42 protein-coding genes and 1 riboswitch (2 of these 43 running past the window's edge) are annotated in these 57,671 nt (G+C 45.5%); of the genes, 13 read left to right on the forward strand and 29 right to left on the reverse strand.

Going from position 1 to position 57,671, the window contains the following annotated elements; translation table 11 throughout:
• Window positions 1-582, forward strand: partial view of a HutD family protein gene (locus RBH76_06860; GenBank protein ID WMJ85133.1) — the 3' portion only. The gene continues 27 nt to the left of window position 1, outside the view; only the last 582 of its 609 coding nucleotides appear in the window; its start codon lies off the left edge, out of view; it ends in the stop codon at window positions 580-582.
• A gap of 202 nt (window positions 583-784) precedes the next feature.
• Window positions 785-2,452 (forward strand): formate--tetrahydrofolate ligase, encoded by a 1,668-nt coding sequence (locus tag RBH76_06865; protein WMJ85134.1) that lies wholly within the window; start codon window positions 785-787, stop codon window positions 2,450-2,452.
• A 232-nt stretch (window positions 2,453-2,684) separates the two neighbouring features.
• On the opposite strand, the gene ftcD is transcribed toward RBH76_06865, so the two are convergent.
• Window positions 2,685-3,581: a glutamate formimidoyltransferase gene (ftcD, locus tag RBH76_06870; GenBank protein WMJ85135.1), complete on the reverse strand. Its 897-nt coding sequence runs from the start codon at window positions 3,579-3,581 to the stop codon at window positions 2,685-2,687.
• A gap of 182 nt (window positions 3,582-3,763) precedes the next feature.
• Between ftcD and RBH76_06875 the strand changes: the two genes are divergently transcribed.
• On the forward strand, window positions 3,764-6,832 hold the full coding sequence (locus RBH76_06875; GenBank protein ID WMJ85136.1) for an AAA family ATPase: 3,069 nt from the start codon (window positions 3,764-3,766) through the stop codon (window positions 6,830-6,832).
• 92 nt (window positions 6,833-6,924) lie between these two features.
• Here the strand turns inward: RBH76_06875 and RBH76_06880 are convergent, their stop codons facing one another.
• On the reverse strand, window positions 6,925-7,425 hold the full coding sequence (locus tag RBH76_06880; protein ID WMJ85137.1) for a flavin reductase family protein: 501 nt from the start codon (window positions 7,423-7,425) through the stop codon (window positions 6,925-6,927).
• A 192-nt stretch (window positions 7,426-7,617) separates the two neighbouring features.
• Between RBH76_06880 and RBH76_06885 the strand changes: the two genes are divergently transcribed.
• The 4 genes from RBH76_06885 to RBH76_06900 all read left to right on the forward strand — a co-directional run bounded on the left by RBH76_06885 (window position 7,618) and on the right by RBH76_06900 (window position 14,289).
• Window positions 7,618-8,499, forward strand: a complete 882-nt coding sequence (locus RBH76_06885) for a hypothetical protein (protein WMJ85138.1) — start codon at window positions 7,618-7,620, stop codon at window positions 8,497-8,499.
• A 561-nt stretch (window positions 8,500-9,060) separates the two neighbouring features.
• Entirely contained in the window at window positions 9,061-10,833 is a 1,773-nt protein-coding gene (locus RBH76_06890; protein WMJ85139.1) for a methyl-accepting chemotaxis protein, read from the forward strand.
• A gap of 435 nt (window positions 10,834-11,268) precedes the next feature.
• Window positions 11,269-12,606 (forward strand): GGDEF domain-containing protein, encoded by a 1,338-nt coding sequence (locus RBH76_06895; GenBank protein ID WMJ85140.1) that lies wholly within the window; start codon window positions 11,269-11,271, stop codon window positions 12,604-12,606.
• Window positions 12,607-13,083: 477 nt separating this feature from the next.
• A complete protein-coding gene (locus RBH76_06900) occupies window positions 13,084-14,289 on the forward strand; it encodes a GGDEF domain-containing protein (GenBank protein WMJ85141.1) in 1,206 nt (401 codons plus the stop codon).
• Between the two features lie 204 nt (window positions 14,290-14,493).
• Here RBH76_06900 and RBH76_06905 read toward each other — a convergent pair whose 3' ends face one another.
• The 8 genes from RBH76_06905 to RBH76_06940 form a co-directional block, all read right to left on the reverse strand.
• Entirely contained in the window at window positions 14,494-15,471 is a 978-nt protein-coding gene (locus RBH76_06905; GenBank protein ID WMJ85142.1) for a sensor domain-containing diguanylate cyclase, read from the reverse strand.
• A 79-nt stretch (window positions 15,472-15,550) separates the two neighbouring features.
• Window positions 15,551-16,216 (reverse strand): HD domain-containing phosphohydrolase, encoded by a 666-nt coding sequence (locus tag RBH76_06910; protein ID WMJ85143.1) that lies wholly within the window; start codon window positions 16,214-16,216, stop codon window positions 15,551-15,553.
• A gap of 33 nt (window positions 16,217-16,249) precedes the next feature.
• Window positions 16,250-17,977 carry a methyl-accepting chemotaxis protein gene (locus RBH76_06915; GenBank protein WMJ85144.1) on the reverse strand — a complete coding sequence of 576 codons (1,728 nt, stop codon included), beginning with the start codon at window positions 17,975-17,977 and terminating at the stop codon, window positions 16,250-16,252.
• A gap of 235 nt (window positions 17,978-18,212) precedes the next feature.
• Window positions 18,213-19,373 (reverse strand): site-specific integrase, encoded by a 1,161-nt coding sequence (locus RBH76_06920; GenBank protein ID WMJ85145.1) that lies wholly within the window; start codon window positions 19,371-19,373, stop codon window positions 18,213-18,215.
• Window positions 19,374-20,106: 733 nt separating this feature from the next.
• Entirely contained in the window at window positions 20,107-22,548 is a 2,442-nt protein-coding gene (ligD, locus tag RBH76_06925; GenBank protein ID WMJ85146.1) for a DNA ligase D, read from the reverse strand.
• Window positions 22,549-22,628: 80 nt separating this feature from the next.
• Window positions 22,629-23,402: a Ku protein gene (locus tag RBH76_06930; protein ID WMJ85147.1), complete on the reverse strand. Its 774-nt coding sequence runs from the start codon at window positions 23,400-23,402 to the stop codon at window positions 22,629-22,631.
• A 204-nt stretch (window positions 23,403-23,606) separates the two neighbouring features.
• Window positions 23,607-24,443 carry an ABC transporter permease gene (locus tag RBH76_06935; GenBank protein WMJ85148.1) on the reverse strand — a complete coding sequence of 279 codons (837 nt, stop codon included), beginning with the start codon at window positions 24,441-24,443 and terminating at the stop codon, window positions 23,607-23,609.
• Between the two features lies 1 nt (window position 24,444).
• On the reverse strand, window positions 24,445-25,365 hold the full coding sequence (locus RBH76_06940; GenBank protein WMJ85149.1) for an ATP-binding cassette domain-containing protein: 921 nt from the start codon (window positions 25,363-25,365) through the stop codon (window positions 24,445-24,447).
• 449 nt (window positions 25,366-25,814) lie between these two features.
• On the opposite strand from RBH76_06940, the gene RBH76_06945 reads away from it, so the two are divergent.
• Window positions 25,815-26,183: a desulfoferrodoxin family protein gene (locus RBH76_06945; protein WMJ85150.1), complete on the forward strand. Its 369-nt coding sequence runs from the start codon at window positions 25,815-25,817 to the stop codon at window positions 26,181-26,183.
• A gap of 468 nt (window positions 26,184-26,651) precedes the next feature.
• Here RBH76_06945 and RBH76_06950 read toward each other — a convergent pair whose 3' ends face one another.
• Window positions 26,652-27,647, reverse strand: coding sequence for a spore photoproduct lyase (locus RBH76_06950; GenBank protein ID WMJ85214.1), 996 nt, complete (start codon window positions 27,645-27,647; stop codon window positions 26,652-26,654).
• A gap of 364 nt (window positions 27,648-28,011) precedes the next feature.
• Here RBH76_06950 and RBH76_06955 point away from each other — a divergent pair, with 364 nt between their 5' ends.
• The 3 genes from RBH76_06955 (at window position 28,012) to RBH76_06965 (ending at window position 35,380) form a co-directional block, all read left to right on the forward strand.
• A complete protein-coding gene (locus RBH76_06955; GenBank protein WMJ85151.1) occupies window positions 28,012-30,540 on the forward strand; it encodes a PAS domain S-box protein in 2,529 nt (842 codons plus the stop codon).
• A 212-nt stretch (window positions 30,541-30,752) separates the two neighbouring features.
• On the forward strand, window positions 30,753-34,184 hold the full coding sequence (uvrA, locus tag RBH76_06960) for an excinuclease ABC subunit UvrA (protein WMJ85152.1): 3,432 nt from the start codon (window positions 30,753-30,755) through the stop codon (window positions 34,182-34,184).
• Window positions 34,185-34,195: 11 nt separating this feature from the next.
• A complete protein-coding gene (locus RBH76_06965; protein WMJ85153.1) occupies window positions 34,196-35,380 on the forward strand; it encodes an MFS transporter in 1,185 nt (394 codons plus the stop codon).
• Window positions 35,381-35,424: 44 nt separating this feature from the next.
• Here RBH76_06965 and RBH76_06970 read toward each other — a convergent pair whose 3' ends face one another.
• The gene (locus RBH76_06970; GenBank protein WMJ85154.1) at window positions 35,425-36,249 is read right to left on the reverse strand and encodes a MerR family transcriptional regulator; all 825 of its coding nucleotides are present in this window, start codon (window positions 36,247-36,249) and stop codon (window positions 35,425-35,427) included.
• A 234-nt stretch (window positions 36,250-36,483) separates the two neighbouring features.
• Between RBH76_06970 and RBH76_06975 the strand changes: the two genes are divergently transcribed.
• The gene (locus RBH76_06975; protein WMJ85155.1) at window positions 36,484-36,999 is read left to right on the forward strand and encodes an AAA family ATPase; all 516 of its coding nucleotides are present in this window, start codon (window positions 36,484-36,486) and stop codon (window positions 36,997-36,999) included.
• 441 nt (window positions 37,000-37,440) lie between these two features.
• The gene (locus RBH76_06980; GenBank protein WMJ85156.1) at window positions 37,441-38,412 is read left to right on the forward strand and encodes an Ig-like domain-containing protein; all 972 of its coding nucleotides are present in this window, start codon (window positions 37,441-37,443) and stop codon (window positions 38,410-38,412) included.
• Window positions 38,413-38,587: 175 nt separating this feature from the next.
• On the opposite strand, the gene RBH76_06985 is transcribed toward RBH76_06980, so the two are convergent.
• From RBH76_06985 to RBH76_07065, 17 genes are all read right to left on the reverse strand, one after another.
• Entirely contained in the window at window positions 38,588-39,703 is a 1,116-nt protein-coding gene (locus tag RBH76_06985; GenBank protein WMJ85157.1) for a hypothetical protein, read from the reverse strand.
• A 301-nt stretch (window positions 39,704-40,004) separates the two neighbouring features.
• On the reverse strand, window positions 40,005-40,952 hold the full coding sequence (locus tag RBH76_06990) for a hypothetical protein (protein WMJ85158.1): 948 nt from the start codon (window positions 40,950-40,952) through the stop codon (window positions 40,005-40,007).
• 68 nt (window positions 40,953-41,020) lie between these two features.
• Window positions 41,021-41,161, reverse strand: coding sequence for a hypothetical protein (locus RBH76_06995; GenBank protein WMJ85159.1), 141 nt, complete (start codon window positions 41,159-41,161; stop codon window positions 41,021-41,023).
• 67 nt (window positions 41,162-41,228) lie between these two features.
• On the reverse strand, window positions 41,229-41,576 hold the full coding sequence (locus RBH76_07000) for a hypothetical protein (protein ID WMJ85160.1): 348 nt from the start codon (window positions 41,574-41,576) through the stop codon (window positions 41,229-41,231).
• A gap of 1,239 nt (window positions 41,577-42,815) precedes the next feature.
• Window positions 42,816-43,874 carry an NAD(P)-dependent alcohol dehydrogenase gene (locus RBH76_07005; protein WMJ85161.1) on the reverse strand — a complete coding sequence of 353 codons (1,059 nt, stop codon included), beginning with the start codon at window positions 43,872-43,874 and terminating at the stop codon, window positions 42,816-42,818.
• Between the two features lie 242 nt (window positions 43,875-44,116).
• Window positions 44,117-45,592 carry an ABC transporter substrate-binding protein gene (locus RBH76_07010; protein ID WMJ85162.1) on the reverse strand — a complete coding sequence of 492 codons (1,476 nt, stop codon included), beginning with the start codon at window positions 45,590-45,592 and terminating at the stop codon, window positions 44,117-44,119.
• 3 nt (window positions 45,593-45,595) lie between these two features.
• Window positions 45,596-46,540, reverse strand: coding sequence for a sirohydrochlorin cobaltochelatase (locus RBH76_07015; protein WMJ85163.1), 945 nt, complete (start codon window positions 46,538-46,540; stop codon window positions 45,596-45,598).
• A gap of 18 nt (window positions 46,541-46,558) precedes the next feature.
• Window positions 46,559-47,326, reverse strand: coding sequence for an ABC transporter ATP-binding protein (locus RBH76_07020; protein WMJ85164.1), 768 nt, complete (start codon window positions 47,324-47,326; stop codon window positions 46,559-46,561).
• A complete protein-coding gene (locus tag RBH76_07025) occupies window positions 47,319-48,380 on the reverse strand; it encodes an iron ABC transporter permease (GenBank protein ID WMJ85165.1) in 1,062 nt (353 codons plus the stop codon). The genes RBH76_07020 and RBH76_07025 overlap by 8 nt, the downstream gene beginning before the upstream one ends.
• A gap of 273 nt (window positions 48,381-48,653) precedes the next feature.
• Window positions 48,654-48,873: riboswitch (cobalamin riboswitch) on the reverse strand.
• Window positions 48,874-49,247: 374 nt separating this feature from the next.
• Window positions 49,248-49,649: an Rrf2 family transcriptional regulator gene (locus tag RBH76_07030; protein ID WMJ85166.1), complete on the reverse strand. Its 402-nt coding sequence runs from the start codon at window positions 49,647-49,649 to the stop codon at window positions 49,248-49,250.
• A 16-nt stretch (window positions 49,650-49,665) separates the two neighbouring features.
• Window positions 49,666-50,745 carry an RNA polymerase sigma factor RpoD gene (gene rpoD / locus RBH76_07035; GenBank protein WMJ85167.1) on the reverse strand — a complete coding sequence of 360 codons (1,080 nt, stop codon included), beginning with the start codon at window positions 50,743-50,745 and terminating at the stop codon, window positions 49,666-49,668.
• A gap of 11 nt (window positions 50,746-50,756) precedes the next feature.
• A complete protein-coding gene (gene dnaG, locus RBH76_07040) occupies window positions 50,757-52,526 on the reverse strand; it encodes a DNA primase (GenBank protein ID WMJ85168.1) in 1,770 nt (589 codons plus the stop codon).
• A gap of 110 nt (window positions 52,527-52,636) precedes the next feature.
• On the reverse strand, window positions 52,637-53,629 hold the full coding sequence (locus RBH76_07045) for a deoxyguanosinetriphosphate triphosphohydrolase (protein WMJ85169.1): 993 nt from the start codon (window positions 53,627-53,629) through the stop codon (window positions 52,637-52,639).
• A 131-nt stretch (window positions 53,630-53,760) separates the two neighbouring features.
• A complete protein-coding gene (locus RBH76_07050) occupies window positions 53,761-54,387 on the reverse strand; it encodes a YigZ family protein (protein WMJ85170.1) in 627 nt (208 codons plus the stop codon).
• Between the two features lie 239 nt (window positions 54,388-54,626).
• A complete protein-coding gene (gene rpmE, locus RBH76_07055) occupies window positions 54,627-54,830 on the reverse strand; it encodes a 50S ribosomal protein L31 (protein WMJ85171.1) in 204 nt (67 codons plus the stop codon).
• 156 nt (window positions 54,831-54,986) lie between these two features.
• The gene (locus RBH76_07060; GenBank protein WMJ82500.1) at window positions 54,987-56,696 is read right to left on the reverse strand and encodes a phospho-sugar mutase; all 1,710 of its coding nucleotides are present in this window, start codon (window positions 56,694-56,696) and stop codon (window positions 54,987-54,989) included.
• Window positions 56,697-56,747: 51 nt separating this feature from the next.
• Window positions 56,748-57,671, reverse strand: partial view of an L-lactate dehydrogenase gene (locus tag RBH76_07065; GenBank protein WMJ82501.1) — the 3' portion only. It continues 66 nt past the right edge of the window; only the last 924 of its 990 coding nucleotides appear in the window; the start codon falls outside the window, past its right edge — the gene reads right to left on this strand; the stop codon is at window positions 56,748-56,750.

Consider the following 57,671-nt stretch of genomic DNA (forward strand, 5'->3'; position numbering starts at 1 on the left):
CCGGAGGCTTTTACTGTCAGTCAGTGGAGTGGCGGAGTGACCACCCAGATTGCCATATTCCCTCCCGACGCGCAGTATGCCAATCACGATTTTCTCTGGCGGATCAGCTCTGCCACCGTTAACCTGCCGGAATCGGATTTTACGCCCTTGCCGGATTATAAACGTTACATCTCTCTACTCGATGGGCGCATTTTGCTCACACACGACGGTGGCCGCCCCGTGATTCTTACCCCTGGAGAAATTCACTGCTTTGACGGCGGGGCCGCCACCAAGTCGCAGGGTACTTGTGTAGATTTCAACCTGATGCTGCGTAAAGGCAAATGCGACGGGACCCTCTCCTGTCTGAAGATGCCGACAGCTGGTGAATATCCATTGATAAGCCCAGAAAAATTGGACGTAGTAACTGAAACCCAAACCGCGGTACTTTATTGTGTGCAGGGCAGCGGTATTATCAGAGCCGGAGGTCAGGCTGTTTCGTTTAGTTGTGGCGAAGCGGTTCAGATTCAAGCGTTTGCGCCCAGCATAACCCTTTGCTGTAATGAGCCGGCGGTCTTTATGGTGGCGTTTATACACAGTTGCTAAACACCTAACTTTCGGCGACACAAAGCGTGCCATCGCAAAGAAGGCCACAGTTTGCGCGTCGCCCGCCCATTCCAGCCAACTTCATTCACCGTAATGCCTGACATTTTTTCTGCGTAAATTCTGTAAGTCGAATGCCCGTTGGCAGAACCGTCCTGCCGCGGGCATTCGACGACAGCCCCAACACCTAAAAAGGAGACGCAACATGTTTAAAACAGATATTGAAATTGCCCAGCAGGCCACACTGCTGCCCATTGGTAAAATTGCAGAAAAGCTGGGTGTGACCAACGATATACTGGAGCCTTACGGGCACACCAAGGCTAAGCTGGATATACATTCTCTAAAAGATATGCCGGTCAAAGGTAAGCTAATTCTCGTCACCGCCATCAATCCCACCCCAGCCGGCGAGGGTAAAACCACCACGAGCGTCGGACTGGCTGATGCGCTCACCAATCTCGGCAAAAAGACGGTGCTTTGCCTGCGCGAACCGTCTTTAGGACCGGTTTTCGGTGTCAAAGGCGGTGCTGCAGGCGGCGGCTATGCGCAAGTCGTCCCCATGGAGGATATCAATCTGCATTTTACCGGCGACTTTCACGCTATTGGCGCAGCAAACAATCTGTTGGCGGCTTTGCTCGATAATCACATTCAGCAAGGTAACGCGCTAAAGATTGATACCCGCAAAATTGTCTGGAAGCGGGCCGTCGACATGAACGACCGCCAGTTGCGCAATATTGTCTGCGGCCTTGGCGGCAAGGCAAACGGCGTCCCACGCGAAGATGGCTTCGATATCACAGTCGCTTCCGAGGTGATGGCGGTACTTTGCCTGGCTACCAGTCTTTCCGATTTAAAGGAGCGTCTGGCGCGAATGGTGGTCGCCTACACCTATGACGACAAGCCGGTGATCGCGCACGACCTGCACGCCGAGGGTGCCATGACGGCGCTGTTAAAGGACGCCATCAAGCCTAATCTGGTTCAGACGCTGGAACACACCCCGGCGCTGATTCATGGTGGCCCGTTTGCAAATATTGCGCATGGCTGCAACACCATCTCAGCGACCGAAACCGCCTTGAAGCTGGGCGAGTACGTTGTAACTGAAGCAGGCTTCGGCGCGGATCTCGGTGCAGAAAAATTCTTAGATATCAAGTGCCGCGCAGGCGGATTTGCACCCGCCGTGGTGGTTATCGTCGCAACAGTGCGCGCCTTAAAGCACCACGGCGGCGTGCCTAAAGCAGAACTTGGCAACGAAAACCTCGCCGCACTTGAAAAAGGTCTGCCAAATCTGTTGCAGCACGTCGAAAACATCACATCGGTCTTTGGTTTGCCCTGCGTCGTGGCGATCAACGCCTTCCCCACCGACACAGCAGCCGAACTCTCGCTCGTTGAGCAGCGTTGTAGAGCGCTTGGGGTTCATGTGGCGCTGTCTGAGGTCTGGGCTAAGGGCGGTATGGGAGGCATAGCGCTGGCCGAAGAAGTGCTGCGCCTGTGTGAGCAACCCGCGCGCTTTGAGTACTGTTACGACATCAACGACAGCATCGAAGTTAAACTCAACGCTATTGCCACCAAAATTTACCGAGCAGATGGCGTAGATTTAACCGTAAATGCCAAAAAACAACTGACACAGTTAACAGCATTGGGCTATGACAAATTGCCTATTTGCATGGCAAAAACTCAATATTCCTTCTCGGATGATGCCGCCCTTCTGGGCGCGCCTAAAGAATTTCGCATCACGGTGCGCAATTTAAAGGTATCGGCTGGCGCGGGCTTTTTAGTAGCACTCACTGGCGATATCATGACCATGCCCGGACTGCCCAAAATTCCATCCGCCGAGAAAATCGACGTAGATGAAAGCGGAAAAATCTCCGGTCTTTTCTAACCTAACACTTTTTCTTTCCCCCCGCGGGCCTGTGCGGCATTTTAGCACAGGCCCGCTTCAATGTATTGTGTATCGAGGCATCTAAAGTCAATAGGAAAGTGAAAAACATATTGTCATAAAGTTTCAAGGCTTGTATTTTTTAGGAACATATTGGCTTTTAGAAAACAGACCGGGCCGCAGCAGTCTCACGCAGTTGCGCTTACCGTCACGGCCCAGTTTTAATATATTACTATTACAGATAGCTTTCCAAAAGCTGGTCCATCGAAAAATCTTCGATTTGCAGATAATATTCCGCGCAGTCTACCAACGCCTTTGTGGGGATAATGCCGACCACCTCACTGCCGATCACCCGGACGCCATAGCGCTGTGCTTCCATCTTAACAGCCTCAAAAACGCTATAAATGGCGCTTTTAGTGTAGTCGGTCAGGTTCATGGTCACCTGGGTGAGATGACGCTCGCTGACAGCGATGCCCATGGCCTTGACAAAATGATATCCGCCGTTAATACTGCGCACCCGACGGCTAATCTGCCGTGCAATATCAACATTCGGCGTATCTAGATTGATGTTAAAGCAGATAAGCGGCATGCGCGCGCCTATAATCGTCGCACCACCGGTGGGATGCATGGTCTCCGGGCCAAAGTCAGGCTTCCATAACGGATTTTTCATCTTTTCGGTCAAACCCTCAAACTGTCCTTTTCGGATATCAACCACATCTCTGCGGTGCGGCGCAGTCGCAGAGGCCTCATAGAGAAAAAATGGCTGGTTAAAACGCTCTGCCGCCTCTTTGGCCACCGCTTTAGCCAACTGATCGGCCTCCTGCAATGTACAATTGCGCACTGGGATAAAGGGGATGACGTCTACGCAGCCGATTCTGGGGTGGGCCCCCTCGTGCTTTGTCATGTCGATAATTGAAAGCGCAGTACCCACCGCCTCGACCATCGCACTCTTTAAGGGTTCGGGCTGGCCAACCACCGTTACAACACAACGGTTCATATCCGAATCTGTGGAATAATCCAGTAACTTAATTCCCTGTTTTGCGCGAAAGGCATCGACAATCTGTTCAATTTTTTTGAGATCTCGCCCCTCACTAAAATTGGGAACCGACTCGAAAACCTGTTCTTTTTGCATCTTGGTACCCGCCGCCCTTCATGCTGTATTGTCCCCTTTATTATAGCGGTGTGTCGCAGCCCACGCAAGAAAAATCCACTTGCTACCAAAGGCGATACTGCATAAAATATCAAAATATGGGATTGCGCCCCTTTTGCCTTTTCGCGTATACTTAAAGTTAAAGTGAGTTTGGAGGTGTCTTTATGCTAAAAGTATCGCTTCTACAAACACCCACCGTCGAGCTTGACGGACATCTGCTTACCTTTCCGTACAGGCGGGTGGAGGCTCTTTTGTATTACATGCTGGTGCAGCGCAGCGCCACCCGTCAGGAACTAATCGCCCTGCTGTGGGAAGGCCTTGACGAAGCAACCGCGCTGAGAAATTTGCGCAACACCCTCTATGCGCTTAAAAAGGTGCTGGGTAAGGATTTTTTAACCTCACCGCAAAAATCGCTGGTGATGGTCAACCCTGATCGCGAATATACCTGCGATTACGATAGTTTTGTACTGGCGGGTGAAATTGCGGTCTATCGCGGACCGTTCCTCAAAGGTTTCGCGGTCAAGCACGCGTTTTGTTATGAAGAATGGGTCAGCCGAACCCGAGACCATCTCCGTGACCGCTATCTGCGCCGGTTGGCGCAACAGGCACAAACCGCTCTGGAAACACAGGGCCCCGAGCCTGCTGCACAATGGGCCGAGGAATACCTGCGTGAAGAGCCTTTAGACGAGCATATGGTAACCTTCTTAATGACCCGATGGCGTGAGACACGGCAGTACGCCCGGGCTGCCCAGCTCTTTCAGCGCCTGAAAACGCAGCTTTCGGACGAATTGGGTGCCGATCCGCAGGAGGACACCACCGCACAGTATTATGAGATCATGAACGAATGGAGCGGCACCGCCACGCCCGTATCACCTATCAAAAGCCCGGGACTCGTGGGGCGCGAGGTCGTGTACACAGCGCTTTGCACCGCGGCGGAGGCTTTTGCCACGGGTACCGCGCGCCGCTGTTCTCAACTGCTCATCGGGGAATTCGGTTCAGGTAAAAGCCAGTTGATTTCGCAATTTTTACAAACCTGTGACCTGTCGACGCTTTTTGTTCTCAACTTTGCTTGCCTGCAGCCCGAGAAGGACATGCCGCTTGCCCCATGGTCACGCATCATGTTCCCTTTGTCAGACTTAATTCGTACGGAAGATGTCCCAGTACCCGCACCGGTCAGGGCACGGCTGGGGCAGGCATTTTCCGCCTTTCGTGAGAGCTCCGAAGCCGACGCCACGCCGCCCGCGCTAATACGCCAGCCTGACCAATCGCTTGAAGACTGCCTTGTGATAGCTATCGGAGCCGCTGCACGACGCCGGCGAATCCTGCTGGTTCTTGAGGATATTGAATGGATAGACCCAGATAGCCTCGCTCTAATCGACACGCTGCTGCGCCGGTTGGATTCGGGCCTCATGCTGGTGCTCACCTGCCGCACCAGCTGCAGTCCCTCCCATAAAGCGGTTTTGGGCAGAGCGGTTGCCGACAGTCTGTTGCAAAAGCAACAGCTACCGCCCTTAAACCGTGAACAGACCCGCCTGCTGCTGGCCGAGGAACTTGGCGAGGAAACCGCCAAAACGCTGGCGGATCGGGTATTTCGCGAAACTGGCGGCAATCTTTATCTGCTCACCGAGCTAACGCAAGCTTACCGCCGTAACGGCGGGGCAACGCAAACGCCGGGTACGCTAGACGAAATTTTGCTTGAACGGTTGAGCGCCTCAGATGATGACGCCATGCACATTGCGGAGCTGATTTCGTTATTCCCCGAGGAGGCCCCCTGGAGAATTCTCTTAGCGTTGCTGGGCGGCGACGACTACTGCGCTGTAGGCGGTATGGAGGCGCTGATGAGTCGGGGGTTGATTGAAGAATATCTAGACTCTGGCGAGGTTTATTACCGCTTTTCCCACCGGCGCATTCGCGAGCTGATTTATGAACGGATGACTTTTTTACAGCGACGTCCGTTGCATCTGCAAATTGCCGAACTGCTCACCCAAAACGGCCCACCGCGCCAGAGTTCCGCCTGTCGCAGAACATCACGCCACTTTAAGTTGGCTGGGGACAATGTGCGAGCCTTGGAATACCGCCTGCGTGCGCTGGAAATTGAAAGCGCCTACAGTTGCGAACCTTTTCCACTTCTGGTGGGCAACGAGCGGCCCTTCGCCTCTCCCGAAGCGTTGGCACAGGAGGCGTTGCAGGCTGCGCAGGAACTCTCGGCTCTTCAGGCGGAAAATGCTACTGCGGCACGACCTCTTTCCTGGATGCTTACATTAATCAGAGGGCGTATTGCTCTGTTTTGTGGCAATCTGAAAGAGGGCGCCACGCTGTTGGGCACGCTGAGCGCCGCCGGCAGCGAAGAGCCGGCGCATGCTGCTATGATACGCGCCTGTTATCTACTGGCCTCGTCGGCGCTATGCCTGCAAGCCGTCAATCAGGCCGAGCACTACACCGATACCGGCATCCGCCTGCTAACCCGCTATAACGACCCGGTCATGACCGCACAGTTTCAGCGGCTGCGGGGAGACTGCTTCTGTCTACGGGGTGCGTACGACAAGAGTAGCTATTATCTGCTTGAGGCGCTTGAAGAACTGGAAAGGCTTCCCTCGGTATCTGAAAACCGACTGCTGCTGGCCGCCGCCAATTATGATTACGGGCAGCTGTGCCGACAGCGCCGCGACTATGCGGGCGCCTGCTCGCATTTTAAAAAAGCCCTGAGCATGCTCGGCAATGAACCATGGCCCGGCACGTTGTGGATTTATGTTCACTACGGTCGCACGGCTTTTGCGATGGAAGATCATTTTAAGGCTAAGGAGCTGTTCAAGCAGGGGTATGCCCTGTCGGATAAAACTGGTGAGCTGTGGGGCAGAACCGCCGCCGCGGCATTTTGTGCTTATTATCTATTGCGGGATGGTGATTACGAGGCAGCCACACACTGTTTATCTGATGCGCAGCACAGCGCGCAAAGCCTACCCTCGCCACTAGAGGGGGCCATTCTCTGTTTTGTCAGCATGCGGATCCGACTACGTCTTGATAAGGAGTCTGGATATATCTCTGCACTAAGCAAGTTGCTACCCATGTCTGCAGAAAGCTATGCGCGGCAGGGCATTCGAAAGCTTTCAGATATTCCAGATGTTTTTGAAACCGAGCTGCTTTCGACGGGGCTTCGCGATGGCATAGCAGCTCAACAAAATATTCGCGCTTCGGAGCTTTATAGTAAAAATCGGCACTTTATGGCCGAGTAATTCCTGTCGAACAAGTGACTCCCCAATCAAAACGCCGGACTTGTATCAAAGGTACAAGTCCGGCGTTTATCAAAATCTTACATTGCAGCTGCTCAGTCCTCCGTTAGAACCTGCTCAATTTCAGCAATATATAAAATGTGGTAATCCTTGTTGGGGTACCATTTTTCATCCGATGCCTTATCAATCAAACAGTCCGGGGTCATCGGCTGGTTATAAAGCTTTCTGCACACCAACACCAGTTTGCCTTCTTTAAAATAGGGTGTATCTTGTTCATATGCTACCGTCAGCCCCGACTTGGCAATTTTGTCCTCGTCCCGGCCCGATACCTTGCCAAGATAGCCCAGTTCATTTTTATAGCCGCCATTGAAAAAAGTCAACGAAAAGGTGTCAGCATCGTCGACAAATTCCTTGGTATAACGCCCGGGACGGATGACGACAAACGCCACGTTTTTCCCCCACATAACGCCCAGGCCACCCCACGCTGCCGTCATGGTATTGACCTTGTCACCTTTTTTAGCTGTCACCAGCATCCAGTCCTGACCAATCAGGCTAAAAGGATTTTTCTGTAGCTCCTCAGGTTTTAAAGTTCTCATTCGACAAACCTCCAGTAAGTTTTTCATTCCAAGCGCATGCTTTTGTCAATAGTATAATATGCCACCATGTAGGAATACAACCCGCTATTAAAAATCTGATAATACGATGCAAAATCTTTGATGGCAAATAACATGGTCTTTGAACGCTTTAATTCTTGTTTCATATAATGAGATAGAAAGGAGATTAAACGTATGGTGAATTATAATAACAGCGCCGGTTCTAGCATAAAGCCAACAGACCCTTATCTTAAAACCGCCACACAGCCCACCCACTGTCTCTTGGCAGATATGTTTAAAAATACCGGTTCCCAGCCCAATGCTCGCCTTAGCGTCAACAGCTTAAAACGCCATTCTGCATCGGCTCAGCCCAGCTACAGCGCCGCCTTTGCCTTACCCGCTCAAATGCCTGGGCAGCTTCCCGCCGAATTCAATGAAGTCCGCCACCAGAACTTATCGGTTGCACATAAAGAAAAGACTATAACTTCTGCGTTTTCAAGCAAGCCTCGCCCCACCGCGAAAGCTGGTCACAAACCTGACGAAAGCGGCTGCAGCCTAATCCCCTGCTCCCGCGAGGATAATATCACAGCCGTATACCCCCAGGCCGAAGCGTTATCCACCATTAGAAGCGGGCAGCCCATAAACTTTGGGGATCCACTTTTTACTGAAAATGCCGCCATAGGCCATATATCGCCCACCGATACTTTTTTCATTAAAGAAGCCGGCATCTATGAATTGCACTATAGCCTAAACTATGAATCACCGACTCCGCACATGCTGGTTTTTGGGTTTGAAAGCTTTCCGCAGTCCTATTTTAAACAACAAATTACGAATGCCCCAGCCCGTGGCAAACTCAATACAACAGTTCGACTATTGCTGGATACCGGTACCTCCCTGCGCCTTGTGTTGGTTGATGACCCCACCCTTTCAACAATTGAAAGCGCCCTTGTCAGCAATGCGATGCTTGAAATAAAATTGCTCTACCGTTTAAATCTTAACTGCCCTGCTTACAGTTCTAATAATTCGGAGAAGAACTTTCAATCGGAGAACCACTTTTTTCAAGCCGCCAAGACATAATTTATTTTGTAACAGCGGCTTAGAGCTGACAGTGATTTGTCGCGGTAATATAAAGTACTTATAGAAAAAGAAGTTGTTAATCTCGCCCTTTATAAAACTTTAAAGACTGACGTACATGGCAAAGATTCGCTGTAGAAAACATACTACGGCGGGTCTTTTTGTCGATTTTTAATATACTCGGTTTAAATTACTAAACCAAACATGTCATTTTGGCCACTGTAACCGTTATATCTATAAAACATAATTGAGTCACTAATTCAGTAACTTTTTGACAAAAATATGCGTTTATGGCAGAATTATAGTGAAAATTTTCCTATTAGGGGTTATAATAACGAGAAGGAGGTTTTAAAATTATTTAATCTTGACCACATCGGTCCAGTCTAGAGCGACGGTCGGTCACATTAAAAAAGCAACAGGCCTATTAAGCCCAAATCACTTTTGAACAACACAATTTTAAGATCATTTATAGGTAAAGCTCTCTAATGGTTCACCAAAATGTCTCGCTGCCTAAGCAGTATAAATGACAAGATGAAAATAAATCTTGAAAGGGAACATCGTGCTATGAAAAATCTATCTGTTGGTAAAAAGCTTATTATCGGATTTGGTACTGTACTGTTTTTACTGCTGCTTTCCATTGCTATAGCACTACAAAGCGTCAACAGTCTCAATGCACAGGTAGAGCTATACGGACGTTACACGCTACCTGATAACACGACACTTTGGAGTATCCGCCACAACATGGTGTCTGCGCAGCGTTATATGGAACGTGCCTTTATCGAAACACGCGCTAGCACCGTGGCCAGCTTGCTTGAGCAGGCTGAGCGGGACGGACTGGCCGCCCGAGAATCATTGGCCGCTTATATGTCCAACCAACAAAATAGCGATCACGCTGAGCAGATAACACAGGTGGACGCGCTGCTAGAACAAGCGGGATCAGTACGGCGTCAGATTTCAAAGCTGCTGGAAGATCCATCGGAATCTAACCGAAATAAAGGATATACTTTGTTTCTTAATTCCTATGTGCCGCCCTTTGATCAGGCTGCCACCATCTTAAGCGAGTTTTCCGAGACTGCTCAAGCCCATGCCACTGAGCAGCGTATCGCCGCTGCTAGGTTGGTCACGCAGGTTCGGTTGGCGCTTATTATCTGTGGTGTTGTATCATTACTTCTTTCGGTAGCAATTATCATTGCCATTCGCAAATCCATTCTGACGCCGGTAAACGAAATTGTATCTTCTTTTGAAGCCATTGCACGGGGTAATATGCAAGCGCACATCAATTACGAAAGCCGTGACGAAATGGGACGCATGGCCAATCTAATTCGAAATTCTAATGCCATGCAATCTGCTATTATGGCCGATGTCATCGATAAGTTTGTAAAAATGTCTCAGGGTGACTTGCAAATAGAGGTCACACAGGATTATCCCGGTGACTTTGCTGTGCTCAAACAGACTATCAGCAGCACAGTCGCCAACCTCAACCATACCATGCAAACCATTATCAACGCTGCCGAACAGGTCGGTACTGGTTCTGAGCAGGTGTCGAGTGGTGCACAGGCGCTCGCTACCGGTTCTACCGAACAAGCTGCTGCCGTTGAAGATCTCACCGTATCAGCATCAAAAATTTCTGGGCAAGCTGAAGAAAACGCCGCCAACGTGGAGGTTGCGACAAAATATGTCGTAGAGGCCAGAGAAGGTGTTAACACCGGCAATACGCATATGTCGCAGCTGACAAAGGCCATGGAGAATATCAGCACTGCTTCCTCGCAGATTGCGAGCATCACAAAAGTCATCGAAGATATCGCGTTCCAAACCAATATTCTTGCACTTAACGCAGCCATTGAAGCAGCCCGCGCCGGCGAGGCCGGCAAGGGGTTTGCCGTGGTAGCCGACGAAGTCCGTAACCTGGCAGCCAAATCGGCGGAGGCAGCCAAGCAAACCACCGATTTAGTTGAACGCTCCAATGCAACGGTGGTAGAAGGAACCGAAATAACATTTAAAACAGCTCAGATTCTACAGGAAGTCGAGCAGAAAGCCATGGCTGCAAATGAAAGCATAACCAAGATTAAGCTATCCTCTGCCGAGCAGGCTTTAGCTATCGAGGAGATTAAGCTGGAGCTTTCTCAGGTATCTTCGGTGATTCAGACCAATGCGGCAACCGCTGAAGAAAATTCAGCCACAAGCGAGGAAATGTCGGCTCAGGCTACCGCGTTGCGTGAAGAGGTCAAAAGATTCAAACTTAAGTCTAGCTTTAAAGCCGAACCCCTGGTACCGACGCAAATAGTGCAAACCGAGTCTGACCTCGATTCTTTAAGTGACCTTTCAGAAAAGTATTAATACATCTCAAAAGCCTTCTATGAATAGCAGCAGGAAATATTCTGAAAAGGTTGTAGAAAGCGCAGCGCACATGAATGCTTTTTGCGTTAAAGCGCACAGGGTACACAGCTGATTGTTAACCCGCATGCAAAAAGTCTGCCATTAGTTTCGTCAAGCAAAAGTATCTCACCCTTGCCGTAATAACTCTACGTCACCGGGCCTCTGTTTTAAAAACAGGGGTCCGGTGTATGTTTATATTTAAGCATCATTGCCTTCTCGCCTGATGCTGCCTGATCAAAACCTATAAACTACTTGATATTTTGTCGAAATCCGTTACAATAGTTAGTAAACTGTAGGGGAATTTTGATAGCTATAAGGCTGACTGGTTCAGTTAACATCCATCTAAAATCTGACTTATACTTTTTTCAGACCTGTGTTAACACAAGAGGATAATTTATGAATCGTCTCACTACAAACACTAAAAAAGCATATGGCCTCTTTTTTCTGACGTTGACGACTCTGTTGTTCTTACTGATCTTTATACCGATGCGTCGGCAGCTGGAATATCAAGTAACCGAGAACTTTAGCTTATTAGCTGAGTCAAAGCAGCAAACAATCGCGACACTGGTCAACAATTGTATGTCCAGTGCAAACAGTCTCTCCAGCCGAACCGTTATCAAAGAATATATTAATCAATACAAAAGTGATCAGATGGACTGGAAAACACTCCAAATTCTGACAGATTCAAAGTATAACGATGGCCTCAGAGTCATTCCAGACCTTATCTTTGCGATTAGATATGTAGACGATCATCCTTTGGTTACCACCAGTCAGAGCAGGCAGTATTTTGAACATTATATGAATCTATTTAACCGCACCGCGCAGACAGAATATGTCTTTGAAAGTTCGAGCGAAGATGTCAAGATTATCGTGTGTTCTCCGATTCTGTCGAACGACCAATTGCTTGGTCACGACATCATTGCCGTAGATATTTCAAAGCATCTGGAATGGATGTCCCAAAACGGATTTATTGTCAATATAATTGATACTTACGTTGATACACCGGAAAGCATTGTGCCAAATAAAGTTTACACACGACACCGTGTCGGAAAAATGATGTTGACTTTTATTGCGTTGCCTATCAACGAGCGGTATTTGTTTGGGATCGGCAAACCCACGAGTGAGGTATATGAAAGCCTAAACCGCATTTCATTACTTAGTATTGTTGGGCTTATGCTAGGGCTTGTGCTAGTTTTTATAATTTTGCAAATTAGCATTGTTAAGATGGCAAACAGCATCATTTCTGAAATTGGAAACAGTAGAGACACTTATATGCGGTATGCCAACTATGATGCGCTGACCGGCAGCTATACAAGAAACTATCTCGACAACTGGATTAACAGCTTTCAGCGGGATGGAAACGACCGCTCATTCATTGTGGGCATGATTGACGTCGATTACTTTAAAAATATTAACGATACCTTTGGGCATGGAGTCGGTGACCAAGTACTGATATTTATTGCGAAAACTTTAATGACTTTAATGGATAGATACGGTTTTGTCGTGCGACTCGGTGGCGACGAATTTATCATCGTGTGTGAAAATGACGATCCTGCGCGAACATTTGATATATTTAATAGTATCAACCAACAGATTAACGAAACCAATCCCTTCGACTTTAACATTTCGGTCTCCTGTGGCGTCAAAAAAGCTGATGACATTGATGCCCTGTATTCCGCAATAAAAATAGCGGACGAAAACATGTACCAGAACAAAAAACAAAACAAGCTTTAGCGAAAACACCCACTGTTCTAAGATGTGCCGCGTCGCTAGTCATAGTTACTATTTTTTCCAGAAAGATGTTTTTCTGAATAACCCCGATCAAAACACGGGCAGGTGAAAGGTCGTTTTTGCATACTTTAAGGCGACAGCAGGTTGTTTTCCGCCAGCCAAAACGATACAGCACACCAAATATTTTTAGAAAAATAGCGACGGCCTGAGGCGAAAGGATATCAATTCCTACAAGGTCTGCTTCCGCGGCAGCACAGCCGCCAGTGTTGCAAGCCTAACCACCTCATATGTCCGTCTTTTTTTAGTTATATAAGCATGTAATATTTTACAATGATTATTTTCACATGATATAATATTTTTATATAAGCTGATAAAAAATCACATAATTGAATTTTACTTTATTTAACACAACAACTATAGAACTCACCATAGAGCTGGAAAATTACGGAAAACTGAATATACCATGGGAGATCGATATCCTTGAACAACAAGCACTTGCCAATTCAAAAAGAACAAATTAAAAAAGTCGTTGCGAAAGAAACTGGGAACCTGCATATCAATCAAATTAGGCAGGAATATAAGAAAATTGACAACGATTGGCTTCGTGTACACTATTGGGTTTCTGTGAGCCTTGTGCTGTTTGCCATCATAGCCGAGATTGGCATTAGTATCTTTCTGATCTCCTCAGACCTGCTGACCATAACAGTCAGCAAATATATCCTTAAATATATGGCTGTCCCCGCGTGTGCTAATTTGGCACTTATTATCGCCACCACTATGATTATGCATGCTAAACGACTGTCTCAGCCGATCAAAATATATAGTATCTCGTTAATTTTTGTAGCTATATGCTTTATACTGGTGACTGTACACAGTATATTTCCTGCTATTTATTATTTATTTGCTATTGCGGTCGTTCTGACAACTATTTACGCCAACTACTGCCTCACTTGCGTGACAGCACTGACCAGTATAACGGCTACTATAGTCGCAGCATTTTTTATACAGTGGGACCCAAATAGGATCAGTATTTTCAGTAACACAAAACAGTTCATCAATTTCTTGCTTTCGTTATTCATACTGATAGCCTCTTCATTAGTTACCATTATTCAAATTAGGTATGAAATTGATAAAAATGAGGCGAGCATCCAAAAAGAATTGGAACGGCAGTTGTTGCATAAACGGCTGCGCACCGACGAATTAACCGGTGTATTCAGCCGCCAAGCACTGCATGATGCCTTTCGGGATATTGATGCTAGCCCATCTGAAAGCACTATTCTAGCCATTGTAGATTTAGACAAGTTCAAAGGTATAAATGATTGTTTGGGGCACCACACCGGAGACTCTTACTTGGTGGCTTTTGCAAATATTCTGAAAGAAAACAGCGCTCAGGCGGACGTATACCGTTACGGAGGCGATGAGTTTTGTTTATTGTTTCATAATGTCAACATGAATGCAGCGATAGAAACCTGTCAGCAGCTGCAACAGAAGCTACGCACATTAACCTTTAACGAATGTCCAACTAAAAAGCTAACTGCCAGTTTTGGTCTGGCCGCATATAGCGATAGCATAACTGCTACTCGGCTTTTTATCAACGCCGACCAAGCTATGTATCAGGCAAAAAAAGCAGAAGAGGGCATCTGCATCTTTACCTCCCCCAGCGGACATGGCACACAGGATGTGTAAAGGGATTTTGACAGCTGAAAAGGAAAACGTCTCCCCTGTACTTCGATTTAATTTTTTAGTGATATTGCGTCTGTTCTGACAGGCTTTTTGCCTATTATCTATCAAATGAATTTTAAAAGCGGGTTGCTAGATGTCAACCCGCCTATTTTTTACAATAATAGCGTGCCGCAATAATGCTTGATTCAGTTCTTGCAACTAATTTTGTTAGGATTTCGATTTTGGGGCTATAAGCATCGCCTCGCCCAGTCGACTTATTGCTCTGGTGCGACCAAGTTGTTTGGCCTTATAGAGCAGTTTGTCGGCCTGCCCCACCAACGCCTTATAAGATGTCGGAGGTGTACTACTGTCTACTGTGATAATTCCAACGCTAAAGGTCACAGGGAGTCGGACCGTTTTAACATAATAGCTGGCCAACTCACTTTGAATTTTTTTAAGAACTTCCAAGGACTGACGTTCGTCGGCACCATTGAAAACAATAATAAATTCTTCGCCGCCATAGCGTCCCAGAATGTCCCCTTTGTGAAGATGCCGATGAACGATATCTGAAAACTTTTCTAAAACATGGTCACCAAATAAATGCCCATTCTTATCGTTGAGTTGCTTGAAATTATCAAAATCAAGCATACACAAGCTGTATTTTTTAACTGCTGTACCAATCCTTATACGCCTTTTAATCGCTTTAATTAGTCCATATTTATTGAGTGCACCAGTCGTGTTATCTAAAAGCAAAAGATCTTTTAAATGTCTTTCGCGTTGCTGCATATGTGTAATGTCACAAAAAGAAAGTTGAAGAAAATTTTCATTATTATAAGTAAAAACACAACCGCTGACTTGGAACCACTTATGACAAGTATGCTGGTTACGATAAAAAGAATAGGCGATGGCACTATCATCTGTGACAGTGCCTCTGATAATCAGTCTGGCAGCATGTACCAAGTTGCAGCTTTTGTCGATATCCTTAACACATCTTGGACAGCCTCCTGCATAACTGGTACAATGGAAGGCCTGACCAAAAGTTTTTCCGATAACATCCACCTCTTTAGACCCGAAAAGTTCTAGTATCCTCCGGTTGGCGAAAACAATTCGATATTGCGCATCCAAAATAATCTGTCCTATTCGACCGTTTTGAAATAGATTATAAAACAGGGGGCTATTTTCAGAAAATTTAATGTTTTGTTCCATTATAGCTCCATCGGCACTTGGCATTATAAAATTACATAGCACACTGCTTAAACTATGTTTCGCAGTGTGCTGTGCGGTTTTAGCTAAAATCGCAGCGTTTGTTAAGGTTCCACTGTTTTAGGTGCGTAGCATCGGCCAGGCTGATATGGCTGGACAGAAATTTTAAAACCAGTCCGGGCTGGAACTGAGTGCCAGCACAACGCATAAGTTCCTGACAGGCAAATTCATGCGTATGCGCAACACCATAGCTTCGGTTACTTGTCATGGCATCATAGGCATCGCAAATGGCAGTAATGCGTGCGACCATTGGAATTTGTTCATAAGCCTTTTTATAGGGATATCCAGCGCCGTTCCACCATTCGTGGTGATAAAGTGCGCAGTCACGCATTAGAGCAAGTTCCTGAGCAAAGGGACCTGTGCAAATTATATCTGCTACCCGACCAAAAATATTCATGGATAGTTCCGGGTGATGGCACATGATATCCCGTTCATGGCTGCTTAGTCTGCCAGACTTGGTCAAAATTTCTTTAGGCACCCACGCCTTTCCAATATCATGGTAGGATGCCGCTAGGCCAAAAAACTGGTGATCTTCAAAAGAATCCTTTAGAAATCCTATATCAATAAGCCACTGTGTAAACAGCCCCACTAAATGACCGACGCGTCTCATGTGTCGAATCTCTTCGTCCGGAAGCGATTCAAAAACTTGCAAAACCGGTTTAAACGTGGTTTCAAGCACAAAATTCATACCGTACTCCATTCCAAATGGTTCGGCCGGCTATCAGAAATATTTTACATCACTAACAGTTTTTTCGGGCCTAACACCAATGTTATCCGTAAGTTTAAACTTAGCGATCAGTGTCTGCAGGGTGATGGCCTGTGCAGATAGCTCTTCGCTTGAGGCAGCGCTTTCTTCGGATGTGGCCGAGTTGGTTTGGATAACGCTGGATATTTGATTGATGCCCACATTGATTTGCTCAATAGACTTGGCCTGCCGCTCCGAGGCTGTCGCAATTTGCTGCACCGATTGAGCAGCCAATTCAGCCTTATGCGCAATCTGTTGCATTGAGTTTTGGGTTTCTGTCATCATCTGGTCGCCATTTTTAATAGCTTCCAGTGTCGTTTGAATAAGAACTGTGGTATTCTTGGCTGCTTCGGCACTCTTGCTAGCCAGGTTACGCACCTCGTCAGCAACCACTGCAAAGCCTTTGCCGGCTTCACCGGCGCGGGCTGCCTCAACCGCCGCGTTTAAAGAGAGAATGTTGGTTTGAAATGCAATGTCATCAATGGTTTTAATAATTTTTTGAATTTCGCCCGAAGTTTTTTCAATATTATCCATTGCTTGGACCAGTTTTTGCATTTGCCGGTCTCCCTGCTCTATCTTTGCAGTGGTTTCAGCCATGTTTATGCTGGCCTGCTGCGCATTTTCGGCGTTGTGATTAACGCCAAGTGATACCTCGGCGATTGATGCAGCCAGCTCTTCTGAGGAGCTTGCCTGCTCCGTAGCCCCTTGTGAAAGAGCCTGAGCACCGGCTGACATCTGTTCAGCACCAGCCGCCACCTGCTCGGAAGCCTGACTGATCTGAGCCAGTACATCATTTAATGCTGTGATGATATACTGCATGGACTGCTTGATCGGTGAAAAATCATTTTGATATTCTTTCTCTACCGTAACGGTCATATCGCCGTCGGCCATTCGGCCCAGAACATGGTCAATATCCGTTATGTAATCGTTCAGATTGGCAATCAGCGTTCGGACGCTATTAGCCAGCGAGCCCATTTCATCCTTGGAGGTATACTGAACTTGAACATCCAGCTTTCCCTCCGCCATCATTCTCGCCGCTGATTCAATTTCTATAAGTGGTTTTGTGATGCTGCGGATAATATAAGCGCAAAACCCTATTGCGACCAGCATGGTAGCTACAAAATAGGCTATCACAATTGTGGTTGCCATAACCTGAGCCGATATCGCATTGCTATAATACTGGTTGCCGACCTCGTTGGTAATCTCGTTAATAGCTTCACTTAAATTGAGTACCTCTTGAGCAAGCGGCGCATACTGCGTGCTATATACGCGATAAGCGCTATCGGCATTATTTCGGTCAATATAATTAAAAATCTCCTGTCGGACCGTTGCTAATTCCTGCTGTTTAAGCAAAATAGCATCAGCTAAGTCTATATTTTCCTGTACTGTCAGATTCTCTTTTAAAAAAGTTAAATTAGCGGAAAAATCTGCGGCGGCTTTTGACATCTCATCCTGTTGTTTTTGCCTTTCATTCACATCGGTTTCATTAATAAGTTTTAGAATATCTTTTTCAACAATTTGTAATGCCCTGCGCAAATCCACAGAAGCGTAGATGGCTTTATGTGGGCCGTTGTAAAATCCTTGAAAAGAAGTCGACACCGTACGCATGCCTAAAAGAAGCGCAATTGCTAACGCCCCGGCGTAAAGCAGCAACAAAGTGCCAAATGTTAAGGACAGCTTTTTACCAATCGACAGGTTTTTCATATACTTTCCTCCAAAATTATGTCATGTACAGTCAACGTACTTTGTTGAATCTTTGCTCTAACTACCGCGCTTTTGCTAAAGTCGTTAATCTGTCTTTGTCCTGTTAGCAGATCTTTTTCTTTGGACTTGAATAAAGCATTATTTATCAGTTAAACTAAACCGTCGCATAATTATCCATTCGCGGTTTATTCTAAACCGCGGCAGGACTATTCTTTTCCAAGGTTTTAAAGCTTTTTTATGCTGTTATGACGGGGTTTAAGACGGCGAATGCATTATCCGAAGCGTGCATGATATACATATTATTCATTCGATCCATAGCGTTCTTTTTTTGCTCAAAAAGCGAATGTGCATAGATATTAAGTGTCGTAGAGACATTTGCATGGCCCAATATCTCGCTTAGCGTCTTAATATCGACCCCAAGTTCCAGCGCACGGGTTGCAAAAGTGTGCCGTATAGCATGAAATTTTCGACTTTTGACCCCAGAGATTTCTTGAATGCGTTTAAAAAGCTTTTGGAAGGTCCGTGGTTCCATTGGTACCAGAGTGCTTGTGAGAATATAAAAATTTTCATTACTATCTTGTTTTTTAAATTGTTTAGATATATCAATCATAAACGCAGGAACTGGAATCTTTCTGATGGACTTCCGACTTTTGGGGTTTCCAACCGTCAGTCTGGTCTTGTTTTCCTCATCCTCGAAATTTTTAATACGAGAGACCGTTCTTTCCACTAACATCGTACCCGCATCAAAATCGATATCTCCCCATCTTAGGGCGCATACCTCTCCAAGACGCAAGCCGGTATAAAAACAAAGTAAAATGCCAAGTGCAGCCCAGCTTTGATCACTGATAATTGCTTTTTCGATCAGGCGTTGTTCCCTTATTGAAAACACCTGAACATTAGCCTCAGCCTTTCTAGGCAGCTTCACGGCGTTTATAATGCTCTCACACTCCTGCGTATCTTTCATAATTTCTTTAACCGCTGTTTTAAAAATAGAAAGTAACTTACGCTTATAAGATTCGGATAAATCTGCATTGCCTCCAATGTGACAAACAAATTCTGCGGCCTTTTTAGCTGTCAGCTTTTCATTACCTGACTCTTCAAAAAATGGAATAACATATTTTACAAGGCATCGATAGTAGCTATCATAGGTTGTGGGTTTTATCTTATTGATAAGCTCACCATTAAGCCAGTTTTCAAATAATGTGGCTGCATTTAGTGCCATTTGGGATTCCGACGTTGTTTTAAAAGCAATTTGTTTTTGTAAAATCTGTTTTTTTGTTTTAACTTCTTTATAGGTTTTTGCATAGGTGTATCGGTATTTTCCATCAGGCGCCAAAACACGTCCTTCCCATCGACCATCCTTACGCTTGTAAATGTTTTCGCCTCTTCTTGGCATATTTAAAACTCCTTTCGTTATGACCATCTTACTGACGGCTAATGAATAAAAATAACGTTGTTTTTAAGGGCTTATAAAAGTTTTTAAAAAAGAGATCTAAAGATATTTAGTGACTTTTATCCTATTGACGAGTCTAAAAAAGACGAATATAATAATATGCATTGGATTATTGTCGATTTGGTAGCTGTGCTTTAGAATAGCCGGGCTTATTTAATGCCCTATTGACTAGCAGAAAAATGTCGAATATAATCATATTGATTGTTTTCATATAATAATTAGCCGCGGTTTAGAATAAACCGCGGCTTTTTTCGTAAAGTTAATAGGCCATGCAATTTTAACACGCTGTTTGGCCCTCGATTAAAATTCAACATATTTCAGCGTCTTCCTCCATCAATATTCTGAATATATAAATAATGGTCGAAGGTCTTTGGGGACTACTGTCAACGGCATACCCTCTGTGATTAAGTCGTTAATAGTTGACAGATTCCACACCCCAACTTCAAAGGCCAGCCTCACTATCATTTCAATACATGATTGTAACATTTCACATATAAATTTGGAACAATTAGATTATTTTAAAAAACCCTGACAAGGCTGAGCGGCGGATTAACCTCTCAGTTAACCCGCCGCTTTTGGGGTTTATAGAGTACAAGACTCTTCTATAAACAAATAGCGAAATCTATACCATCAGCAACGAACGTCGAGAATTAAATACGCTCGTTTGCGCAGCGTTTTACTTTAGCAGCTGATGAGTTTGATAAAAATCCTTCCACGGGTCGGTGCCGTTGATCCGTTTGAGTGCTTCTACCATATTAACACCATCTGGTGCAACCGTATCAAGCTCATCCCATGTAATGGGCATGGACACTCGCGCCCCTTTTCTTGCTCTTATGGAATAGGGTGCAATACTTGTGGCACCTCTGCCGTTTCGAATCCAGTCAATAAATATCTTGTTTGTTCTTTTCACCTTTCTGACGTTACTGGTATATCGATCGGGCCATTTCTGTTCCATTACTTCAGCAACACGCCTGGCAAAATCATGAAATGCTTCCCATGAAACAGAAGGCATTAAAGGTACAACCACATGGTATCCTTTTCCACCGCTGGTCTTGAGATAGGAGTTGAGAGAAAGTTCAACAAGGATACTCTTCATGTCCTGAACGCCACGGCGCACCGTTTCGAGGTCCATTCCCTCATCCGGATCCAAATCAAAAACCATCATATCCGGCTTTTCAAGCGTGCTTATACGGCTTCCCCATGTGTGAAATTCCAATGTCCCCATCTGCGCTTCAGTTATAAGGCCGGCCGCGTTTTCGATATAAAAGTAATCTTCCGTTTCGCCGTTGCTGTTGGTTATTGGTACTGTCACGATTTCCTGACTGCCCGGACTGGGATGCTTCTTGTAGAAACAAGAGTGGGACACCCCCTTCGGGCAGCGCACGATACTCAAAATCCTGTGGCGCACATAGGGCAACATGCACTCGGCCACCTGCGCATAATACCGAATCACATCTTCCTTTGTGATAACCGGATTGTCAAATATCACCTTGTCGGGGCTTGTAATTTTTATTCCCTCGATGATGATATTTTTACTATTTGACTCCATTGGTTTCTCCAGTTCTTTTGCTGATAGATCAGGTTCTTCCTCGTCCACCGCTTTTTCCCTTTTTATATCCTGAGGCGCCTTATCCGTCCGCAGACCTTTATAACTTGCTTGCCTTAACAAATCGTCTTGGGTCCATTCGGCAAATTTTATTTCAGCAACCAGTCTGGGTTTAAGCCAGGCGATGGTTTCATTTGCTCTGGGCTTGGGTGCAAGCTTAAAAGGGGGCTCCGACCTCTTTAAGTCTTTAAATTTTGTCTCCAGTTCTTCTACGTTCGCCTTGCTCAGGCCAGTGCCGGCGCGTCCGACATAGATAAAATCCTCGCCCTCATAGACGCCAAGAAGAAGCGAACTGATCCCCCGCGTTTTCTTTTGAGACAGCGTATATCCACCTATTACAAGCTCCTGTCTTTTATCACATTTTAGCTTGATCCAGTCGCCATTTCTTGTTCCACTGTAAACTGAATCGGCTTTTTTTCCGATGATTCCTTCCATTCCCATCTCACAGGCAGAGGTAAAACTCTCTTTACCGTTCCCCTGTAAATGCCGGCTGTAATAAAGGTTTTTGGGGGCATCCTTCATAATGGTTTTAAGCGTTTCTTTCCTTTGGATTAGGCGTTGCCCCCGAAGGTCTACACCATCCAACGCAAGAAGGTCAAATACGATATAAGTGGGCATTTTATCCTTGGGACTTCTCAAATAGTTTTGCAGGGCCTGAAAATCCGTCTTACCAGACGCGTCGGTGACAACCATTTCCCCATCCAAGACCATTGGCCTTCCGGCGGCCCAATCGATGAGTGAAACGGCAACGTTTTCAAACCGGTTTGTATAATCATGGCCGCCACGCGTTTGCAAACGGGCGCCGTTGCCTTCTACAAACGCCATGATTCGGTAGCCGTCATATTTAAGTTCATAGAGCCAATCCTCCCCCGCCGGGACTTCACTGGCCAATTTGGCAAGCTGTACATCCGCATTGTTAAAAGGATTCCTCATCAATTTTTCGTTCTCATTATTTTCTATTTCCACCATCGTACGCCCGCTGCGAATACTAGTAGCAAACTCGCAAACCCTGTCGTCGGTGTTAGCGTATTCGTCTTTTTCTTTTAGCAAAAGCCAATTATCCTTCGTTTCGCCCTCCTTCGCTTTCATACGCACCAAAGCCCATTTGCCTTTGAGCCGTCTTCCTTTTAGGGAGAACTTAAGAGACCCCTGGCGGAGCCCTTCATCCACATTCGCCTGGGGTTGCCAGCTGCCTTCGTCCCAGATCATCACGACGCCGCCACCATACTCCCCTTTAGGAATTGTCCCCTCAAAGTTCCTGTATTCCAGGGGATGGTCCTCCACCTGTACGGCGAGTCTCTTATCACGGGTGTTATAGGAAGGCCCCTTAGGTACCGCCCAGCTTAGAAGCACCCCTCCCCATTCAAGGCGTAAATCGTAATGATCCCTACGAGCCATATGGTGTTGGACGACAAACCTCAGGCCTTCAGCAGTATTTTCCATTGCACCTTCCGGTTCCAATGTTTTTTCAAAATCTCTCTTTTGATTATACGCGTTTAGTTTTGCAGTCATAAGCTTTTACGTGTTGCGACGCACATAATCACAAAACAAGTATGCAACAGCATCCTGCTTTTTCTCGTTTTGTGTGACACTCACGCCGGTTCCTTATCTTTATTAGCTTTTTCAACGCTAGCTTTAAGCGCCTCCATGAGATCGATAATTTTGTTTGGATTCTCTGCCTCTGCTGCGACAACCTCTTTACCCGAAATTTTAGTTTCGATCAGTGCGCGCAGCTTCTCCTGATATTCGTCTTTATACTTGGCGGGGTCGAAGGGCGTGTCCATCGAATTAATCAGCAACTTGGCCATGCCCAGCTCCTGTTCAGAGACTTCGGGCTTGGAGTACGGCTTTTGAAGCGCCTTTATTTCGTCGGCGTAAAACATTGTGGAAATAAGGATACCGTCCTCGCGCGGAATAATCGCCATCAACGTATCCTTTGTCCCCATGACTGCCTTGCCTATGGCAATCTTCTGCTCAGCCATCAGCGCAGAGCGCAGCAGCTCGAAAGCCTTTTCGCCCCCCGCCTCGGGTGAGGCCTGATAGGTTTTTTCGTAGTAGACGGGGGAAATTTGATTAAGTTGAGCGAAATGCAGTATTTGAATGGTTTTTTCCTTTTCTGTCTTGATCTTTTCGATCTCATCGTCTGTAACAACGACATACTTGTCCTTGTCATACTCATAGCCCTTCACAATATCCCCTGACGCAATTTCCTTACCGCAGTGTGCGCAGGTTTTCTTGTATCGGATGCGACTGTTATCTTCCTTGTGCAATTGGTTGAAATGGATGTCGTTATCCTGCGTAGCTGTATACATCGCGATCGGAATCGCGACCATGCCAAATGTTATAACCGATTTACGCGATACCATAATAAAAACACCTCCAATATTAGTGTTGCCGATTGCGTTATAAGTATCCGACATAAGACGCTGAGTTTTCCAACTGAGCATTAAAACAAGTGACGTTTCTTAATATATTCAAATGAAAAGCCTCCTGTTGCAGGCTAATACCCTAACAGGAGGCTTTTTTGAGGACAATGACGCTAAGACAATGCACCATAATTTAAATAGACGTTAGCCCCATATTGCATTGGCGTCGGTCGCGCTTCTGCTCAAACGAGAAAAATCTGTCTTAATAAAAGAAATGGTCGACAACAGCAGAAACACCAAGCCAATTGTGATGATGATTACAAAGGTCATGAGCGGCGTCACCATAAAGCCATTGATATCAACAACCAACCCTTCCTTAGCAAGTTCAGCGATGGGCAGATTGGTTTTTTCCAAGACAATCATTCTAAAAAATGCAGTGGCGTAAGTCATGGGATTCAAATAGGCGACATATCTGAGCGTGCCGGGCAGCATCGATAAAGGGATGTAGGCACCGGAGAGAAAGGTCAGCGGCATCGTTACCGCTGTCTTGACTATCTGGAAGGTTTGTCCGTTACGAACCTTTGTTGCCATAAAAAGACCCACACCTGAAAAAACAACCCCTATACAGATCATCGACAATAGAACAAAAAGCGGCGTGGTCCAGACCGTAAATTTAATGCCAATGAAGAGGCCAATTGCCAATATCATCACCCCTTGCAGCGTAGCAACCGTGGCGGCAGATAATAATTGGCCCATTGCAACCGAGATTCTTTTTGCTGGCGAAACCAAAACCTCTTTCATAAATCCGCTGACCATATCATCAACGGTGGTGGAGGCTAGGTTAAGTGCACTCTCAAACACCGTGGTTATAATAACACCGGACAGCATATAGGCAATCGGATTTTCGACAAAATCACTTTTAAATATTGCACCAAATACATAAACAAAGAAAAAGGGGAATATCAACGAAAAAACCAGGCCGGTCCTGTTTCTGACAAACGCTTTCAGGCCCCTTTTCCACAATGCAAAAACGGTATTCATCCTAGGCTTCCTCCCTAATCCGTCTGCCGGTAATCTCTAAGAACACATCATTAAATGTTCCTTTTTTTATTTCAATATTCGTAATATGCTCCTTGTGCGCACTAATCACCGTCAAAAGGCGCTCCAATTGTTCGGCTTCCACCCTGTAATAGCTGTCTTTTTTGAGGTAGTTTAAGTCATATTGCGCCAGCAGAGCTTCAAGTTCCGCTTCATTATTGGTATTGATATAGGCTTTATCTCTTGTGTATCTCTTTTTTAAGGCGTAGGGGGTGTCATGCGCTACAATAACACCGCCGTCAATGATGGCGATTTTATTGCAGATTTCGGCTTCCTCCATATAATGGGTCGTCAAGAAAATAGTGATGTTTCTTTCTTTTTGAAGTTTGATAATATACTCCCAGATGTGGGCTCTTGTCTGGGGGTCAAGCCCGGTTGTCGGCTCGTCAAGAAATAAAACCTTGGGGTAATGTATTAATCCGCGGGCAATTTCTACTCGCCGCTTCATGCCGCCCGACAGCGCGCCGACCAGCTTTTTTCTTTCCGCGAGCAGATCCACCAGCTTTAGGACAAATTGTATGCGCTCTTCCACTTCCCTTTTGGGGATATTATAAAAAACGCAATGCATTTTTAGGTTTTCTTCAATGCTCATTTTTGCATCCAATGTTGAATCTTGAAACACGACCCCAATCGCAGACCGAACTTCGCTTTTTTGTTCGGTAACATCTTTGCCGTCAATAAAAAGCGACCCCGACGTTTTTTCAAATATTGTGCAAAGCGTATTAATGGTAGTGCTTTTTCCGGCACCGTTAGGCCCTAAAAAAGCGAAAACAGTGCCTTCTTCCACACTAAATGAAATATCGTTGACAGCAATAAAGTCGCCGTATTTCTTAGTGAAGTTTTTCACCTCAATAATCGGATTCAAATATAGTCCCCCTTTTTATCTCGTTCCTTATATTTAACATGGGTCGATGTCTTGTGTTGTCAATTATGGGTTTGAAAAATGCTTTTATCGCTCTTTTTCCACTCCTTAAAAAAGAAATCGCAAATTCATAATTCTCATCATATTTCAATCTATTATAATGCAAATTTGTTTTATTTTATCAGAATATAATTTATTTGTAAATTTCTACACAAGTAACAAAATAAGTTCGACTTTATAAAGTGCAACGAAATCATTATTTTAATTCACATTATATTTATATAAAATGCTTGCATTTGATGGAAAGACCATGCTAACATAGGTAATAAGCTATTATAAGAATTACCTAAATTTTGGGCATTCATCATGTTCTAAAGTTTCTAATAGACAAGCCAAGGTAAATATCTTTAGGCTTGCTAAATAAAATATCAGACGAAGGAGATTGAATTGAAATGAAATTCTTTAAGTGTGAACATTGTGGCAACATTATTACCTACGTAAAGAACTCGGGCGTCCCGGTTGTTTGCTGCGGAGAAAAGATGAAAGAAATTGTTCCCGGTGTCGTTGACGCATCAAAAGAGAAGCACGTTCCTATGGTCAAAGTTGAGGGCAACAAGGTTGTTGTCAGCGTTGGCTCTGTTGAACACCCCATGATTGAAGCGCACTATATTGAGTGGATCAGCCTTCTGACAAAGCAGGGCAAGCAGATGAAGCACCTGAATCCCGGCGAAAAGCCCGAAGCATGTTTTACTCTTTGTGAAGGCGATGCGGTTGAAGAAGTTTATGCCTACTGCAATCTTCACGGCTTGTGGAAAGCCTAAGAAAATATAAATCGGCTTACTAAACACTCTAGTAAAAAAGGGATTCTCACACAAGTGAGAATCCCTTTTTTACTGTAATAGGCTACAATGACAAAACCGGCGAGGGCAAAGCGCGCAGCTTGATCCTCTCCGGTTTTTGTAAATGCATCTAATCCAAATGTATGTTTTTTGTTTAGGTAATTTGTTTATTACTCGTCAGTTGCTTCTTACACCAATTACATTCACTTTACGCATCATATTTTTCATCGAGTTCGAGAAAACCAGCTTTCAATAATTTCTAATGTAATCCGGTATGCAAAAGGTAAAATTTCGGTTATAATCTAAAAAAAGGTGGGAATAACAACGACTATGCTTCTTGAAAATGTCGAGAATCAACCGAAGTCATGAAGATTTTCGTCAGGTGATCTACTGGACACCGGCGCCGTCCCACACAAGCTCTCTGAAAAAGCCCACGTTTATTTGCCTCTCTCACGAAATATACAATATTGGCATCGCGCCCAGCCTCTGAGACAGTTTTTCTCTCAAAAAGCGCTCAGCTGTTTCACGCACATCAGTACGGTAGCAGTATTTGCCCCGCCCGCGCCCGGTCATCAGCGCCCGGTCTAGAAGCGGCACAGCATTGGGGAAAGCTTCTGTGTTGATAGCGTTTTGCACAAAGCTGTAGGTCATTAGAATAACCTCGATAAACCCGGTGCGCTGTATCTCTTCGCACAAACCATCGGCCAGTTGTTCTATCAGTTCACCATAGAGCTGCTGCCAGTCGTCAAGCAGAATCACCGGTGCAATGAGCAATCCGACCGGATATCCAGCCTTGGCCATGGCGTTGACAGCTGAAATGCGTTGACTTAAAGACGCGGTACCCAATTCAACCCGACTTATCACCGACTGTGGGTTCACACTCATGCGAAATATCGTTTTGCCCCCATGATCAAGGCTAAGCAGCGGCTCTATAAAATCGAATTTGGTCGGAAATGTAAGATGTCCACGACCTTCACGCGCAAAACGCGAAATAGTCCAGGTCAAGTTTCCAGTAACGGTATTTTCTAGTAGAAGATCACTGTTGCTGCCAATCTCAAAGGTTTGTGGCACAGGAGCTGATGCATCTTTTTTCAACAGCCTGTCCATCATCTGCTCGCGGTTGACAAACAGCCGCAGATAGGCACATTTGTTATAATTGCAGACCAGATAGCAATATAAACACATCGCTCGGCATCCGGAAGAGGTATATGGCACTAGCCAATCAGACACCTTATGATTCGGTACGTAGGCATGTGTTTTGCGTACCCCAATAATTAAGTGCTTTTTAAGCGCCGCAAACTGCCGGTTCTCAGCACCGCTCATTTCCGGAATGCGGTTGTGACTTTGAATTGGTGTCCAGGGTAGCTGCTTATATTTTTCTTTCAGCTTTTGCCCCAACTCATAATCTAGTACAGCAGGCTCGTAATAGACGGCGTCAAAGTGCATATCCAATTTGCATTATTCCTTTCCTTCTAATTACAGGCATTAAGCGCGGTTTTTTGTAACGCGCCATAAGTATCAAAGATTATCATCAGGCTGCCTTTAACACCTAAGAAAAGCCAGCATGCTGATATGTTATGTAAAAGAGGCCATAAATAAACAACTTTAGAAGAATTTAAAGCAATGTTTCATTGGTCGTTTAACCCCTAACAGGAACCGTTGTTGCATGCTAATCACCATTGCATGAGTAAGAATTCCAATTTTATCTCCAATGATCAACAATCAATTAGCTTAGAAAGATAAATGCATAATATAAAAGTCTATTATTCGTATTGTATTATAGTTTCTATAACAGAAAGGATGATCAACTATGTTTGAATGCTATTCTCAAAAGTTAGTGAATTCGTTACCTTACGCATACGCGTGCTGCAGAACTATTTTTGACAGATATGGCAGCATTGTTGATAGCACTTTTCTTGAAATAAACCCTGCGTTTGAAGCAGTTTTTAATGTAAAAAGCGATGCATTGACGAATAAAAGTGTAATTGATTTTTTTGCCGATTTCGATTTGAATACTTCCACCCTCTTTCAAAAGCTGGCCAATATCGAGCATTTTGAACTGGAAGAAGTCTATAATAAACGCAAGCGCGAATGGTTTAAGTTAAATTTTTTCGCGTTAGATCGTGAAACCTTTGCGCTACAGCTTCAAAATATCACCAATGTTAACATCGATTTGGATTTTTTGTTTAACAGTGCACAAGACTGCATGTTTATGGCGGAATATATAAACGGCAATTTCTATTACATATATTTAAACGCCGCCCATGAAAAAATAACAGGCTTTCAGAATTATATGATTGCTGGGAAGACACCTGTGGAAGTCTGGGGAAAGGAAACTGGAGAAAGACTTGCCGCTTTTTATTATCAGGCCATCACACAAAACGAAAATCAGCTATATGAAGAAGTTTTGAGCATTGGTACAAAAACACACCACTTTTTAACCAGTTTATCCCTGGCTATTAAGGCTGGTCATCAATACATTATTGTTTCCCGAAAAGATATCACCACCTATAAAGAGCTTGAAGAAAATCATCTTGTGCTTATGCAGCGATTGCAATCTATGTTTAATCACCATGTAGCCAATATGCTTATTATCGATCCCACCACCGGAACAATTTTAGATGCCAACCCTTCCGCTTGTGAATTCTATGGTTATCAAAAATCTGAATTGTTAAGCATGAACATACAGGATATCAACATGCTTCCAGCGAGCGAAGTTGCTAAAAAACGAAGATCTGCATTTGAACGGCAGCAAGAATATTTTATATTTCCACACAGGCTGAGTAGTGGCGAAATCAGGCTTGTTGAAGCTTATTCCTGCCCCATTGGCCTCAAGGAGACCCCACAGCTTTTTTCAATTATTTTTGATGTCACAGACCGAGAAACTTATAAAAGCAATCTTTTTTTTGAAAAAGAATTGTTAAACACAACATTAAAATCTATCGGTGACGGCGTGGTTACAACCGATTTAGCGGGCAAAATCACTTCATTAAATAGTATCGCAGAGAAGATTGTAGGCTGGGGCCAAGATGAAGCAATCGGCATGGACTTTTCGACTATTTTTGTGCTAAAAAATGAAGAAACCGAAGAGCCCGTTGAAAGCCCCGTCGAGAAAGTCTTAAAAACCGGTAAAATAATTGGACTTGCAAATCATACTATTATTGTAAATAGGTTCGGCGAAAGAATTTCGATAGCCGACAGTGCAGCACCAATTAAAAATGAATCGGGACAAATTTTTGGAGTAGTCATGGTTTTTAGGGATATTCGTTCAGAAAAGAAACATCAAGATGAGATTCTCTATCTTAGTTACCATGATGCACTTACTGGTCTGTATAACCGTCGCTTTGTTGAAACAGAGCTCAATAAGCTAAATCTGGACAAGCGCGTCCCTGTTTCCGTCATTATGGGTGATGTGAACGGATTGAAAATTACGAATGACGTTTTTGGTCACGCTATAGGTGACGAACTTCTCAAAAACGTATCCGCCGTATTTAACGAAACCTGTACGCCGAATGATATCGTCGCACGTTGGGGCGGAGATGAATTTCTACTGATTTTACCGAATAGGACGATTGTTTATGCTGAAGAAACAACCGAACAATTAAGAGAGAATTTTAAGAAGAGAAAAGTTGGCACGTTACAGTTAAGCGTATCTCTGGGCTGTGCTGAGCGAAGCAACCCGGGACAGGAAATGGAGGATGTCATTCGACAGGCCGAAGAATGGATGTACCATCAAAAGTTGTTGGACGGAAAAAGCTACCGAAACGCGATTGTGAACACACTGCTTGCAACGCTTTATGAAAAAAGCATGGAAACAGAGGAGCACACAAAACGGCTTTTCAAATATTGTGAAGCGATCGGGAAAGAATTGAAGCTTTCTGATAAGACAATGAACGAGCTATCACTTCTATCGGTATTGCACGATATTGGGAAAGTCGGTATCCACCAAAGCATCCTTAAAAAACCAGGCCCTCTTTTACCAGATGAGTGGATCGAAATGAAAAAGCATTGCGAAATCGGTTATCGCATCACGCAAAATACACCGGAGCTTTCGCTTGTCTCAGAATATATCTTGTACCATCATGAACGTTGGGACGGCAATGGATACCCAAAAGGGTTAAGGGGTGAAGAAATCCCCATATGCTGTCGCATTCTCGCTGTGGCAGATGCTTTTGATGCAATGACAAACGACAGAATTTATCGAAAAGCTCTTAATTTAAATGATGCGATAAAAGAACTTAAGAATAACGCCGGAACCCAATTTGCACCATATATTGTAGACCATTTTATTGAGGTTCTGAAAAAAGAGCATGGTAAACAAATGGGTAGCTGTACCTGATTTATTTGATTACTACATTGTCCAACACCCTTCAACACAACCTCAATTGCCCATGGTAAGTTATATATTAATTAAGTTAAGCCGTCACCATCGTGGCGGCTTTTTTTATCTAAAAAATTCAAATAGCAATATTTTTGTTATATATGAGATAATCCCTCTTGACTCTGACACGGTGTCAAGGGTTACGGTCGGTTTTGAGGGGGTATATTAAGATGGATTTTTCGTTTTATTCAAAACAAAGTACTATTACTAATCCCTACAAATTTCAAAGTAGGTACGAAGCTTTACCGACGTCTCCAGAAGAACTGCTGCAAATGGTACAGGGGCTTGTCATTCATGGCGCACAGGGCAAGCTTTATGGTATATCATTTAGCAAACGCCAGTTAGAAGAAGAGCTTTTGCGTACCGTGCCGCAAATGCTAGAAAAATTATTTCAAATTGACCAGAGTCTATTGAATTCAATAAGACCACCAAAGTTACGTTTAATTGGAATGTGTAGGGACTATGCATTGCTTTTGGTGTCCTTTTTGCGTTACAAGGGCATCCCCGCCCGTCTTCGGGTAGGTTTTGCCAATTACTTTCAGAGCGACATCTTGTATGAAGATCACTGGCTTATCGAGTATTATAACGCCGATGCAAAACGGTGGATACGGATGGATGCACAGCTGGATGATGTTCAGCGGGTACATTATGGTATTACATTTAACACTGAGGATATGCCATCGGATGCAGGGTATCTATTGGGCGGGCAGGCTTGGATACTGTGCAGGTCGGGCGCTCAGCATCCGGAGGATTTCGGTTACAACAAAAATTGGAAAGGATGGATTTCGGTCAAAGGAAATCTGCTCCATGATTTTAACAGTTTGCTGGGTCTGGAACTTCTTCCGTGGGATTTGTGGACAGAGCTCAGCACGAAAAAATATAGCGATTTAAACAGATATGAAAAAGACCTGCTGGATGAAATGGCAGAGCTTACCGTGGATCCGAATGTTTCAGAAAAAGAGCTTTTGAGTTTGCAAGACCGTTTGCCATCAGAATATATGCAAGCAATTAAATCAAAGCTAAGACTTCTGGGTGTGCTAGCGCAATCCGAAGTAGTCGATCCGGATATGCTAGAGGCAAAATTTTTTGTAAAGCCAGTCGTAAATAACTACAGTATTACCACACCTCAAAAAAAATACGATGATTTACTGCTGTTAAAAGGATGCCGACAGAACAATTTAAAAAATATTGATGTTGCTATTCCTAAAAACAAGCTCACGGTCATTACGGGTGTGAGCGGAAGCGGTAAGTCTTCTTTGGCGTTTGATACCATCTATGCGGAGGGGAAACGCCGATATCTCGATAATATGTCAAATGCAGCTAAAATGCAGGAGCTAATTGAAAAACCGGATTTTGATACCATACAAGGACTGACTCCAACCATTGCAATTGAGCAGAAAAAAGGAAACCAAAATCCCCGCTCCACTGTGGGAACCCTAACCGGCATTTTGGATTTTCTTCGAATGCTTTATGTTTCAATTGGCACGCCCTACTGTCCGTATTGCGGTGTTCCTGTCAAAAAAGGCAGTAAGAATAAAAATCGCTGCCCTGTATGCGGCAGTCTGTTCCAAATGCCGACGGTTGGGGGATTCAATGCAAACACGCATATGGGCGCATGCCACACCTGCAACGGACTTGGTTTTTTATATGAGGTAGATCCTGACTCTATTGTGGTAAACGACAATCTTTCGGTGTTAGATGGTGCCTCTTCCTACTTTGGGAAACTGCGGGGAAGAAAACCGACCGGAAACTGGATGGTCGGTGAATTATTTTGTATAGCGAACGATATGGATATTGATTTAGATAAGCCTTGGAAAGATCTGCCAAATGACTTTAAGCACGCAGTCCTCTACGGCACAGGAGATAAGACCTACAGCTATAGATATACGTCCGGTGGCAGGGACACTGAAATAAACCGCCCGGCAGCAGGCGCCATTGGGCATATAAAGCGCTTATTCCGGGAATCCAAATCAGACAATAATACGCAAAAGCAATATATGTGCGAGGTTCCGTGTCCAACTTGTCACGGAGAATTGTTATGTCCCGAAGCGCGGTATACAACAATTATGGGGTACCGCCTACCAGAATTGACAAAGCTGACCATTGCTCAACTGCAGGACTGGATATACAGCTTGCGCAATCTACTTTCTGAAAATCAAAGAATCAAAGCGAGCGAAGTATTACAAGAAATACAGATCCGAATCGTAAACTTGATGCAAGTGGGGCTACCCTATTTAACTTTATGCCGAACAGCTCCGACTCTTTCCGGTGGCGAGCTGCAGCGTGTGCGCTTGTCCAGTCAGCTTGGCAGTGATTTAATCGGCCTGACCTATATTTTGGATGAACCTTCCATCGGTTTACACCCAAGGGATCATCATTTGATGATTGAAACCATAAAACATCTGAGAGACAAGGGCAATACAGTAATTGTTGTGGAGCATGATCGGGATACTATGCTTAGTGCGGATTATATTATCGACATCGGCCCCGGAGCGGGGGTTCATGGCGGAAAAGTTATAACAGCTGGAACAGTTGATGAAGTAAAAAGCAATCCTCTTTCAGCTACCGGACGTTATCTCAATGGGGAGAATGTGCGTAGCCCTCTAAACGAAAGAACCCTTGCTGAATGGCTGACCTTAAAAGGCTGTACAGGCAACAATCTTAAAAATGTAAATGCCCACTTTCCCCTTCATGCCATGTGCTGCATTACTGGAGTAAGTGGCTCCGGTAAGAGTTCACTGGTCTTTGGAACACTAATTCCGGCGTTGAATGAGTCCCTTTACAACAAAAAAAATAGCTGTAAAAGCTATCAGTCCTTTGAGGGGTATGAAAAAATAGACGGTTTTGTGCAGATGGATCAAAGCCCGATCGGAAAATCTTCACGTTCAACACCAGCCACTTATATTGGCGTTTTTGATGCCATCCGTACATTATATGGAAAACAGCCAAGAGCCATTGAACTTGGAATGTCAGAAAGCCACTTTAGTTTTAATTCCAAGGACGGGCAATGCCCTGTGTGTGAAGGGCAGGGGCAAATCAAAGTGACGTTTCAGTACATGGCCGATCACTATGTCACCTGTGCCCAGTGCAAAGGCAGCCGGTATCAAGAGTCTGTGTTGGAGGTGCTTTATAAAGGAAAGAACATTGCAGATGTTCTGCACATGGACATTTCGGAGGCCATATCGTTTTTCTCGGATGCACCTGAAATTGTACAAAAGCTATCTGTGATGGATGAAGTAGGGCTACCCTATTTAAAATTGGGTCAGAGCACCGCTACCTTAAGCGGCGGCGAATCACAGAGGCTCAAATTGTCTAAAGAGCTCAGCGGAAAACAAAAAAAGCATATGGTCTATATTCTGGACGAACCAACTACCGGTCTGCATTTTCAGGACATTGAAAAGCTGCTGTTAATTTTCCGAAAGCTCACAGATGCGGGACATACCCTGTACATCATCGAACACAACACAGATATTATTCGTTCTTCGGACTGGATCATTGATATTGGCCCAGAGGGTGGAAGCGGCGGAGGAAAAATCGTCGCTGTAGGAAGCCCCGAAGAAATCAAAACAAATCCTGCCAGCATCACCGGCAGGCATCTGTAAGGAGAGCATAAATGGACGTATTGAAAAGAAGTGCCTGGCAGTATAGGCTGACGGCATACATGGTGAGTCAGGGCGTTTCTTTGCTGGGTTCATCAATCGTATCACTGGCTATTATTTGGTATGTTACGCTAGGAACAGGCTCTGGCAGTATGGTTGCAGGTGTTACAATTACAACTTTTTTGCCACAGGCTTTGGTGATGCTGTACGGCGGTGTTTTGGCCGACCGCTATCCACCAAAAAGAATTGTAATTTTAAGCGACTCGATGATTGCACTTTCTACTTTTATTCTAGTCATTCTGTTTATAACCGGCGCAGACAGTATCGGTTGGGTGTTTTTCTTTAATGCTTTGCGTTCTCTCGGCACAGGGTTTCAGCTCCCCGCCTCAAAAAGTATATTGCCGCAGATTGCTCCCGATGAACAGCTGATGAGAGCAAACAGTATCAGCACCGGCATATGGAGCGTCATTCAACTAATCTCTCCTGGACTTGGCGGCCTCGTGATGAGCCTGATGGCTATGCATTATGTTTTTCTGATTGACGTGGCGACCGCGATTTTCAGCATTTTATTATTTTCTACAATAGTGATACCGGCACGCAATGTGAAGCAAACCAACGAAAATACAAAAAAAAGACTGGTGCAGGGATTTTACTATATTAAGAATTCTAATGCGCTGCGAAATAGTATTCTTTTATATACTATTTTTCAATTTTTAGTAGTCCCAGCCTCTCAGCTTACGCCACTTTTAGCGTCTAAGAATATAAACGGTGAGGTTTGGGTGCTTAGCGTGATCGAGACAGCATTTTCTATTGGAGCCCTGGCAGCCAGCTTGTTTATGACATGCCGGCAACTACATATCCCCCATTTTAAACTGGTGGGGTTGTCCTCCATCATATTTGGAATCACAATGCTTTTGTTGCTGCCAACTCATGGAATCGTACTGTTTGCAATATTTATGATGATCATGGGGGTAGGCAGTCCATTATATTACACCCCGCTGATTACTTATATACAAGAGAACACTGAAGAAACCTATATGGGACGCACTTTTTCTTATGTAGATCTTTTTTCTTCACTGGCAATTCCTTTTGGCATGATGGTTTTTGGTCCTTTAGCCAATATTAATATTCTTTTACCGTTTGTACTTCCTGGTATTTCATTGATTTTACTGGGCATCTGGGTTAGAAGAGAAATGTAATAAAATAGGGCCTGCCCTAACAGGCAGCCCTATATAATTAAAGTTCAGATTTCAACAAGCGGAATTTGGATTTCAGTTAGATATTCTGCTGGATTATCAGTATCTTGACCGTCGATGATGGTTACTTGGCGAGATGTACCGCCCATTGTACAATGCTGATTTTTATCAAGCCATTCTACAAAAGAATAGTAAGCACTAGCAATATTCTCATAGGGGCCATAGACCATCATACAAGCCATCTTAGCCACCCCCTCAAGGGTACGGTAGGTAAAAGCACCTTTGTTTTTACCTAAATGTTTTACAATAAGGCATATTTCAATATCAACATCGGAATCTAAATGTTCCTCATCATGGTAGATTGCAACATTATTTTGGCTACTTTTATCGTATTCAATGTGTTCCTTACGAACAAAATCCATAAGTTCAGACCAAAGCTTACCTTCTTCAAAATGGTTTTCTACTTTTCTGCGAAGAGAAATAACCGGATAAGAAGGTATTGCTTTTGTTGTGACATTATAGTATTGCTCGAATTTATTTGTTTCAATATGTGAAATCGCTGAGCGAATCTGTTCTTTGCGCTTTTTTTCTATCTCAATGATATGTTCGATATCACTAATTTTATCTCGGAGGCATTCAATCAAGTATTTATCATCCCAATTAAGCAATAGCTTTTTGGTTTCAGCCACTCCAAAATTAAGATCCCTCAGCAAAACAATTTTTTGCAGAACAGGCATCTGCTCTGCCGAATACATACGATAACCGGTAATAGGATCAATATAAGAGGGCTTTAGCAGTCCTTGATTATCGTAGTAGCGCAGCATTCGCACAGAAATATGCGTTAGTTTTGAAAAGTCGCCTATTTTTAGCATTCGTCCACCTCCATGGTAACAGTATACGTTTTGTCCCGCAACACTTCAAGCTTAAAAGGAGGTGTTTTTAAATTATTAATTGCTTCACTTTCTAATTGAAGCAATCCCTTTATTTATTCTAACTGGGGAATCTGGCATTGGAAAAACAGAGTTCGCTAAAATGCTTTCGGAAATAATGTATCCTGACCAAATTTAATAAAAATAAATTTTGGCAATTACTCTAATGAAGGTGTTTTGAACAGTCTTATTGGTTCGCCACTGGGCTATATTGGTAGCGAGGATGGTGGAGAACTTATTAATAAAATGAAGATTTCAAAATCTAAAATTATTCTTATTGACGAGTTTGAAAAAGCGACTTCAAGTGTGTTTCATTTCTTTTATGAATTATTGGAAGATGGGAAATTTACTGATAGACATGGTGTTGAGCATAATTTAGATGGATATATTATTATATTTACTTCAAATATGACACGAAAAAGATATATTGAAAATATACCAGACCCTTTAAAATCCAGATTTGATATGGTTTACTGTTTTGTCGAATTACCTCCTGATGAAAAAGAAAGATTTATAATTGGCTCAGCTACAAATTTAATCGCTAAAATATTCCAAAATACAAAAGTAACAGTGGATATAAAATGTGTTAGAACAGAAATAGATACTCTAATAAAAAGCAATAATCTTCGTAGCATTAAAAGGAAAATAGAAGATATTGTAATTGCTCAATACTATGCAAACATAAATCAATAAAGACTACTAACAGTTTAACGACTATAATATGATTGATTTCTAAACATAAACACACTGAGATTCTAAGTAATATACAGGAATATATTGGACGTAATATCTTGATATATTAACCAGTACAAGCTATAATGTGTATGAGGCACAAAAAGTGCATAAAAAGCAAAGGGTCACAGACGACTGCGAATCGCCTATGACCTAACACAGAGGGTCTAGCTCTGTACCAATGGATAAACCACCAATGCAAATATTATTATACCTGTTGTTGTATTTGATTACAAGTCTGTGGGTATTGTTTTTGTACTGTTCGGGGCATTCAGTGTACAGAAACTATCTGTATGCTGAGTGCTCTTTTTTTTGCCTCAGCAGTGGGGAATGTGGCGGTAACCTTTGCCGTCACTGACCTAGCTGTTGAGGATAACGCTATACTGACGGAGGATAATTATAATGATACGTTCTAAAAAAACTACGCTCATTGGCTTTATTATTGCAGTGCTAATAGTAGGCATTGCTATAGCAGTCTACGCAACTAAACTGCCTACCTTTGACATCGTACCTCTATCTGCTTCTTTAAGTAGCATGAAGACCGAATATAGCGGTCACAACGTGAAAGTTGACAATTTAGTGAGCGCAAGCAAAGAGTTAGCAAGGCTCAACGCAATGCTCATGCTTGAAGACGCAATAGGCAACGCAGACGAAGTAAAGACAGTCCTGCGTGAAGCAGACGCAATTATTAATCGCTTAGACGTAAACGACCCTATCGTAACCATAGAGAACAAGGAGCAGAGCACAAAGGCGTTAGCCGAGTTACAGAAGTCGTTAGACATGGCAATGACACACTACGGTATCGAAAAGGCAGAAGTCCTCATGGAACGGGTAGACATAGGTATTGCAGAACACACAGGTGACATCGGAGAGACCTTAACCGTAACACCACACCTCTACCCTACTTTCGTAGAGTATTCAGTACTTGATTGGGAGAGTACCGACAACACCATAGTGACCGTAACCGAAGACGGAGACATTACACTGGTAGGAGCGGGTACAGCCACAGTTAAGGTGACCGAGAATAAGAGTGGTGTATCAAGTTCCGTAGTTATCACAGTCAAAGCACCAGTGGTGAAGCCCCCTGTCACACCACCCGTACAGAAACCAGTAGAGAAGCCAGTTACACCGCCAGTGGCAGAGAAACCAGTTGAAAAGCCCGTAGAGCAGACACAGGACAATGCGGGTACAGGCGGTAATGCACAGCAGAGTGGTACTTCATCTGGTGGTAGGGGCTATACCGTTGATGGGGATATGGAAGAACGCATAAGGGGTGGTAGTGACCCTAACGATAACTACTATACTGGTGAGGAATTGGAGAGAATATCGCAAGATGAAGAAAGAGAACTGTTTAAAGATGTAAAATGGCGTTAACCCATTAACACAAAGCACAACCTGTGATGGTTGTGCTTTTCCTTTACACATGTACTATATTTTTGTATAGGTTAACTAAAAATACCACAGTTAAATATTGACAAATGTACAGTTTTATGGTGTGCGCTAATAAGGCTACACTGTTTGATGTATCGGTTATGAAACACAAGTTATCCTACATAAGGTAACGATAGTCGCTAGATTCATCGATTTCATCAAGTAGCTTCTGGTATTCAATCTTGTTGATAATATCAATATCTACATCTCTATAGTCGGTATCAATATTGTTATTAAATCTCATATATCGAATGGCGTTAGCGTCGTTGCCCTCATCATCAGATAGTAAAAATGCTTTATCATACACTTTGGTATCTTGATGAACAAAATTTCCTACATCTCTGGCGGTAAAGTACGCCCCAGTATCTGCCCTCTTTTTCAATACAAGAGGTTTTTTAACACCTCGGCTTGTCCTCATTATTCTGAAACCTGTGGGATAAAACGGCAACCGAAGCCCTTTAACTACTGCTTTTTTCTCTCCATTGATTTCCACATGCTTTATTTGTTCAGGTCTTATATCACTCAATATTCCCTGTTCTATTGCCTGTGTTATTTCAACATTTGATAAATAAGCCGCAAAATACTTTCCTATGTTATCTCCATACATATGTTGAAAATCTACCTTCCCACGTCCCCAGCACTTATTAATTAACTGACGTGTAACTTCGGTAGGCACAACACAGGGGTAAATAAGTACCGTATGAGTATGCCAACAACCTCTGCCTTGAGGCTCTGCAACACAAATATATTCGTATCTGGGTATGTTGTGTTTGTCATGGAAACGGCGCATTGCCTTATTAAAAATTTTAAAATCTGTATACAATTTCTGTGGGTCTGTAACATTATACCTATACGTGAGCGTCAAAAAGAGACATCTGTCCAAATCTTCACTACCTGTGATATTTGCATTAATTGTGTCTTCAACTGCACGAAGTGAACGCATAGCAGAGCGGATATTTTGTGCCCTAGTGCTTGTGTGGTTAAAGGTGTAGAGCTTAGCACCGTCTGTGTTGTCACACAGTTCGTCAGCTTTAGCCTGTTCAAAAACTGGAATATTAACCCCGTCTTTGTTACGCCATTCAACTACCCGCTTATAGTGGTCTTTTGATATTTTCACGATAGGTGCTAACGGCTGTTTGCCTAAAATCTTTACCTCTGTCTGTGCCCCAGCAATTTTTATAATTGCTCTGGAGTTAAAACTAAAATTATCGGTTTCTATCTGTTTTCTTTTCACAGCAATTACCTCATTCCCAAATAATTACAATTAAAGGCTTGGTTCTTCTATATTCTAATCAAATAAACCGCGAAGGCGGCTCTAAGTCCTTGGTTCGGGGGGATGGCTTTTGCCTTCGGCAACGCCACCCACCGCCCAAGCCTTAGAGGACCTCATACCGTTTACTATCAGCCACACAGCCCCATGCCTATTTTGCTTATTGCTCTCGTATGTCAAGCCTAAAATATACTGCTATGCAGGGCTTGACATACTACGAGCCAATAAGCTACGGGCAATTATGGGCTGTGTGAGGAACTGCGCTTTAGATAGTATCATCAACTGCTATTTTAAATATTAACCTCTGTAGCTTTGGCATGTTATTTATTGTCGGCACTCTTATCTGCCGCAGGGGTTTGCCATCAGTTAGCATAAAACCTCTGCTTTGTCCACCTGTAAAGTCTTCTGGTATCTGTTCCTTTGCGTCCCCAAACACCATCTCTTTTGCTTCACGTGATAGGGTGGAAAGACTTATGCGTACTGCAAACTGGTCTCTGCTTCCACTAGGTAAAACCGTTGCGTCGGGTCGTTGGCAACTGCAAATAACCCCCACCTGTAGGCTTCTGCCCATAAACAGGATGTCATTTAACTGACTTTGGCAAATGCTTGCCTGTTTTTTATCATGTGCGAGCAAGTGTAATATCATAGAATTATACTCATCTATGAATACAAACACAGGATGTCTGTCTCTATCGCCCTCTAGCCTTTGTCTCAATATACCATGAACCTTTGCCAGACCTTCAACACACTGCGTGTAATAGTAATAACGGCTACCCTCTACAGAGCGCAACCAGTCAAACTCTTCTGCACCCTTGTAGTCTAGTACAAAAAGCTTGGTATCTGGTAGTGCTATAGCTAACTGTGCCATCAAAAGAAGACCACAATAGCTTTTTCCAGAGCCTGACTGTCCGACGAGCATTATTAAAGCCCATGGAATCATTAGCGGGCAAAGTGCGGTATAGTCTACCCCTGTTTTTTCGAGATACCAAAATGCACAGCCGTAGGTACTAAATCCAGTGGCTAAAGCTCCTAAAATAGCTAGTACAATATACCAATGCCTCTCGGAAGCCCAAACCTTATCATTGGTTAGATACTCCCACAGAGCATGGAGCTTCTGCTTAAGCTCTGTAAGTTTCTCCATTCTTCCACCATCTGTTGCGCTAAAGGCTACTTCAATTAAGCACCATATAATCTTTACTATGTAGAAAATCATATACGTTCCACCTTTCTTTACGCTGACACCTCAAGTTTTTTAGAGATGTCAGCATTTTTTACTACCTTTTACTCAAGAGGATAGCCACAGTTAGGGCAGTGACTACCATCATCATAAGGCTCTAGTAGGTCTAAATAGTCCCACCAGTTATCCCGCTCTATCGGGTCTGTTTCCCTCTCGGGGAGCATATCGAACAAATCATCATTCATGACGATACCTCCATTTAAATGTGTGTGGGCAATGTTTTAACTCACTGCCCACACTGGGTTAGGTAATTTACTTGCTGTTACCTGTTACAATGACTGCCTTATCTGCGGTACAAGATAACTGCATACCACTAGTCTTGTGTGCGTATGGTTTTGCTGTGAAGTTTGAAAACCTTACCATAACAAACTGTAACAGCTTATTATGCTGGTCTAGCTCTTCTTGTGACACTACCAGAGTAGTGTCAGCGACCTTAACTCTAAGTGAGGTACATCTGTCCTGCGGATTGAGGATAGTATAGGTAGTACCAATAAGCTTGCCTTTATTGCCATTGGAATCATACTCATAGCTCTCAGCCACACCCACCAAAGGGAGCACATCTGTGCCACATGCTTGCTGTGCATTTAAAATGATGTTCATAATATTTACCTCCTTTCTAACGTTCTTATTGCTATTAACTAGCGTTTTACCTCCACGATAGATAGTATTTTCATCTGTGGTATCCATTTCCCATACTGTGTAAACCAAGTAATTCCCATGCGATTTTCTTTTGGCGTATGCACATTTTTCTAATGCGTCACCTCAAACATGATGAACTGCCACGCTTTTTGCCTACATCATATTTAAGGGGTCAGACGTATTGTTAAAGCAGTCAGGGAATAAATTCCTCAGATATTAGATATATATCTACCTCTTGGAAAAACTCTATAACGCAATTAACCTCTTTCAGCGAAACCAGCCTCTACCATGACAAACAAAAGTATGGTGTTTTTTGCAAACTGTGTTTGCATGATACAGGGACTTTAAGGAAAGTCTATTAGGGTTCTAAACTTATATAGTTGCAACTGTCATCTACCATTTAGAACCTTTGTAAACCAAGTAATTCGCATACGATTTTCTTTTGGTGTATACACACTTTTCTAATGCGTGACCTCAAGCATGATAAACTGTCATACTTTTTGCCTGCATCATGCTTAATAGGGTAGGCGTATTGTTAGAGCAGATGGGGAATGAATTTCTCGGATATTAGATATATATCTACCTCTTGGGGGAACTCTGTAACGAAATGAATCTCTCTTAGCTAAACTAGCCTCTAACATGACCCACAAAAGTACGGTGTTTTTTACTGAACTGTGTTTGCATAATGCAGTGTCATTAATAAACCCTATTTGGGTTCTAAACTTATATAGTTTCAACTGTAGGCGGCTTATTAAGAACAATAAAAAAACACATAGACACTGGTTTAGCATCTATGTGTATATCCCTCAACTCCAAAAGCTTGAGATACGTTAATGTCAGCAATTAAAAGTATGTAACAGAAAGGCAGACAACAGGGTGCTTTTCACACCTCTGCTATCTGCCTTTGAATGAGTTTATTAAACTGTAATGAAAGAATTATATCCACTTCTCTGAAACCATCTCTGACACCAATTGAAACGATTTTCGTCGTTTTGAAACAGTCTCAAACGGTAATCACCTTGCTTCTACTGTTTTTTACTATCCTCTGCTAAAATAGCTAACAAAGCCTGTAGCTATGCGGTCTTGTGGTTGTTTTATACACCTGTGTTATCTAACTTTCAACCTGTGATTTTCATAAAAGAAAAACCCCGCATAAACTCAGTGTTATGCGGGGCTTTAGTTTTGTATTGCTCGCCTGAATTATTCGATGTGAACCACCGGTTTAATCAGATTTTTCGGTTTGTTCTTCATAAGCATCAGTGCTTCTTCTATTTTATCAAACCCGCTGAATTCATGGGTAACCAATCTAGCGGGATCTACCCGTTTGGCCTGAACCAGGGCGAGCAGTTTTTCCATCCGCAGACGACCACCCGGCATAAGGCCCGCGCTAATCTGCTTATGACCCATGCCAAACCCCCATTCAACGCGGGGAATTTGAATGGAATCACCTTCGCCCAAATAATTAACGTTGCCAATTTTGCCACCTGGTCTTAGCGTCTTGATGGCCGTAGCAAAGGTCGCATTATCACCGCCCGCTATAATCACCTTATCGACTCCCTTACCACCAGTCAGCGCCAGAACCTGTTCTTCAATTGAACCGGTCTTGTAGCTGATAATTTTACTAGCACCGTATTTTTTAGCAATTTTAATGCAGTTTGGACGCGTGCCAACGGCAAATATCTCGGCTGCACCGCGCAAAACAGCCCCTGCAACCGACATCAGTCCCACCGGGCCTATGCCAATTACCAACACCTTGTCACCAAATTGAATATCTGCTAGCTCAGCGCCGTGAAAGCCCGTTGGCATCATGTCGCAGAGCATGACAGCGGCCGTATCGTCAATCGTTTCGGGAATCTTAGCCATATTGCCATCCGCGTCATTTACGTGAAAAAATTCGCCGAACACCCCGTCCTTAAAGTTCGAAAACTTCCAGCCCGAGAGCATCCCACCCGAATGCATGGCGTAGCCGCCTTGCGCCTCAAGCGAATTCCAGTCAGGGGTGATAGCGGGTACGACCACCCGATCTCCGGGCATAAAGTCCTTGACTAAATGTCCCACTTCGGTGACAATGCCGACTGCTTCGTGCCCCAATATCATGTTTGTACGCTCCCCCAGTGCGCCCGCCCAGACGGTGTGTACATCCGACGTACAGGGGGAGACAGCGGTTGGGCGTACGATGGCGTCCATTGGGCCAGCTGTCGGTTTTTCTTTTTCAATCCAGCCGGTAATCCCTATTTTTAACATTGCGTAACCTTTCATAACTTTCGCCTCCTTTTGCTCTTTATAATATAACGTCATTTTAAGAACATATACGGCAAAATTTATTTTGTGGACGCGTGTAAAATTTGGTCTTTCTTTGTGTGGTACGCTCTTTTTATCGGCGATTCTTCTCAGTCACGGGGTTCGTAAGCTTAAAAAGCAGACATACCACTTTAAACGGCGGTATGCCTGCTTTTTTTACTTGTTTAAAGTTTTATGCTCTCCGGTCATCTTTAGTTCAATTACACCACCGAATTAGCTAGCGTAGCTTTGAGTGCCGTCAGTATTTCGTTATTGGTCACGGTGCGCTTGGGGTTAAAGTTGCCATCTTCAAGCAAAAAAATGCCCCGGTCGACTAATGTCTGAACTATTCGTGGCTTTTCACATGCGTCAATGTCGTCAACCTCGGTATTGGCCGTGGGCGAGAAATTGCCAACGAGAAACACCGTTTTTGCCAGTTCCTCACGGGTCACCAGTCGGTCGGGATAAAAATACTCCAGTCCGTCGGATGCTTTTTCCCAGTCGATATAACCGCCGTGTACGGCAGTTTCGACTGCATCAAACCCGACATCGTTCCAATGCACATCCTCAAAGAACCCATACGTATGCCCTTTTTGCTCGGTTTCATAATACTTTGAAGAGGGCGGCGTATAAATCGGCAGATGCAGCGCTTTTAACACGATTTCGGCACAGCCCAGCCGCGTAGCGGCATCGTCGTTCTCATAGGCTGAAAGCCCGTCCATCAAATCCGGGTAGAGAAAACGCGCCATCTCGGCGACGCCCTTTTGGAAACGGAACGTCGGCGAATTGATAATCTTGTCGGCAATTAGATAGACCCTGTTTTCTTTTATTGCTTTAATGGTATCGAAGCCGTCTCGCTCGCTGATCGACATCAGGTTGCCCCCGGTATTCATTGCGCCGCGCTGCGAGACATAAACGTCGATATTATCGGCATTTTCCAAGACCTTTTCAATGCCAAACGACGCAAAGGCGCTACCTTTTGCGACGGGCTGTGCATCGACAGCCAGATTGATGCCCCCGGAAAATACGATAGCACGCCCGGGCATCGAGTAAGGCGTAACGGTCCGCAGCTCGTTTTCGGTCGATTCCATAAATACGGTTTTCTTGTCGGTTACCTGCTCAGTAATAGCAACGACGTCGCCAATAGCACCGTAGAAGTCTACCAGGCGCTGCTGCGCAGTCTCTTCGGTGCCGGTGAGGGCGGCCAGTTTTCCGATATAATCTGCAAACTCATCGTAGTCATCGGGGTAAAGCGAGACAACCGGTATCCCTGCGCGTTCAATTTGGGCAATATAGTCCGGTGCCTTGCGGCTGATTAACGGCAGGATCAGCACCAGATCGGGCTGTGCAGCAATAATCTGTTCGGGGTCACCCTTATAATCGTAGGTGGGCAGAAATGTCACTTCAGGCGGATAAATGCTGCTTGTGTATACCCCGATGAGCTTTTCCCCCGCACCGATCTCATAGAGGTTTTCGGTGTGGGCGGAATAAAGCGAAATAATGCGGCTGCACGGAGCGTCAAGCTTAATCTCCCGTCCATCGTCATCGGTGAACTGTATGGCGGAGGTATTGCCAGTTGTAGACCCCTGTGCGGGCTGTGTGGACTGGATCGGAGTTGTACAAGCGGTAAGCGCCGCACAGCACATCAACACCAGTATTGCAGCCATATTCTTTCTAATTGTATTCAAGCTCTTCATTGTTTACTTTCCCAACGCGTCGATGGCATCCTGTGTATGCTCCACGAACATCTTCTGAATGCCGGGGTATTCGCCAAGGCCCTTTATGACGCATTCAACCTCGTAGCCTTCGCCCTTGAACTGGGTCTTCCATGAATCCTCCTCATCGCCTGCCATGTCGTTACAGGCATGGTCACCCGCAACGATCATCAATGGCAGCAGCACCACTTTAGTGGCATCTGTCTTAGCCACCCCGGTCATGACATCCTCCAGCGAGGGAGCCGCCTCCACCGTGCCAATATGGTAATTCTCTGCGTTGCTCATCGCCTTGAGGATACCGTCTAACTTGGCATAGGTTGCATTAGCGGGATGTTCGGTACCGTGGCCCATGAACACAACGGCGGTTTTAACAACGTTATATTGGGTCGTTTCTTCGGTTATGATGTCCGCAAGCTCAGCGTAATCCTTATCACTCGAAAGCAGTGGTTTTCCAATGGAAATCGCATCAAACTTATCGGCGAACGGTGTGATCGCTTCGACCATCTCGTCATATTCAAAACCGTTCATGACATGGGTGGGCTGTACCACAAGCGTTTTTACGCCGTCCGCCACCAGACGGTTCATCGCTTCTTCAACATTGTCGATCTGCTCGTTATCTCGGCTTTTGAGTTTGTTTATAATGATTTGGCTTGTGAAAGCACGGCGCACCTCAAAATCCTTGTAGGCGTCGGCAATGGCCGTTTCCACCGCACCGATGGTCGCTGCACGGGTTTCGTTGTAACTGGTACCAAAGCTCACCACCAGGATGACCTTTTTCCCTGCGTCCGATTCTGACGCACTTTCAGGTGCTGAAACTTCAGGCTCGGCGCTGCCAGATGCCGGAGCCGAAGCCGGTTTGCTATTTGCCCCGCCGCAGGCTGTCATGCCCAACACCAACATTGCTAACAGCATTATACTGATTCGTTTCATTCTTTTTTCCTCTTTTTCTTATATTGTATCGTAAACACAGAGCCCCCTACCGGGGATAATCTCCGCTTTGATACCAAACATATTTTCTAAAAGCGCTGCGGTGAACACGGTTTGCGGGCTGCCATTGGCAACCAGTCTACCCCGATTCAGCGCGACAACACGGTCGCTGTAGTTATAAGCAGTCGAAAGATCATGGTTGATCGCAATGACCGTCAGACCCTTTTGTACAAGCGCCTTTAGAAGTTTATTCATCTTAATCTTGACGGCCGCATCCAGGTCGGACATTGCTTCGTCGAGTAGCAGCAAACGGGGGCGCTGTGCCAAGGCGCGTGCTAACAAAACGCGCTGGTACTCGCCACCGCTCAGGTGTGTGATGGGCTTGTCGGCCAGCGACAGAATATCGGTCTGCGCCATAACACCTTTGATCTGTTCGATGGTCTGTTCATCGACGCGCTCAAATCGCGCACGATGCGGGTGCAGCCCCAGCATCACAAACTCAAAGCAAGTAAAGGGGAAATTTGCTGGGGTATTCTGGGCGATAACGGCAATGCTTTGTGCCCGTTGCAAATCAGAAAGCCCCTCCAGGCGCCCGCCGCAGTAAAGCACTTGACCTGTCAGTGGCGCCAGATAACCGCACAGCAAATGCATCAGCGTCGATTTTCCACTGCCGTTCTCGCCGATAATCGACAGATATTCCCCCTCATCAACCGAAAAAGTCACATCGGACAGCACCTGTTGCGGTCCGTAACAAAACGTGAGATTTTGTGCGCAAATCAATTCAGTCAAGGCGTGCCCCCCCTTGGCGCTTAATAAATAAGTAAATAAAAAACGGGCCGCCCAGTAGCGTGGTGAGTACACCAACCGGCATGTCTCCCCGTCCCAAAAGGCGGGCAAAATTATCGGCTAATCCCAACAACAGCGCGCCGGAAAGCCCCGAAATTGGCATGAGCAATCGGTTATCGGCTGAAAGCCAAAACCGCAGCATATGCGGAACAATTAGGCCGACAAACCCAATGATGCCGCAGACTGAAACACAGACGGCGGTCATAAATGCCCCCAACAGCAGATAAAGAAGCCGGGTGCGGTGCACGTTAACGCCAAGGCTCAATGCCTGCCGTTCGCCGAGACTCATGATGTTTAAGCGGTCGGCAAACCAGACCGCAACGACCGCACAAACGAGTATTACCGGGGCCAAAAGGACGACATCGTCCCAGCTTTTAGCCGAAAGGCTACCCATCAACCAGAATACAATCGCGCTGACATTCTCTCCCGCCATAATCTTGAGAAAACTGATCCCCGAAGAAAAAATAGCACTGACAATCATGCCAGATATAATCATATTACCGGTCACAAGCCCCCCGCCTTTACCCGACAAGTAAATGACAACACGCAGCGTAACCAGTGCGAAGAACAGGCTCGTAGGCGTTACTGGCAGCAGCAGTCCAAAAGTCATGTTGAAAAATAGTGCAAGGCTCGCCCCAAACGCCGCCCCAGTTGAAACGCCCATTGTATAGGGGTCGGCCATCGGATTTTGCAAAATAGACTGAAAAATAACGCCCGACATGCTCAGCGCCATGCCCACCAACATGCCGCACAATATTCGCGGCAGACGAATTTGCCAGATGACGGCTACGGCATTTTCTTGGATATCACCCAACCAGCGGGCATTACCGGTGATTTGCGAGAGAATTATTCTTGCACCGTCCCCAACTGAGATGAACATCGCGCCAGTATTTACCCCAAATAGCAGCAGCAACGTCAGCGCTATAAGCAAGCAAACTGAAAAAACCAGCGCTTTCTTACGCTGTCTGTGATAAAACGCGAGTAAGTCGGCGGTCATAAGATTCCTCCAATATTAACTGATTCAACATATGTTCAAAGCCTCTAGGCTGGCTAGGGAGAAGTCCAGAGAGAAAATAGATCCTTTTTTGTCAAGAGCCTAATGAAATATTATACCTAGCAAAACAAAAAGCCTGCGGTCTTACGACGCAGGCTTTGATAAAAAGGCAAATCAATCCACCCCGGGCCGGAATTTTGCCAGCACGGGAAACAAATGATTTCCGTTTAAACCTTCCGAACGTCCGCAGAAAAGTTTAACCATTGCCCTGTAAAACAGGACAATCAGATCACAGGCAAGTCTTCTGGCTTATGGCCCGCCGACCAGCGGCTTTAGCAGACATCTTCCCGATAATATCAGTGATCGGTTTTTTAAAACCCAGTCTGTCAATTGAGGCCAAATACAGCAACGGCTTTGCGCGGGATTCACACCCGCTTCCTTTTTAACCGGGCGAGTGCAACACGTCGTCCCGGGTACCTGTATCTGGAATATAATGTAGCAGTTAGTGTAACACAATAATTTTGCGAATGCAACCCACACCAGCGGCGTTATTGGGCATTATTGCGGCACAAAGATAATTAAAGCGACAAAATGGAATACAATAAGTTATGTAAAGCTTATTAAATACAATCTGTTGGAAAAATCGTCAAATCCACTTTTTTTCAGCAGTATTTCGTCGTATGATAAGAGCCAATTATACAGCAAATCCAACAGCAATGGTCAATTAAAGCCAAAATCACACATACTATTTGTCATATTGGCTCACAAAAATACAAAAAGTTGACTATTCTCGAGGTATTCGCTTAAAAATCCAAATAATATGTATTTCGCCACAGTTTAGGCGCTTACCTTGGTCACTGCAACGTAACCCTATTCGGCAAACGTCGTTTCGTCCAACTTGGCGCGTACTATCTCAGATATCTCGTCGTACACACGCTGAAAACGGCAATTACCACTGCGGCAAACTGATATGGTACATTTGCAGACGTGTGAAGGGTCTAAGCACCGCGAAAAAGTATACGGCCCTTCAAAAACCTCAATGACCTCCCGAAGCGTAATCTCGCCGGGATCATGTGCCAGCTCATAGCCGCCTTTTGCACCTTTATATGAGCGAACGAGTCCGCTTGAAACCAGCTTATGCAGTATTTTAAGCGTAAACCTTGGTGTCACCCCGGTTTGCTCAGCGATGCTGCCTGCGCCCAGTCTGGCTTCCTGTGTTGAAAGACAATCGACTATACGCACCGCGTAGTCTGATTCAAGGGTAATATGCATGTCCTACTCCTTTTGATTAATCAAGAAAGTCGCGAAGCTTCTTTGAGCGACTCGGGTGACGCAGCTTGCGCAGCGCCTTCGCCTCAATCTGGCGGATACGTTCACGGGTGACATTAAACTCCTTGCCGACCTCTTCAAGCGTTCTCGAACGTCCATCCTCAAGGCCAAAGCGTAAGCGCAGCACCTTTTCCTCGCGGGGGGTCAATGAGTGCAGCACCTCAGAAAGCTGTTCACGCAGCAAAATATGCGAAGCCGCATCGGCCGGTGCGGGGGCGTCGTCATCAGGAATAAAATCACCGAGGTGGCTGTCCTCCTCCTCGCCGATTGGGGTTTCAAGCGAAACCGGCTCCTGCGCAACCCGCATGATCTCACGCACTTTGTCGACTGACATGTCGATCTCTTCTGCAATCTCTTCAGCAGTGGGTTCGTGCCCGTTTTTGTGCAACAGCTGGGACGATACTTTTTTGACCTTATTGATGGTCTCGACCATGTGAACAGGGATTCGGATGGTACGCGCCTGGTCTGCTATGGCGCGGGTGATAGCCTGACGAATCCACCAGGTAGCGTAAGTGGAAAACTTAAATCCCTTCGTGTGGTCAAACTTTTCGACAGCCTTAATAAGGCCGAGGTTACCTTCCTGAATCAAATCCAAAAACTGCATGCCGCGGCCGACATAGCGCTTGGCAATTGAGACAACAAGGCGTAGGTTCGCTTCCGACAAACGTTTGCGCGCCTGCGGGTCACCATTGGACATGCGAACAGCCAGATCCACTTCTTCGTCGCTCGAGAGCAGCGGAACCCTGCCGATTTCCTTGAGATACACCTTGACTGGGTCATCGATGTTGATGCCCTCCACCGTAAGAGTGGCTTCCACCTCTTCTTCGGCGGGCATCGGAAAATCAGTTTCTATAGTCTGTGCATAATTTTCGACAATTTCGACATTGCAGCTTTCGAGCGTTTCGTAAAGCTTTTCAACCTGTTCGACGTCAAAATCCAGCTCCTCAAGCACATCGTTAATTTCGGAGGTGGTCAGCTTGCCCTTTGCCTTTCCTTGTTCTATAAGATCTTTTACGGTGTTTTTTTCCTGCCCTGCCACAGTGTGTCCTCCTATTTTTTATTGGGGTTCTTTTTGGCGGCGATTTCATCAATGAAAGCTTTTAGTTCGTCCTCACTCATCGAGCCCACCTGCTCGCTGGTGCGAAGCTGCTGTTTTTCTTTGATGACCGCAATGTAATCCAATGCGTCGTTAAGTGTATAGCTGTGCTCACGGTTGGTGGCCTGAAGATGCGACAGCCAGTTCATTTGCGCAATCGAAAGCTCGCCCGAAAGACTCATCATATCGATATTACGCCCTTCTTTAAGTCTATTTATCAAAACCAAAAAAATCTCACGGTTTGAATCTGTCACGAACTGTTCCGGCGAAATCTTTTCGGAAACGGTTTTAGCATAATCAGCGTTTTTTAATAGCGCCACAATCAACTTATCCTCGGCCAGTGCATAGCGCAAATTCGCTGCACGCTGGGGATCGTGCTTTTGGTTGGGCGCTTCCTGCGCATATATTTTAAGGCTGGCATCATACTTTTTCTCCTGTCGGCGCACCTCTTTTTTGCGCAGTGCGGTAATTTGCTGCAAAATGGCCTCGCGCGAGACATTCAGCTCCGATGCAATGCGAGTGGTGTAGATATCCGCCTCAATAGCGCTGGGTAAACGAGCCATCAGTGTGCAAAATTCTTTTAAAAAACCAACCTTGCCGTCATCAGTATCAAGCGCAAAGCGATCCTTCAGCCTCAAAATCTGGTATTCGGTGGCGTTGGCGCTGCCTTCTATCAATTGAGAAAAGCGCACGACTCCGAATTTTTTAATATATTCGTCGGGGTCCTTTGCCCCACTCATTGAGAGCACCCGTACCTTGACGCCGGTCTGAGAAAAAAGCTGGTTTGCGCGCTGCGTTGCCTTTTGGCCCGCAACGTCGGCATCATAGGAGATGACAACCTCGGACGTGTATTGCGCAATCAGTCGTGCCTGTTCAGACGTCAGCGCCGTGCCTAGTGTGGCCACTGCGTTGTCAAACCCCGCCTGATGAATAGCGATGGCATCCATATAACCTTCGCACAATATCAGCTGTGGTCGTTTGGTGGCCTTGGCAAAGTTCATGGCAAATAGTCCACGGGACTTTTTAAAGATAATAGTATCTGAACTATTGAGGTATTTGGGCCGTCCATCGCCTAAGACCCGCCCACCAAAACCAATGACTCCACCGCGCAGGTCGATGATGGGAAACATGACGCGATCCCGGAACTGGTCGTAGCTACCACCCTTGTCATTTTTACGGATGACAGCGGCAGCGAGTAATTCGGTCTCAGTAAAGCCCTTTTGAGTCAGATGCTTTTTTAGTGTGTCCCAAGAATCGGGGGCGTAACCTAACCCAAACTTACGAATGATATTCGTCGACAGACCACGCGCCTGAAAATAATCCATAGCACGCTTACCCTCAGTCGAATTAAGCACACTGTTAAAAAAGCGCGCCGCATATCGGTTAAGCTCCAGTATGCGCATTTTAAACTTAGCGGTGCCGTCGTTTTCAACCTCATCCGGTAGCGTCATACCCGCTCGTTCGGCCAAAAAACGCAATGCTTCAACATATTCAAGGTGCTCAGCCATACGCACAAAAGTGACGATGTCGCCGCCGGCACCGCAGCCGAAGCAGTAAAACGAGCCGTTTTCAGGGTACACCACAAAGGAAGGCGTTTTTTCAGAGTGGAACGGACAAAGCCCCGAAAGATTGCGCCCACTGCGCTTGAGATTGGTGTAGCGCGAAACAACCTGTTCAATATCAGAGCGATATTTCAGTTCCTCGATAAAACTTTCCGGAATCATCGCGCACACCCCCTTAACATAAAATCGCGCTTATACGGATTCCTTAAAAACAAAATTCGACCTGGCTATTCGGACGCTCAAAACGTCTTTCGGCTATTCTTATTTTGCTCTTAAAATCCCCACGAACGGGGCACGAAAATGCTTTGATAGATGTTTACGGCATACCCGTCGCTCATACCGGATATGTAATCACACACCACACGGTCGACGTCTACCGTTTCCAGCATGGCGCGATATTCGGGTGGTAGTTGGTCGGCATGTGTAACAAAATGCTTATAAAGCCCCTGCAACATAGCAATAGCTTTGGTTTCTTCGCCTTTGGCAAGCGGGTTTTTATACACTGCCTCAAACATGAAGGCGCGCAATGTGGTGAACGCCTGCTGCGCCGCAGGAGACATGCGGATATCCTCACCGCTGTTGTCGACCAGCGACTGCACAAAGCTGTTGATGCGCTCTGACTTGCTGCGCCCAACCGCGTATTTGACCTGCCACGGAATGTCATTTTCGCTGATGATACCGGCGCGTGCTGCGTCTTCAAAATCATGGTTCATATAGGCGATTTTATCGGCGTAGCGCACCACCCGGCCTTCAAGGGTCTGGGCGTCCGGCCCAGCGGTATGGCAGGCGATGCCGTCCTGAACATCGGTGGTTAAATTTAAACCCTTGCCATCGTTTTCTAAAACGCGCAAAACACGCACGCTTTGCTCCGCATGGCGAAAACCGTGCGGGCAGCACTCGTTGAGCGCATACTCCCCCGCGTGGCCGTAAGGGGTATGTCCCAGATCGTGTCCTAATGCAATCGCTTCGGTGAGATCCTCGTTTAGACGCAGTGCCCGGGCAACGGTACGCGCAATCTGGGAAACTTCCAGCGTGTGTGTTAAACGAGTGCGGTAATGATCCCCCTCGGGTGAGAGAAACACCTGCGTTTTATGCTTTAACCGCCGAAACGCCTTGCTGTGCAGAATGCGGTCACGGTCACGCCCGAAGGCGGTGCGAATCGTGCACGGTTCCATCGGGTGCTCACGCACCGCTTCACTTGATAATTTGGCGAGCGGCGAGAGAATTTCTTTTTCAATTGCCTCAGTCTTTTCTCGAATGGTCATTTACCCCGGTTCCTCCGCTTTTTTAGGTATCATACTAATATTATACCGGCAAAACAAAATAATTCCTGCCGTATGCGTAAGATTTCTTGCAAATTATTGTTTTCTTGCGGTTTCGACCGTTTTCGCGCCATTTATGTCGGCATAGCCGAAAAAACCTCGCCCAGCATCTCAAGCGCAACCGTGGCGCTTGTCGCTTCAGTAAGTGCCTTCTCAAAGACCGCAACCGCCTCAGATTTAAGCCGGACAGTGAGCGTCACCCGCTCACCGAAGTCACTTTCCAGCAGCTGCACCCCGTGTTCAGGCAACAGATGACCTACAACGCCATACTGACCGTAGTCCATTACAATCCGGCAATCGGCACATTGGCACATGGTTATTTGTTTTGCCACAGAGACAGCGAGCGTGGCCCCGTTAGAATAAGCCCGGGTCAGGCCGCCCGCCCCGAGCAGAGTACCACCAAAATAACGTGTCACCGCCACGCACACGTCGGTGAGGTTTGAGCGGCGAATCACCTCCAGCACCGGCTGGCCGCCCGTACCCTGCGGCTCCCCATCGTCGGAATAGCGCTGGGTGTTGCCCGCGCGCAATATGTAAGCATAAACGGTGTGGCGCGCATCGTAATGCAGCTCTTTTCGGCGGGCAATAAAGGCCAGTGCCTCCTCAGCGGTCTGCACCGGCGCTATGGCGCAGATAAAACGCGAGCGCTTTTCGATAAACTCATCCTCGGCCTCTGCCACAACAGTGTTATATTGCGTCAATTTTCTTCCACCTCCGTTATATTTTCTGCGATTTTATCGCAGACGTCTTTGAAGTTGATTTTTACTCCACTTCGGCGGCGTTATCAGCAGGTGTCACCCCTCTATCACACACGTCCTCACCCGGCGAAAATCTCTTCGTTAGTCTCGTCTACTAAAACACAAAAACTATATTAAAACTAAACAAGGCGGATATCGAATAAGGGCGATGCGTGCGCATCGCCCTTATTGTCTGCTTAAAATTACTTATCGCGGCCGAAACGCTTGTTAAAGCGGTCAACACGTCCGCCGGTATCTACCAGCTTCTGCTTGCCGGTAAAGAAAGGATGACATTTTGAGCAGATTTCCACTCTGATATCCTTTTTGGTCGAGCCGGTCTCGATGACCTCGCCACATGCGCAACGAATGGTCGTCGCTTCGTAATGAGGATGAATTCCCTCTTTCACTATTGTCACCTCTTTCAAAAAACCTGTTATAAATGCGTCTATTATAATAACACACCGTTTGTCCAATTGCAAGCATTTTCTGATATTAATATAGAAATTTTTAAAGCCAAAACCCCTTGTTTTCTGCAGCTTTCAGCGTATCACATAAAGAATTTTTTAAAAGCCCAATAGCTTATGAACGGCGGCTGTCAACGTATCACAAATTTCCTCAGCCTGTGTCATGGTTTTGCCCTTGACGATGTAGTAGGTCTTGAGCTTCGGCTCGGTGCCAGAGGGACGAATAACTACCACATTGCCGTCTTCTAGCGTCAGCGACAGCACATCGGAAGTCGGCAGCCCCGTCGGGAAGCGCTGCCCACCTTTGACACAAACACCTGAACGGTAGTCGCAGCAGGTTGCGACATTATAGCCCGCCAGCGCATTTGGCGGTGCTGCAAACAGCTTATCCATAATCTCAGTCATCTGCTTCATCCCGTCGGCTCCAGGGAACATGGTATTGGTCACATGGTTGCAGAAATAACCAAAGCGCTTATGGATATCTTCCATGACGTCGATAAGGGTTTTTCCCGCTTTTTTGTAATAGGCGGCCATCTCGGCGACCAACATGGTCGTAACAACGGCGTCCTTGTCGCGGACATAAGGTCCCGCCAGATAGCCGCAGCTTTCTTCATAGGCGAAGATAAGGCGTGAAAGCTCACCTGCAGCCTCAAGATTTGCGATCTCGGTGCCGATATTCTTAAAGCCGGTCAACACGTCACGCACCTCAATACCATAGCTGTTTGCTACCAGGTCGGTCAGCGTGGTCGTGACGATGGATTTGATCATGACCGGACGCTCGGGCATCGTCTTGTTTACCGTTTTGGCATGCGCAATATATTCGGTGAGCAGCACGCCAACATCGTTGCCACCAAGCTGTACATATTCCCCATTGTGGCGCACAGCCGCACCCACGCGGTCGGCGTCGGGGTCGGTACCGATGAGTAGATCGGCCCCTGTTTCTGCCGCCAGCTTTAAGCCCAGCATCAACGCCTCTTTAAACTCGGGGTTGGGGTAGCGGCAAGTGGGAAAGTTGCCATCCGGCTCAAGCTGTTCTTTGACCAAAATCGGGTCGGTGATACCAATCTCGCTTAAAATACGGCGCACCGGCAGGTTGCCTGCACCATTGAGCGGCGTGTAGACCAGTTTCAAATCCGCCCCTTGTACCGCGTCAGGGAAGCAGCGGCAGGCGCGCACCTCTTCAAAATAGGCGTTGATGGCCGCATCATCCACCGGAACGATTAGCCCTGATTTGACAGCGTCATCATAAGCCATCGTCTTGACGCCGGTGAACAGATCCGTTTTCAGAATACAGTTCAAAATGCCGTCCGCCATATCGCTGGTGATCTGGCAGCCACTCTCATCATATGCCTTATAGCCGTTATACTCCGCGGGGTTGTGGCTGGCGGTAACAACCACGCCAGTGTCGCACCCAAAATAACGCACCGCCCACGAGAGCATGGGTGTGGGCGTCAGCTGTGGATAAAGATACACCTTGACGCCGTTAGCCGCAAAGACGCAAGCCGTTGCTTCGGCAAATAATTTGGATTTATTGCGACTATCATAGGCAATGGCCGCCGAACCGCCCTCTTTATGCTGACGCAGCCAGCTGCAGATGCCCTGCGTCGCCCTTCGCACCGTATAAATGTTCATGCAGTTGGTGCCGGCGCCAATTTTGCCGCGCAGACCCGCAGTACCAAAGGTTAAATCGGTGTAAAACCGCTCGTAGATTTCTGTTTCATTGCCCGCTATCTGGGCAAGCTCCTCAACAAGGTCGCTGTCCTCAAGTTGGGTGTTCTGCCACTGTTTATATCGTGTGAATGCGTCCATTTTCGCTCCCCCTTATATAAATAGGTATATCAACGGCCGGTAGCCATCATTTTACTTTGCAAATCCAGGGCCGGTCTTTGCGTCTCTCATCGTTGCCTGAATAAACGAAATTGAGTCTTTTAGTTTTTCAATTTCCCATGGGTTTAGTTTGACAGGCAACTGCTTTAAAATGCCTTCGCGCCCAATTATGCAGGGCATGCTCAACGCCACGTCACCGTCATGACCATATTGGCCGCGCAGCGTGGTGGAAGCCGGATATACGCTTCTCTCGTCCAGCAAAACGGCCTTTGCCATGGTGATGGCTGACTGCGCAACACCGGCATTGGTCCATCCCTTACCATTGAGCACGTTATAAGCGGCGCTCACCACTAGTGATTTTACCCGCTCGGGATTTTTAATGTCTTCTGCCGTTTCAAAATACTGATCTAATTCATCAAACGGAATGCCGGAAACGTTTAAATGGCTCAAAACAGGGAATGCCGTACCGCCATGTTCGCCCATCATATAGCCAGCCACCGATTTCGGGTCGATTTTGTAGGTATCGGCAACCAGCTTGCGAAGGCGTGCGGAATCAAGCATCGTGCCGGTTCCGAAAACCCGCCCGGCCGGGTAACCAAATTCATTTTCGGCAATGTAAACCATCGTATCTAGCGGATTTGTGATCAGGATGACGATGGCTTCTTTCGTATATTTTGTGATGCCCGCCATCACCTCGCGAATGACCTCGCAGTTCGTTGTTGTGAGCAGCGCACGATCCGGTTCGCCTTTTGGGTCATTCGGGTTAGGAATGATGCTGGGGCCGGCAGCTACGATAATCACATCGGCATCGGTGCACTGTTCATAGCCCCCGCTTTTGACATCAACATTATTCATATAGGTTAGAGCCGTTGCCTGCGCCTGATCGAGCGCTTCACCGTAGGCGACGTTTTCTAAAATATCAATAACACCGATTTGCGCAAACAAACCGGTTTTCAT

The sequence above is a fragment of the Oscillospiraceae bacterium MB24-C1 genome, assembly GCA_030913685.1.
Taxonomy (GTDB): domain Bacteria; phylum Bacillota; class Clostridia; order Oscillospirales; family Ruminococcaceae; genus Yanshouia.

Excerpts from the sequence above, each read along its gene's own strand:
- RBH76_06865 (WMJ85134.1), top strand. The coding sequence starts at position 785 with ATGTTTAAAACAGATATTGAAATTGCCCAGCAGGCCACACTGCTGCCC.
- ftcD (WMJ85135.1), bottom strand. The coding sequence starts at position 3,581 with ATGCAAAAAGAACAGGTTTTCGAGTCGGTTCCCAATTTTAGTGAGGGG.
- RBH76_06875 (WMJ85136.1), top strand. The coding sequence starts at position 3,764 with ATGCTAAAAGTATCGCTTCTACAAACACCCACCGTCGAGCTTGACGGA.
- RBH76_06880 (WMJ85137.1), bottom strand. The coding sequence starts at position 7,425 with ATGAGAACTTTAAAACCTGAGGAGCTACAGAAAAATCCTTTTAGCCTG.
- RBH76_06885 (WMJ85138.1), top strand. The coding sequence starts at position 7,618 with ATGGTGAATTATAATAACAGCGCCGGTTCTAGCATAAAGCCAACAGAC.
- RBH76_06890 (WMJ85139.1), top strand. The coding sequence starts at position 9,061 with ATGAAAAATCTATCTGTTGGTAAAAAGCTTATTATCGGATTTGGTACT.
- RBH76_06895 (WMJ85140.1), top strand. The coding sequence starts at position 11,269 with ATGAATCGTCTCACTACAAACACTAAAAAAGCATATGGCCTCTTTTTT.
- RBH76_06905 (WMJ85142.1), bottom strand. The coding sequence starts at position 15,471 with ATGGAACAAAACATTAAATTTTCTGAAAATAGCCCCCTGTTTTATAAT.
- RBH76_06910 (WMJ85143.1), bottom strand. The coding sequence starts at position 16,216 with ATGAATTTTGTGCTTGAAACCACGTTTAAACCGGTTTTGCAAGTTTTT.
- RBH76_06915 (WMJ85144.1), bottom strand. The coding sequence starts at position 17,977 with ATGAAAAACCTGTCGATTGGTAAAAAGCTGTCCTTAACATTTGGCACT.
- RBH76_06920 (WMJ85145.1), bottom strand. The coding sequence starts at position 19,373 with ATGCCAAGAAGAGGCGAAAACATTTACAAGCGTAAGGATGGTCGATGG.
- ligD (WMJ85146.1), bottom strand. The coding sequence starts at position 22,548 with ATGACTGCAAAACTAAACGCGTATAATCAAAAGAGAGATTTTGAAAAA.
- RBH76_06930 (WMJ85147.1), bottom strand. The coding sequence starts at position 23,402 with ATGGTATCGCGTAAATCGGTTATAACATTTGGCATGGTCGCGATTCCG.
- RBH76_06935 (WMJ85148.1), bottom strand. The coding sequence starts at position 24,443 with ATGAATACCGTTTTTGCATTGTGGAAAAGGGGCCTGAAAGCGTTTGTC.
- RBH76_06945 (WMJ85150.1), top strand. The coding sequence starts at position 25,815 with ATGAAATTCTTTAAGTGTGAACATTGTGGCAACATTATTACCTACGTA.
- RBH76_06950 (WMJ85214.1), bottom strand. The coding sequence starts at position 27,647 with ATGCACTTTGACGCCGTCTATTACGAGCCTGCTGTACTAGATTATGAG.
- RBH76_06955 (WMJ85151.1), top strand. The coding sequence starts at position 28,012 with ATGTTTGAATGCTATTCTCAAAAGTTAGTGAATTCGTTACCTTACGCA.
- uvrA (WMJ85152.1), top strand. The coding sequence starts at position 30,753 with ATGGATTTTTCGTTTTATTCAAAACAAAGTACTATTACTAATCCCTAC.
- RBH76_06965 (WMJ85153.1), top strand. The coding sequence starts at position 34,196 with ATGGACGTATTGAAAAGAAGTGCCTGGCAGTATAGGCTGACGGCATAC.
- RBH76_06970 (WMJ85154.1), bottom strand. The coding sequence starts at position 36,249 with ATGCTAAAAATAGGCGACTTTTCAAAACTAACGCATATTTCTGTGCGA.
- RBH76_06980 (WMJ85156.1), top strand. The coding sequence starts at position 37,441 with ATGATACGTTCTAAAAAAACTACGCTCATTGGCTTTATTATTGCAGTG.
- RBH76_06990 (WMJ85158.1), bottom strand. The coding sequence starts at position 40,952 with ATGATTTTCTACATAGTAAAGATTATATGGTGCTTAATTGAAGTAGCC.
- RBH76_06995 (WMJ85159.1), bottom strand. The coding sequence starts at position 41,161 with ATGAATGATGATTTGTTCGATATGCTCCCCGAGAGGGAAACAGACCCG.
- RBH76_07000 (WMJ85160.1), bottom strand. The coding sequence starts at position 41,576 with ATGAACATCATTTTAAATGCACAGCAAGCATGTGGCACAGATGTGCTC.
- RBH76_07005 (WMJ85161.1), bottom strand. The coding sequence starts at position 43,874 with ATGAAAGGTTACGCAATGTTAAAAATAGGGATTACCGGCTGGATTGAA.
- RBH76_07010 (WMJ85162.1), bottom strand. The coding sequence starts at position 45,592 with ATGAAGAGCTTGAATACAATTAGAAAGAATATGGCTGCAATACTGGTG.
- RBH76_07015 (WMJ85163.1), bottom strand. The coding sequence starts at position 46,540 with ATGAAACGAATCAGTATAATGCTGTTAGCAATGTTGGTGTTGGGCATG.
- RBH76_07025 (WMJ85165.1), bottom strand. The coding sequence starts at position 48,380 with ATGACCGCCGACTTACTCGCGTTTTATCACAGACAGCGTAAGAAAGCG.
- RBH76_07030 (WMJ85166.1), bottom strand. The coding sequence starts at position 49,649 with ATGCATATTACCCTTGAATCAGACTACGCGGTGCGTATAGTCGATTGT.
- dnaG (WMJ85168.1), bottom strand. The coding sequence starts at position 52,526 with ATGATTCCGGAAAGTTTTATCGAGGAACTGAAATATCGCTCTGATATT.
- RBH76_07045 (WMJ85169.1), bottom strand. The coding sequence starts at position 53,629 with ATGACCATTCGAGAAAAGACTGAGGCAATTGAAAAAGAAATTCTCTCG.
- RBH76_07060 (WMJ82500.1), bottom strand. The coding sequence starts at position 56,696 with ATGGACGCATTCACACGATATAAACAGTGGCAGAACACCCAACTTGAG.